The 44,838-nt window shown below is 59.7% G+C and carries 35 protein-coding genes and 1 tRNA gene (1 of these 36 cut by a window edge); 5 read left to right on the top strand and 31 right to left on the bottom strand.

Translation table 11 applies throughout. From position 1 onward, the window contains the following. Window positions 1-74: 74 nt before the first annotated feature. From O3675_RS07805 to O3675_RS07775, 7 genes are all read right to left on the bottom strand, one after another. Window positions 75-1,445 (bottom strand): hypothetical protein, encoded by a 1,371-nt coding sequence (locus O3675_RS07805; protein WP_070666976.1) that lies wholly within the window; start codon window positions 1,443-1,445, stop codon window positions 75-77. Between the two features lie 493 nt (window positions 1,446-1,938). After that, window positions 1,939-3,363, bottom strand: coding sequence for a transcriptional initiation protein Tat (locus O3675_RS07800; protein WP_371571876.1), 1,425 nt, complete (start codon window positions 3,361-3,363; stop codon window positions 1,939-1,941). Between the two features lie 598 nt (window positions 3,364-3,961). Beyond that, on the bottom strand, window positions 3,962-5,749 hold the full coding sequence (locus O3675_RS07795; protein WP_005507820.1) for a DEAD/DEAH box helicase: 1,788 nt from the start codon (window positions 5,747-5,749) through the stop codon (window positions 3,962-3,964). 334 nt (window positions 5,750-6,083) lie between these two features. Then, entirely contained in the window at window positions 6,084-6,383 is a 300-nt protein-coding gene (locus tag O3675_RS07790) for a DUF3039 domain-containing protein (RefSeq protein ID WP_005506434.1), read from the bottom strand. A 303-nt stretch (window positions 6,384-6,686) separates the two neighbouring features. Continuing rightward, the gene (locus O3675_RS07785; protein ID WP_371571874.1) at window positions 6,687-8,363 is read right to left on the bottom strand and encodes a transporter; all 1,677 of its coding nucleotides are present in this window, start codon (window positions 8,361-8,363) and stop codon (window positions 6,687-6,689) included. Beyond that, the gene (locus tag O3675_RS07780) at window positions 8,339-9,355 is read right to left on the bottom strand and encodes an ATP-binding cassette domain-containing protein (protein ID WP_371571872.1); all 1,017 of its coding nucleotides are present in this window, start codon (window positions 9,353-9,355) and stop codon (window positions 8,339-8,341) included. Before O3675_RS07780 ends, O3675_RS07785 begins: the two co-directional genes overlap by 25 nt. 317 nt (window positions 9,356-9,672) lie before the next feature. Continuing rightward, window positions 9,673-10,701, bottom strand: coding sequence for a co-chaperone YbbN (locus O3675_RS07775; RefSeq protein ID WP_371571870.1), 1,029 nt, complete (start codon window positions 10,699-10,701; stop codon window positions 9,673-9,675). A 293-nt stretch (window positions 10,702-10,994) separates the two neighbouring features. Here O3675_RS07775 and O3675_RS07770 point away from each other — a divergent pair, with 293 nt between their 5' ends. Then, a complete protein-coding gene (locus O3675_RS07770) occupies window positions 10,995-12,281 on the top strand; it encodes an AI-2E family transporter (RefSeq protein ID WP_303688246.1) in 1,287 nt (428 codons plus the stop codon). A 171-nt stretch (window positions 12,282-12,452) separates the two neighbouring features. Here the strand turns inward: O3675_RS07770 and O3675_RS07765 are convergent, their stop codons facing one another. Continuing rightward, window positions 12,453-13,271 carry an alpha/beta hydrolase gene (locus O3675_RS07765; RefSeq protein WP_303688247.1) on the bottom strand — a complete coding sequence of 273 codons (819 nt, stop codon included), beginning with the start codon at window positions 13,269-13,271 and terminating at the stop codon, window positions 12,453-12,455. Between the two features lie 84 nt (window positions 13,272-13,355). Next, window positions 13,356-13,682, bottom strand: a complete 327-nt coding sequence (locus O3675_RS07760; RefSeq protein ID WP_080975040.1) for an ATP/GTP-binding protein — start codon at window positions 13,680-13,682, stop codon at window positions 13,356-13,358. Window positions 13,683-13,909: 227 nt separating this feature from the next. Between O3675_RS07760 and nucS the strand changes: the two genes are divergently transcribed. Further along, window positions 13,910-14,623 (top strand): endonuclease NucS, encoded by a 714-nt coding sequence (nucS, locus tag O3675_RS07755; RefSeq protein ID WP_005506450.1) that lies wholly within the window; start codon window positions 13,910-13,912, stop codon window positions 14,621-14,623. A gap of 261 nt (window positions 14,624-14,884) precedes the next feature. On the opposite strand, the gene O3675_RS07750 is transcribed toward nucS, so the two are convergent. The 13 genes from O3675_RS07750 to O3675_RS07690 all read right to left on the bottom strand — a co-directional run bounded on the left by O3675_RS07750 (window position 14,885) and on the right by O3675_RS07690 (window position 28,467). Further along, a complete protein-coding gene (locus O3675_RS07750) occupies window positions 14,885-15,142 on the bottom strand; it encodes a F0F1 ATP synthase subunit epsilon (protein WP_049340652.1) in 258 nt (85 codons plus the stop codon). 2 nt (window positions 15,143-15,144) lie between these two features. Continuing rightward, the gene (gene atpD / locus O3675_RS07745; RefSeq protein ID WP_005507810.1) at window positions 15,145-16,608 is read right to left on the bottom strand and encodes a F0F1 ATP synthase subunit beta; all 1,464 of its coding nucleotides are present in this window, start codon (window positions 16,606-16,608) and stop codon (window positions 15,145-15,147) included. Between the two features lie 56 nt (window positions 16,609-16,664). Next, window positions 16,665-17,606 (bottom strand): F0F1 ATP synthase subunit gamma, encoded by a 942-nt coding sequence (locus O3675_RS07740; RefSeq protein WP_049340654.1) that lies wholly within the window; start codon window positions 17,604-17,606, stop codon window positions 16,665-16,667. Window positions 17,607-17,681: 75 nt separating this feature from the next. After that, window positions 17,682-19,307 carry a F0F1 ATP synthase subunit alpha gene (gene atpA, locus O3675_RS07735; protein WP_049347479.1) on the bottom strand — a complete coding sequence of 542 codons (1,626 nt, stop codon included), beginning with the start codon at window positions 19,305-19,307 and terminating at the stop codon, window positions 17,682-17,684. 187 nt (window positions 19,308-19,494) lie between these two features. Then, complete coding sequence (locus tag O3675_RS07730) at window positions 19,495-20,307, bottom strand: F0F1 ATP synthase subunit delta (protein WP_070675079.1); 813 nt, start codon at window positions 20,305-20,307, stop codon at window positions 19,495-19,497. After that, window positions 20,307-20,864: a F0F1 ATP synthase subunit B gene (locus O3675_RS07725; protein ID WP_049326923.1), complete on the bottom strand. Its 558-nt coding sequence runs from the start codon at window positions 20,862-20,864 to the stop codon at window positions 20,307-20,309. Before O3675_RS07725 ends, O3675_RS07730 begins: the two co-directional genes overlap by 1 nt. A 51-nt stretch (window positions 20,865-20,915) precedes the next feature. After that, window positions 20,916-21,119: an ATP synthase F0 subunit C gene (gene atpE / locus O3675_RS07720; protein WP_049350326.1), complete on the bottom strand. Its 204-nt coding sequence runs from the start codon at window positions 21,117-21,119 to the stop codon at window positions 20,916-20,918. Window positions 21,120-21,262: 143 nt separating this feature from the next. Next, entirely contained in the window at window positions 21,263-22,054 is a 792-nt protein-coding gene (gene atpB / locus O3675_RS07715) for a F0F1 ATP synthase subunit A (protein WP_049350327.1), read from the bottom strand. 111 nt (window positions 22,055-22,165) lie between these two features. Further along, on the bottom strand, window positions 22,166-22,426 hold the full coding sequence (locus O3675_RS07710) for a hypothetical protein (RefSeq protein WP_012903763.1): 261 nt from the start codon (window positions 22,424-22,426) through the stop codon (window positions 22,166-22,168). Window positions 22,427-22,454: 28 nt separating this feature from the next. After that, on the bottom strand, window positions 22,455-23,021 hold the full coding sequence (locus O3675_RS07705) for a hypothetical protein (RefSeq protein ID WP_053088750.1): 567 nt from the start codon (window positions 23,019-23,021) through the stop codon (window positions 22,455-22,457). After that, complete coding sequence (locus O3675_RS07700) at window positions 23,021-24,307, bottom strand: glycosyltransferase family 4 protein (RefSeq protein ID WP_371571866.1); 1,287 nt, start codon at window positions 24,305-24,307, stop codon at window positions 23,021-23,023. Before O3675_RS07700 ends, O3675_RS07705 begins: the two co-directional genes overlap by 1 nt. Before the next feature lie 234 nt (window positions 24,308-24,541). After that, entirely contained in the window at window positions 24,542-26,500 is a 1,959-nt protein-coding gene (locus O3675_RS07695; RefSeq protein ID WP_049358657.1) for a polysaccharide biosynthesis protein, read from the bottom strand. Further along, a complete protein-coding gene (locus tag O3675_RS07690) occupies window positions 26,500-28,467 on the bottom strand; it encodes a glycosyltransferase (RefSeq protein WP_371571864.1) in 1,968 nt (655 codons plus the stop codon). Before O3675_RS07690 ends, O3675_RS07695 begins: the two co-directional genes overlap by 1 nt. Before the next feature lie 429 nt (window positions 28,468-28,896). Here O3675_RS07690 and O3675_RS07685 point away from each other — a divergent pair, with 429 nt between their 5' ends. Continuing rightward, window positions 28,897-29,898, top strand: a complete 1,002-nt coding sequence (locus O3675_RS07685) for an NAD(P)-dependent oxidoreductase (protein WP_005506476.1) — start codon at window positions 28,897-28,899, stop codon at window positions 29,896-29,898. A gap of 175 nt (window positions 29,899-30,073) precedes the next feature. Here the strand turns inward: O3675_RS07685 and O3675_RS07680 are convergent, their stop codons facing one another. The 9 genes from O3675_RS07680 to argS form a co-directional block, all read right to left on the bottom strand. Next, the gene (locus tag O3675_RS07680; RefSeq protein ID WP_371571862.1) at window positions 30,074-31,261 is read right to left on the bottom strand and encodes an L-threonylcarbamoyladenylate synthase; all 1,188 of its coding nucleotides are present in this window, start codon (window positions 31,259-31,261) and stop codon (window positions 30,074-30,076) included. A 169-nt stretch (window positions 31,262-31,430) separates the two neighbouring features. Further along, window positions 31,431-32,339 carry a peptide chain release factor N(5)-glutamine methyltransferase gene (gene prmC, locus O3675_RS07675; protein WP_371571860.1) on the bottom strand — a complete coding sequence of 303 codons (909 nt, stop codon included), beginning with the start codon at window positions 32,337-32,339 and terminating at the stop codon, window positions 31,431-31,433. 135 nt (window positions 32,340-32,474) lie between these two features. Beyond that, window positions 32,475-33,557 carry a peptide chain release factor 1 gene (prfA, locus tag O3675_RS07670; RefSeq protein ID WP_049337341.1) on the bottom strand — a complete coding sequence of 361 codons (1,083 nt, stop codon included), beginning with the start codon at window positions 33,555-33,557 and terminating at the stop codon, window positions 32,475-32,477. A gap of 142 nt (window positions 33,558-33,699) precedes the next feature. Further along, window positions 33,700-35,859, bottom strand: a complete 2,160-nt coding sequence (gene rho, locus O3675_RS07665; RefSeq protein ID WP_371571858.1) for a transcription termination factor Rho — start codon at window positions 35,857-35,859, stop codon at window positions 33,700-33,702. 512 nt (window positions 35,860-36,371) lie between these two features. Continuing rightward, window positions 36,372-37,340 carry a homoserine kinase gene (gene thrB / locus O3675_RS07660; protein WP_102034060.1) on the bottom strand — a complete coding sequence of 323 codons (969 nt, stop codon included), beginning with the start codon at window positions 37,338-37,340 and terminating at the stop codon, window positions 36,372-36,374. 122 nt (window positions 37,341-37,462) lie between these two features. Next, window positions 37,463-38,563, bottom strand: a complete 1,101-nt coding sequence (thrC, locus tag O3675_RS07655) for a threonine synthase (RefSeq protein WP_070604619.1) — start codon at window positions 38,561-38,563, stop codon at window positions 37,463-37,465. Between the two features lie 158 nt (window positions 38,564-38,721). Then, window positions 38,722-40,011, bottom strand: coding sequence for a homoserine dehydrogenase (locus O3675_RS07650; RefSeq protein ID WP_070616553.1), 1,290 nt, complete (start codon window positions 40,009-40,011; stop codon window positions 38,722-38,724). 316 nt (window positions 40,012-40,327) lie between these two features. Beyond that, window positions 40,328-41,848, bottom strand: coding sequence for a diaminopimelate decarboxylase (lysA, locus tag O3675_RS07645; RefSeq protein WP_371571856.1), 1,521 nt, complete (start codon window positions 41,846-41,848; stop codon window positions 40,328-40,330). A gap of 83 nt (window positions 41,849-41,931) precedes the next feature. Beyond that, window positions 41,932-43,596 (bottom strand): arginine--tRNA ligase, encoded by a 1,665-nt coding sequence (gene argS, locus O3675_RS07640; protein WP_303971737.1) that lies wholly within the window; start codon window positions 43,594-43,596, stop codon window positions 41,932-41,934. Between the two features lie 74 nt (window positions 43,597-43,670). Here argS and O3675_RS07635 point away from each other — a divergent pair. Both O3675_RS07635 and O3675_RS07630 read left to right on the top strand, forming a co-directional pair. Then, window positions 43,671-43,744, top strand: a tRNA-Arg gene (locus O3675_RS07635). 228 nt (window positions 43,745-43,972) lie between these two features. Further along, on the top strand, window positions 43,973-44,838 hold the 5' portion of the coding sequence (locus O3675_RS07630) for an NADP-dependent oxidoreductase (protein ID WP_371571854.1). It continues 82 nt past the right edge of the window; the window shows 866 of its 948 coding nt (coding positions 1-866); its start codon is at window positions 43,973-43,975; the stop codon falls past the right edge of the window.

The raw sequence follows: 44,838 nt of genomic DNA, 5'->3' as shown, positions 1-44,838 counted from the left end.
ATGCCCATAACCTAGCGTGTCTGCAACCAGCCGAGGTCATGAAACCTCTGCGGTTATGTAGCAGATTGAGCCGCTTACTTAAAGCGGACCTCCGCCATGCCGTTCACGCGCACGTTCGGGCCGGCCGGCACCTCCTTAGTGCCGACGATCGCGCCGTTACGCACGCTCGGCGCCAGGTAGGATCCGCCTGCACCACCGGCGCCGCCCTGCTGAACGTAGCCGACCGCGCGGCGCGGGTTTTTCGGGTTGTTGCACCACTGCTGCGAGATGATGATTGCCGAAACCGCGTTCGCCACGCCGGAGCCGCCACCACCGTAGCCTGCACCGCCACCAGCAGACACTACGGTCTGGTAGCCGAAGAAGTTCTTGCTGATGGTGATGCTGGTGGTTCGTGCGGTTGCGGTACCGGTCAGGTTCTTCGGGTCGTTCTTGTCATACTGGTAGGCGTACGCGCCCACGCCGTCCGCACCGTTCGCATTGAAGCCGCTACCGCCGGTTGCGCCCGCGGTACTGGTGCTGTGGATGACCTGCTTGTTCTGGGAGCCGAAGCCGACCAGACCGTGGTCACCGGTGGGCAGGGGGTCTGCGATAGCACCCATGCCGCCTCGACCGCCGGAGCCACCCGTGCCGGGGGTTGCGATGATCTGCAGGTTCGCCTCGACGCTGTAGGCGTCGCTTGCGGCGGCACCTTCATAGCCCATGGAGGCTTCTGCATTGCCGCCGGAGCCGCCGCGTACCCATTCCAGGCCGCAGACCGGGCTAATGGCGTAGCTGGAGCCGGGCAGCGGTGCGGTGGAGCTGGAGTTACGCACATGTCCGCCGCCGCCACCTGCTGCGATAGCAACCACGGTGCCGTTGACCAGCAGTGCAGAGGAGCCGCCACCGGATGCGGCGTAAATGCTGCGCTTGAAGTGAGTGTGGGGTGCGCCGTCGCCTGCAGTGGGGTTGCCGTAGGTGCGGGGATTTGCCGTGTCGATAATAGCCTTCGGACCTGCGGGAACGGTGACCTGAGCGGCGGAGGAGCCACCCTTGCCGTAGCCTTCACCGCCGGTTGCGGGCTTGGATTCGTTCCAGCTTGCGCCGTTGCGGGTGACGCGCTCAAGCACGCCGATACCGCCGGCTGCCGCGACGATTTCTACGGTTGCGCCGGGGGTGACACTGACGGTGCCGGTGACCTTGGCGCCGCATCCGCCCTGGCTGCGTGCCATGACGGTGCCGCCAGCGCCGCCGGTGAGGGTGAAGCTGAGTTCGCGTACGCCCGCCGGGACGGTGAAGGTTTTGACGGTCTTGCGGCCGTTTGCCTGTCCCTTGATGGTGTGGGAGGTGCCGGTTTGTGCACCGTTGGCGGCGTAGGCGGGTACGGCTGCGGAGGATGCGATGATGGGCAGTGCCCATGCTGCGCCGGTGAGGATGGTGCGGCGGGTGGGGTGTGCGTTGTGAGGCATGGGGTTTTCTTTCATGAGGGTTGAGGGTGTGGATTGAGATGAGTGAATAATTTACACCTTTATGCACTGAGTGCAATATTCATTTTCTAGAGTATAGACCCTGAAAAACATTCTCAACTCGCCACGCCATGACCTCGCTCAACCCGGCAGTTCTCAGACATAGCGAAGGCCCGCAGACACCGAAGTGTCTGCGGGCCTTCAGGCTGGCGCATTACTACCAGCCTTTTCCTCAAAAGCCATTGGTTTCGTCGTTGAGACTCAACGAGACATCACTCAATGGCGTTCTCCGTGAGTGGCCAAAATACACCAAGAGACCACTCGCCAGAGAAGCACACAGTCCTCATGCCAGATACGCGCGGATGCACCTCTGGGGGACTAAAACTTAGGGGTCAGTTCTCCCGTTCCTGAGGAAAATTTCAGGAGCGGGAGAACCGGAGGGGCTAGTATCTAACCCACCGAGCAACCCAAGAGGGGGACTCGGATACGCACACTATTAGGAGCGCTTGCAGAAGGTAATCTCCACGGAACCGGGGTTACGAACGCCGGCACCGGTTGCACCGTTGCCCGAAGACTCAATAGCACCATCAATGACATTGGAAGCCAGGTAAGAGCCACCTGCACCACCGGCACCAGCCTGGATACCATAGCTAATGTTCTGACGCAGACCATTGGGAGCAGTGTTACCGTTCCACTTCTGGTTGACCAGAATCGCGGAGAGTGCACGTGCAGCACCGGAGCCACCGCCACCGTAGCCTGCGCCACCACCGGAGGAAACAATCGCCTGGTGACCGTTGAAGTTGAAGCCAACGTCAGGGTAGGTCATGTAGCGAGGAGTACCGGTAGTACCGCCACCGGGGTACACGGTTTCCGGAGTGTTCTTGTCATTGTTGTCCAGCTGGTAGGAGTATGCAGAAGTACCGTCTGCACCGTTACCGTTGAAGCCGCTACCACCCTGGTTACCTGCCGCAGAGGAGCTGAACAGTACCTGGTTGTTCTGACTCGAGAAACCAATGGTGTCGAAGCGGTTGCCGGTGGGCAGACCGGGCTTTGCAGCACCGGCGCCGCCGGTACCGTTTGCACCACCCTTACCAGCAGCGCTACCGATAGAGATTCGAGATGCTCCGGTAGTGGGATCCTTCGGCTCAGTGTAGTAATCGATACCTTCGATACCGTCAGAACCTGCAGCGGCGGTTGCAGAGCCACCACCACCAACTACACGTGCGGAAATAGGAATGTTACGGGGGCGCCAACCGGCATCAATAGCCTTAGGGTTGTAGTATGCACCATCCTTGGGATCTTTCTGTGCAACATTGTTAGAGCCACCGGCCACAGTAATACCCGCACCGCCGCCGCCACCAGCGACAGCAACCACGGTGCCATCGACGACCAGAGCGGAGGAACCACCACCGGAAGAACCGTACATGGCAGGACGCTTAATCATAGAGTCCTTTTCCCAGCGGTTGTTCACCTCAGCGATAACATCGGAGGGAATGGTGAACGCGGGGGTGCTACCACCGTTACCGTAACCTTCACCGCCGGTGACGGGCTCAGAAGGACGGCCATTGACAAGCTTGCCAACACCACCGGCAGCAGCAACAATTTCAACAACCTGACCTTCCTTGACCTCGATAGTACCGGTCAGCTTAGCGCCAGAACCACCCTGAGCAGCATCGCTGAGCACGGTGCCACCAGCACCGCCGATAATCGTGAAGCTAATCTTATCGACCTTGGCAGGAACCTTGAACTTCTGGACGGTCTTAGCACCTGCAGCGGTACCAGAGATGCTGTAAGCTGCGGAGCCTTCGGGCTTGCACTCAGTGGAGGATGCAAAAGCGGGAACTGCAGCAGATGCTGCAACAACCGGAGCAGCCCATGCTGCGCCAGCTACAACCTTGCGGCGAGAAATGTTAGTAGACATGTATGTCCTTCGAGAGTGATATCTTGGGCACTCACTCTCACCAAGAACGCGGCCGATAAATCCACGCAGGGCAAACGCACACACAAAAGTGAAGATAGCGTGCAGAAGAGAGTGAATGCATGATGTTTCTATACAAGCGTCAGCCCCTGCACGCCCAGAAGATCAAAAACACATAGGTCAGCTTCAAAAGCACAGGGAAACCCAACACTTGGAGAAAGCATACCCCCCCCCGTATTAAAATTTCAAGCGAAAAACGCACATAATCTTCCATAAACCCACTTTGACGTGCAGTATTCAACCAGTACTTGAACTTTTATTCACACACATTTCTCCCCTAAATCCCTCTGGTATATCTTCCATAAACAACCTTCAGACGATGTTTTTCTCAAATTAGGGGGCAAAAACCAACATTAAGTTTTTTAAGAACCACCTATTCCCACTATCTATCCAACTTATTTCTCCGCGTATGTGCTTTTAAGCACCTGAGAAAACCTTCAGGTAAAAATCACTCAAAGAACTACAGCTACCCTACAAAACGCAAGAAGCCCCGCGAGCGCATACACACCCGCAGGGCTTCTCTCTACGTTCTATCCACGTTCTAGCGTCGACCCACGAACCAGTCCGACAGCTTATCGATACGCGCCTGAATCTGCTCAGCAGAAGCCTGCGCAACCGCCGGGCCGCCGCAAATCTTACGCAGCTCATTGTGAATCACGCCGTGCGGCTGACCCGAACGAATCGACCACGCCGCCACATTCTTCGCCAGCTTATTGCGTAGCTCCTTCAGCTGGCGGTGATCCACCACCGAAGGTGCCGCCGTCGCCGGGCGACGTGCCGCGTGTTCACGCTGATGCGCGCGCAGCAGCGTACCGACCTGCTCGGCGTCCAGCAGACCCGGAATACCCAGGAAGTCCTGCTCCTCCTCACTACCCACGGCAAGGTTGCCGGAGGCGAACTCGGCGCCGTCGAACAGCACGCCGTGGAAGGACGCCTCGGAGCCGAGCGCCTCGAACTTGCCGCGTGCCAGCTGCTCGGAGGCGCGTTCCTCACGGTTTGCTTCCTCGAGCAGATGGTCGTCCAGCCCCTCGACCATGGGGTCGATTTCCTGGGGTGCGCCGCGGTCGAGGGCGTGGTCGCGTTCTACTTCCATGTCGTTGGCGAGCATCATCAGCTGCGGCACCGAGGGTAGGAACACGGACGCGGTTTCGCCGCGCTTGCGGGCACGCACGAAACGACCAATAGCCTGCGCGAAGAACAGCGGGGTGCTGGTGCTGGTGGCGTACACGCCCACGGCGAGGCGGGGCACGTCCACGCCTTCGGATACCATGCGCACGGCGACCATCCAGCGCTGCATGCCTTCACGGAATTCGTCAATTTTCGCGGAGGCTTCACGGTCGTCAGAGAGGATCACGGCGGGGTATTCGCCGGTGATTTTCTGGATCTGTTCGGCGTAGGCTTTGGCGTCCGCGTGGTCGGTTGCGATGACGAGCGCACCGGCGTCGGGCACGGTGCGGCGCACCTCAGTCAGGCGCTTATCGGCCGCCGCGAGCACGGTCGGAATCCATTCTCCGTTGGGGTCGAGGGCGGTGCGCCATGCCTGGGAGGTGATGTCCTTGGTGAAGCCTTCGCCGAGGTTTGCCGCCATTTCCTCACCAGCGGAGGTGCGCCAACGCATCTGGCCCGAGTACGCCATGAAGATGACCGGGCGCACCACGTGGTCCTTCAGCGCGGGGCCGTAACCGTAGGAGTAGTCCGCTTTGGAGCGGCGGATACCGTCATTGTCGACCTCGTAGGTGACGAACGGAATCGGGGAGGTGTCCGAACGGAACGGGGTACCGGTCAGCGCCACGCGGCGGGTCGCGTCGTCGAACGCTTCACGCAGGCCGTCGCCCCAGGACAGCGAATCACCGGCGTGGTGAATCTCGTCAAAAATTACGAGGGTTTTCGTTTCCTCGGTGTTGCGGGCGTGCAGCTGCGGCTTATTCGCCACCTGCGCGTAGGTCAGCGCCACACCCTTGTAGTGGCGGCTGATGGTCACATCCGCGTTCTTGAAGTTCGGGTCAATAGGAATGCCGACCTTTGCGGCGGCGTCAGCCCACTGCTTCTTCAGGTGGTCGGTCGGCGCCACAACGATGAGCTGGCGGACCGTGCCGCGGTTAAATAGTTCCTTGGCGAGGGTCAGCGCAAACGTGGTTTTACCCGCGCCGGGGGTTGCGACAGCCATGAAGTCGCGGGGGTTGGTTTCGAAGTACTTCTGCATGGCTTCTGCCTGCCAGGCGCGCAGGCTGACGGAAGTACCCCAGGGGGCGCGGTCGGGGTATGCCGGGGAGAGCTTCGGCTTCACCATACTGTCGAATAGTGTGGGTTCCTCTGCGGGTGCGCTCATTCTCTCCTTCTTCCTCGTCTACCTCTACTGATTCCTCCCGCCGACTCAGCGCAGGGCGTTCCTCCCCCGTGTGGAGGTGGTGGGCACTCTGGTGTTCCTAGTGCTCTGGTGTTCTTAGCGCTCTGGTGTTTCTGGTGCTCTGGCGGTCCGGGCACAGCGAGGTTAAATTCTAGCACCACATCCGCAGGTTGTTGCCGGGCTGTGGTGCAAGAATTTGGTGCTCGTCAGCAAAGTCTCATGAGCGGTGTTGGGCCGTTGAGTCTTGCTGCTGCGGCGTGTTATTTATTCGTATTTATTCAGGCGTATTTGTCTCAGGCGTGTCGCCTGGCGCGTATTATTCGCCGGAGCCGTTGTCGCCGTCGTTGCCGGGTGCGAGGCCTTCGTAGATTTCCTTGCACTGGGGGCAGACGGGGAACTTCTGCGGGTCGCGGCCGGGTACCCACATTTTGCCGCAGAGGGCGCGCACGGGTTCACCGGTCAGCGCCGATTCGAGGATCTTTTCCTTGCGTACGTAGTGGGAGAAGCGCTCGTGGTCGCCGGGCTCAGAAAGCTGGGTTTCTTCGCGTTCGAGCAGGGCGGTGCCGCCTGCGGTTCCGGGGCCAAAGGGGTCTTCGATGCCTTCGATCGAGCTCATGTTTCTCCTTGATGATGAGGTGGGATACATAGGGTGAGGGGCGCCGCTGCACGGTTGGGTGATCGGCGCCTTCTCTATTTTAGTAGCAGTTGGGAGGTACTGAGCCCACGGGCGGTCAACATGGAGGCAGACCACAGCTTGGCCATAGGCTCTTAGGTATTGCGGTGAGCTTCTTTCCGTCAGAAGTTCGGGGCTAGAATTTCGGGCGGCATAGAAGCATAGAAAAGGGGTTCCGCGCCAGGCTTAGTACCTAACACGGAACCCATCTCTTTTATTCCTGATGTGCTGGAGCTTCGACTCTTGTTAGTTCGCTTGGAAGCGTGCCACACGCTCCAGCATCTTGGAGCTGACTTTGTCGTAGCGGTGGCCGCCCCACGCCACGCCGCCCACGAGCAGTGCAGCACCAATCAGGAGCTGAATCAAGCCACCGAAGACGAGGGTTAGTAGATCTTGGGTCACGAAAATGTACACAACAACCGAGATACCGCCGGGTAGCGCGCTGAGCATCACCAGAATTACGGTGAGCATGAGCAGCAACTGATTAGCGAAGCCCTCATTGTTCTTCGGGTTCTTGAACGGGTTAGCACCCGGAGGCGCCACGGGCGGGCTAATGAAGGTGTCCATCACGCTGCCCATACCAGCCGCTGCGGCGAGCACGCCCAGCTGGTGCATCAGCACGATGGGGAAAAGCTCCAGGTGTCCATTTGCCGCTGAGGCGACGAACACCATCACCACCACGATCGGAACCATCAGGATGCTGTAACCCCAGAGACGGCCGAGACGATCGTCAATACCGCGTAGCGGGGAGAGCACGTGCAGGCTGAATGCGGTGTTGTCGTAGGAGACGAGGTAGCACATGTAGTAGCCGGTGAAGACGGTGCAGAAGTACATCCAGAATCCGAAGAGCTGCATCACGCCGCTATTGATGATCTGGTTAGCTTCAGCCGCGTTGACGCCGTTAAAACTGGCCCGACTTTCGAAGGAGCCTACAGAGCTCAGGAACAGGGGCATAGCCACCGTCAGTATCAGGTAAAGCATGGCGGTGCTTGCGGTCAGCAGCTGCAGACGGTTGTCTTTCAGAAATGAGTGCAGGGTTCGTGCCGCCACGGCACCACGCGGGGTTGCGGGGAACCGTGCCAACAGACCCAAATCACCCGCGGCGACTTCAGCTGCGCTCGCGTGGTGCGCGCTACCGCCCACATTCGCCATGGAGCGTGCCAGGTTCTTACCCCACAGCCACCATCCGCCAGCCAGGTAGACGAGGGTCAGAGCCAGGCAACCAAGGGCGGTGCCCATATTGCCGGTCGCCATAAAGTAGGGCACCGCAAATGCCGACCCGAAGGGCGTCACGCTGAGCCACGGCAGGTAGGGCAGCACCTCTTCCCAGTGCTTGGTCAGGTAGGTTATCGTTCCACCGAAGATAAAGCCGGCGCTCATCATCAGTAGCATGGCAACGATCATCAGGGTGTTGGCGATGCGCGGGTTATCATTCAGCGCCATGCCCAGGCGGTTGGCGAGACGAGCCCACACCATGAGGTTCGCAAGGCCGAGCACGCAGCAGATGAGGTACACGACCAGCGCGAGCGGTTGCGATATAAACGCGATCGCACCCAGCAGCACGGCAATGATGCTGGCAATGCCGGGGATACCCACGAACCCGCCGAGGAACTGGCCCTTCTGCAGGGTGGAGGGCTTGATGGGGAAGAGCACGAATCGGCTCTCGTCCAGGGTGCCGTCCAGTCCGCTAAAGAAAATGGGGACAATAGCCCAGGCGAGCGCAATAACCGCGCCTACCAGGAGGGTTCCGAGCTGACCGTATTCGGGTACCTCCGAGTTAGCGATAAAGTATGCGGAGCCGAGGCCGAAGAGCATACCGCCCGCGTAGAGCGCCGCAAAAATCAGGCCGATGAGCGCCCAGATGCTACGGCGGAAGGCGGCGAGCACATACTGCCACTTTAGTGAGACGAGGTGCCCAACCATGACAATCCTTCCGAGGAGGTGCGGCCGCCGACCAGCTGCACGAATCGTTCTTCAAGGCTCATGCCGGCGCGTACTTCGTCGACGGTTCCGGCGGCGAGAATACGGCCGGAGTCCATGACGGCTACGTGGTCGCACAGGCGCTGGACAAGGTCCATCACGTGCGAGGAGATGACGACGGTACCGCCGGAAGCAACGAAGCCACGCAGAATGTCCTGAATATTAGCGGCAGAAACCGGGTCGACCGCCTCGAAGGGCTCATCCAGAATCAGCACGGAGGGCGCGTGGACAAGGGCGGCGGCGAGCGCAATCTTCTTGGTCATACCGGCGGAGTAATCGGCAACGGCACGACCCGCAGCGTCGGTCAGGTCCATTGCGGCGAGCAGGTCCTTGACGCGGGAGGCGACGGTTTCCTTATCGATGCCGTGTAGGTAGCCGGAGTAGGTGATGAGCTGCTCGCCGGTGAGCTTGTCGAAGAGATGCACGCCGTCGGGCAGCACACCCAGGTGCGCTTTGGCCTTGAGCGGGTCGGCCCACATGTCGATGCCGCGCACGTAGGCGGTGCCTTCATTGGGCATGAGCATGCCGGTGACCATGGAGATGGTGGTGGTTTTACCGGCGCCGTTGCGGCCGACCAGTCCGTAGAAGGATCCGGAGGGGATGTCGAGGTTGATGCGGTCGACGGCGACCTTCTGACCGAATGCCTTGGTGAGGCCGCGGATTTCGATGGCGGGGCGAGCGCCAGCTGCAGGTATAGTCTGCGGGGTGACGGGTAGCTGCGGTGCTACCGATGCGGGAACTACAGCTTCCGGCGCTACAGGCTCGAGGTTTGTAGCTTCCGGCGCTGCAAATTCGGGGACTATAGCTTGAGGTACTGCCGCGGCGGGGGTTGCCTCTACTGCGGTCTCTTGTACCGGGCTGGTCTCTTGTACCGGGTTCTGCGGTGAACCTGGTTCTTGCGGGTTCGGGTCCTGGGGAAAGTGACTAGTGTTCATATTTTCACCCTACCACCCCCCCATGAGGTCTAGCAGGTTTGGTGATGAAACCTGCATTATTAAGTACTCACAATGCATAATATGGACATTTCGGGGTGCTATAGATGCCATCCAACCGCGCTATCAGACAGGTTGAGTCGCCTGCTCTCCCCACCCTTAAAACCGCTCAAACCCGCGAACGCAGAACGGGCTACAGCCTCCCCCGCAGCCCGAGTGCGGGGGTAGACGATAGCCCGTCCGTATTCAACGTTTCAGCCGCCTAGATTAGCCAGAGCTAGCTAGACCGGCTCATGACGTTTCCCAGGCGACAGCGCCTTTTAGAACAGCGCCATAGTCAGTGCCGCACGCGCCTTGACGGTGCGCGGGTCAGATGCACCCACCACGTCGAAGAGCTGCACGAGACGCTCGCGCACACGCGCCTTATCATCGGGACCTATCGCGCTGAACAGGCGCAGCAGACGGTTGTACGCGTCCTCCACATGGCCACCGACCAGGTCCAGGTCGGCTACGTTGAACGCGGCGTCAATGTTCATGGGGTCTGCCGCGGCCGCCGCGCGTTCGGTTGCCATGTCCAGGTCCTTCACTCGGGCAAGCAGTTCAACCTGTTCCAGGCCGAGCTTCGCTTCCTTATCGCCGGGGTTCTCGCTAATTGCCTTGCGGTATGCGGCGCGGGCACCCTCCAGGTCGCCGCGGTCGAGGGCAGCGACGGCTTCTGCGTGCAGGGGCGGCAGGGGCTTTTCGTCTTCGGGAACGACCGGGTCGAAGCCGCCGGGCAGCTGGTACTGTGCCGCGAGCTGAAGAACCTGGGAGAGCACATCGCCGAGGTCTTCTGCGCTGACCGGGCCGGTGTAAATCGGTGCCGGGCGGCCCGCCAGAACGGCAACACCCGCGGGCACACCGCTCACGCCGAATGCCTGGGCAGCTTCGGGGAGCTTGGTGACATCCACGGCGGCGCAAATCATACTACCCGCGGCGGAGTCGACGAGCTTCTGTACGCCCTCAAGCATCTGCAGGGAGGACGGCGAGTGCGGTGCGTAGAGCGCAAAAATCACGGCACCCTGGCTGGAGAGCTGCACAAACTTCTGGAACTCTTCGGGGGTGTTGACCTCGTAGCGCCAGGTGGGAGCGGAGGGGGCCTGCTCGCCGCCCTGTGCACCAGCAGACTGTGCCGCTGCGTTCTGTACCGCGTTGGGGTTCAGTTCCATGGCGTTGCGTACGGAGGCGGGAATCTCCTGCGCTGCCCCGTTCTGCACAGCCCCGTTCTGTGCTGCACCACCCTGCGCGACGTTACCCTGTGCCGCGTTCTGGGATGCGCCGCGGTCTGCCGGATCAAAAATAATGCTCATCCTGGGCTCCTTTACGTTCTGTACCTATTGTTGCGTGCAGGCTAGACCCTTCACGCATTCCTTCCTCTATTATCCCCACAACGCGCCGTTGCGAGCGCGCGTTCCCTGCCGCCTACGCTCTGAGCTCATGCAGGGACTAGCGCTTAGGCTAATCCTTGAACAGCGCGCAGATACCTCTCCCACATGCACTCCCCTGTCCTTGGGATTCACCGTGGACGCCGTAACAAAGTAAACCAGCCGGTAGAATGGCACAGTAGAGAAAAAATACCCGGAATGATTCGGAAAGGAAGAGCATGAGCGAGAAGAAAGCCTCAGAAGCTCCCGCAGAGACGACATCGTCCCCCGAGACGCGCAAGAAGGAATCCCTCACCGATCAGTTAACGGAGACCTTCAGCGAGATAACCGAAAGCATTAGCCAGGTGCGTTCCAAGCGCCGCCGCGCGTCCATGCCTCCTACGGATACCATTCCGGTGGTCCCCGCCGCTTCTGAGGATGCGCCTCCCGCACCGAAGGTGGTCGGCAACGGCAAGACCTCGATGATGCATAACCCGGTCGCTTTTGGTTTCCTCATGACCGTGGGCGTGGGTCTGGCGCTCTTCGCCTACTACATTTTCAATAATGTAGGTGCCCTGGTGGGTTGGGTGACCGGCGCTATTTTCATTGCTCTGGGTCTGGACCCGATTGTGCGCCGCCTGGAGTCTTGGGGCATTAAGCGCGGTATCGGCGTGATTGCTGTGCTTGCTGGTTTTGCTGGCGCTGTGACCGGTCTGGTGATGACGATTGGCCCGGTCATTAGCGAGCAGGCGTCTAAGTTTGTTCAGTACGCGCCGGGTATTTATCAGAACACGATTGATTCTGATTGGTACCACGAGCTTGATCAGCGTTTTAGCATCAGCACCTGGGTGAATGAGAACGTCCCGAAGTTCTTGGAGTCGACGTTCTCCTCTTCGCAGGTCAATAGCTTCATGTCGAGCCTGGTTTCTGCGGGTTCTACCCTGGCGCAGAGCGTGACCGGCGTGATTATTGTGCTGTTCCTGTCCCTGTACTTCCTCACGTCGATGGACACGATTAAGGCGTGGGGTGTGCGTTTGGCGCCGGCGTCTAAGCGTGTGCGTGTCAAGTACATTACCGACAAGATTACTGAGTCGGTGGGTAACTACGTGATGGGCCAGGCGATGGTAGCCATTCTGAACGCCCTCTTCGCATTCTTCATAATGTTGTTCTTGGGCTTTAGCTTCCCGCAGTTGATGGCTTTGGTCGTTATGATTCTGGCGTTCATTCCGCTGGTTGGTGGCGTGATTGCGCTGATTTTGACCTCGCTGATTCTGCTGACTCAGGACTGGAGTCTGGCGCTGTGGTTTTCGGTGGCGTACTTCCTGTACTTGCAGGTGGAGGCGTACCTGATTTCTCCGCGTATTATGGCTCGCGCTGTCTCGGTTCCTGCCGGTGTTGCGATTATTTCGGTGGCTGCCGGTGGCGCGCTCTGGGGCGTGCTGGGTGCGCTGATTGCTATTCCGGTGGCAGCTTCCATGCTGATTCTGGTGCGTGAGGTGTTCATTCCTCGCCAAGACCAGTTATAGTCACCGCCCAACTGTAGTCACCTCCAGCTGTAAACAGCTCTAGGTTTCTCTACGCGCTCGCTACTCTTCCCGCGGGGCACGCATCGCGTATAGATACGAAGGCGGCGGCTTTGGATGTTCTATCCAAAGCCGCCGCCTTCATGCTTTATGCCGTGTTTTTATGCCGAACTTTTAGAGCTCAGTGATTTCTTCTGCCACCGGGCCGCTGTATTCGGTGGGCAGTTCGGTGGGTGCACCGGTGACGATGCTGACCACGGTGTTGAGGACCTGCTGCACGGACTTCTCGCCCACCCACAGGTGCTTGCACCCCTCAAAGGGAATCACCCGAGTGCGCGGTACAGCCGCGAAACGCTCACACGCCGCCGGAGGCTGCAGGTAGTCGTCGTGCTCGGGCACCAGCGCGTACAGCGGGTTCGAGATCTTATTCCACTCGTCCAGCTCAGCCGGGTGCACACGGTGCAGCGGCGGAGAGAGCAGAATAGCGCCGGTGAACTCGTCCGCGTATTCGGGCGCGTACTTGAGCACCAGCTCGGTGCCGAAGGACCAGCCGACCAGCCAGGGGTTCGGCAGGGCGCGCTCGCGTACGAACTTCAGGATTGCGTCGAAGTCCTTCTTCTCGGCAAAGCCGCCGTCAAAGACGCCTTCGCTGGTGCCGCGAATCGAGGAGGTGCCGCGAGTGTTGAAACGCAGCACCGCAATGTTCGACAGCGCCGGCAGGCGGAAGGACGCCTTCTTGTACACGTGCGAGTCCATGTAGCCGCCGTGGGTGGGTAGCGGGTGGAAGGTCACCAGGGTTGCCTTGACTTCGCCTTCGGGCAGGGCGAGTTCACCGACGAGGCGCTTGCCGTCCGCAGTGGTGACGGTAAAGTTCTCACGGCGTGCCGGAAGCACAGTACGTGCCTTAATGGGGGTGGGCTCAGCGGCGGTGCTGAAGACGTAGCGGGCGGGATCAAATTCCTGCGCGCGGGTGATATCGGCGGTGTTGCTCATTGCGTTCCTTCAAGAAATGGATTCGAGAATGTGGTTTTGGTCAAGAATGTAGTCTTAGGCTGCACCTTAAGTGCAGTGTTCAGCCTATTTGCGGCGGGTGCGCCAGCAATGCTGATGCCAGTGCCTGCGCTCATCAATGGCGCGGCTACGGCCCATCGTGTGGCTTTCCTGCCACACCACCAGGTGCGCTGTTCTGGGCGGAATCGAGCGGTAGCATTCGGGGCAGGTGTAGGTTTTTTGGGCGTTGACGGCGGGAATGTATTGCACCAGCCAGTCACCGTATCGGTCACGTTCCAGTCGAGGTGCAGGGTCGAGGATCCTGCTGATATCACGCCCTGCGGGTGCTTGACGGTGCCACTTATCGCTGGTGGTGCCGGATACTCGCCTGCCGGGATGATTCTTACGTGCCATGAGCCCTATTCTACCGCGCTGCTCAGCTATCTCTATCTACCTACCCTGCCGCTGTTCGCTCTGCGCTCTTCCTCATACTGGCGTGGTACTCATGTTGAGGCGGTACTCCCCCGCTCTGTGCCGTACTTCCCTGCTGTGCCCCGTCCGCGACCTGTACCAAGCTCAGGTTCCCTATCTCATACCCTCACCTGCTAGAGCCAAACACTCGTACCTGCTAGAGTGGACGGATGCGTATTGTCATTGCTGAATGCTCCGTAGATTATGAGGGCCGCCTCCGCGCCCACCTGCCCCGCGCTACCCGCCTGCTGATGGTCAAGAATGACGGCTCCGTCCTCATTCACTCCGACGGCGGTTCCTACAAGCCTCTGAACTGGATGAGCCCTCCCTGCTCCCTGCTGGTGGCTGAGCGTGAGGACGTTCCGCAGAGCATCCGTGAGGACCTAGAGTCCGATGTTCAGCAGCTGTGGACCGTTCAGGCAGCTAAGAGCGATGACCGCCTCATGATTCGCATCTACAAGATTGAGCACGAGCACGCCACCGACCTGGGTGTTGATCCCGGCCTCATCAAGGACGGTGTGGAGGCTGATCTGCAGCGTCTGCTCGCAGAGCAGATCCACACTCTCGGTGAGGGCTATTCGCTGGTGCGCCGCGAGTACCCGACCGCTATCGGTCCGGTAGACATCATGGCGAAGGATGCGCACGGCGTCTCCGTGGCGGTTGAGCTCAAGCGTGTGGGCGATATTGACGGTGTGGAGCAGCTGACCCGTTACCTGGAGTTGCTCAACCGTGACCCGCTGCTGGCACCGGTGCGCGGCGTATTTGCGGCACAGACGATTAAGCCGCAGGCACGTACCCTGGCTGAGGACCGCGGTATCCGCTGCGTGAGCCTGGACTACGATGCGATGCGCGGCGTGGACGACTCCGCTGACCGTCTGTTCTAGCTGACCGTCTGTTCTAAACGGCTCTAGGCTAAGCAGCTGCACATAGCTTGAGGGGCGCCTCCCGACCATGGGAGGCGCCCCTTTTCAGCCCATCATCTTTCTGCCCGCGCTCTTTCGGCGCACGCGTTCTTTCTGTGCACACTCTCGTTCTGCGTAAACAATCTACCCCCGGATACACCAATCGCCGGTGCCCCTCCCCTTTCAGGGTGGAACACCGGCGAGGTGTACACAGTGGCTAATTCCCGCTGAGGGGAACCAGCTTTAGATCTGTGCGTGCTTTGCAACGATGGTCACGTGATCGTTCGAGACGGTCAAGAAACCTGCGTTGAGGATGGTCTTAATGGGCTCACCATCAACGGGTTCAATGAGCAGCTCGCCGTCCTGTGCCAGCAGCGTGCAGGTGGGGATCATGCCCGGCAGGATGCCGAGGTCACCGCTGACGGAGCGTGCACGAACGTACTTCGCTTCGCCAGTCCACACGACGCGTTCGCGGGAAACAACTTCAACTTTCAGAGCCATGATTACTTAGCTCCAGTCTGTGCCTTGATTTCCTCGTAGCGGCGCATAACGTCGTCCATACCACCAATGTTGTAGAACGCCTGCTCGGGGATGTGGTCGACATCGCCGTTGCAGATCATCTGGAAGGACTCGATGGTGTCCTTCAGCGGAACGGTCGAACCCTCGACACCGGTGAACTGCTTTGCAGTGTAGGTGTTCTGGGAGAGGAACTGCTCGATACGACGTGCACGTGCCACGACGATCTTCTGCTCCTCGGAGAGCTCGTCCACACCCAGAATCGCGATGATGTCCTGCAGTTCCTTGTTTTCCTGCAGAATAGCCTTCACACGAATTGCGGTGTCGTAGTGCTCCTGACCGATGTACTGTGCGTCCAGAATTCGGGAGGTGGAGGACAGCGGGTCAATTGCCGGGTACAGACCGCGCGATGCGATTTCACGAGAGAGCTCGGTGGTCGCATCCAGGTGCGCGAAGGTGGTTGCCGGCGCCGGGTCGGTGTAGTCATCCGCAGGCACGTAAATTGCCTGCATGGAGGTGATGGAGTGACCGCGGGTGGAGGTAATACGCTCCTGCAGCAGACCCATTTCGTCCGCCAGGTTCGGCTGGTAACCCACTGCGGAGGGCATGCGGCCCAGCAGGGTGGAAACCTCAGAACCTGCCTGAGTGAAACGGAAGATGTTGTCGATGAACAGCAGCACGTCCTGGTTCTGAACATCGCGGAAGTACTCCGCCATGGTCAGACCGGTCAGTGCCACGCGCAGACGGGTTCCCGGGGGCTCATCCATCTGGCCGAACACAAGAGCGGTGTCCTTCAGAACGCCTGCTTCTTCCATTTCGACCCACAGGTCGTTACCCTCACGGGTACGCTCGCCAACACCGGTGAACACGGAGGTACCACCGAAGTTACGAGCCACACGGGTAATCATTTCCTGGATCAGCACGGTCTTACCCACGCCTGCACCACCGAACAGACCAATCTTACCGCCCTTGATGTAGGGGGTCAGAAGGTCGATGGACTTAATACCAGTCTCCAGCATTTCGGTGGAGCCTTCCAGCTCTGCGAAGCCGGGAGCGGCACGGTGGATCGGCCAGTAGGTGTCAGCCTTGATCTCGGAGTTCGGCACGTCGAGTGCGTCACCGAGAACGTTGAAGATGTGGCCCTTCACGCCGTCACCAACGGGGACGGAGATCGGTGCGCCGGTGTCGACTACAGCCTGACCGCGGACCAGGCCGTCAGTCTGCTGCAGGGAGATAGCGCGAACGATCGAGTCGCCCAGGTGCTGTGCGGTCTCGAAGGTGATGGTGCGGGTGCGACCGTCGAGGGTCAGCTCGGTGGTCAGAGCGTTGTAAATCTCGGGGACCTGACCGGCGGGGAACTCGACGTCGACCACGGGGCCGATGACGCGGGCAATACGACCCGTTGCGCCCTGAGTCGGTGCGGAGACCGATTCGTTGTAGGTGGCAGTCATATTTCTCACTTACTTAGAAAGTTTGGACAGTTGATGGCTTCGTTGGCGTACAAGTACTAGGAGCCGAGGGCGTCTGCGCCGCCCACGATTTCGGAGAGCTCCTGAGTAATTTCCGCCTGACGTGCGTTGTTCATCAAACGGGTGTACTTGGTAATCAGCGTCTCAGCGTTGTCACCTGCGGTCTTCATCGCGCGCTGGCGGGATGCCAGCTCACTTGCTGCTGCCTGCAGGAGGCAGGAGAAGATACGCGATGCAATGTAGCGCGGCAACAGCGCGTTGAGCACTTCCTCGGCGGAGGGCTCGAACTCGAAGGATGCCGCCTGCTCGTACTCAGCCTTGGTCAGTTCCTGGTCGGGAACGATTTCCTCGCCCATAGCCTTTGCGTCACCCACGTGGATGGGCAGCAGGCGCAGGATCTTGGGTTCCTGAACAACCATCGACTTGAACTCGGTGTATACGATGTGCAGTTCGTCCACGCCGCCCTCTTCGAAGGGCAGGTCGTAGGCTTCGAGCAGCGCGTCACGAATTTCGACGGCAGTTTCAACACGAGGTGCATCGGTGTGCCCCTCCCACGCACGGGCGTAGGGGCGCTCACGGAACTCGAAGTAAGCCTTTGCCTTACGGCCAACCAGGTACAGCTGTACCTCCTGGCCGTTAGAGCGCAGCCTCTCAATCAGAGATTCGGTACGACGCAGGATAGCGGAGGAGTACGAACCTGCCAGACCGCGGTCACTGGTAACAACCAGGATTGCGGAGCGACGGTGTTCGTAGGTTCCGAACTCGTGCGGCTTGTGAATCAGCGGGTGCTTAATACCGTGCTGAGTCGCAACCGCAGTCACCACGCGGGTCAGAGCGTTCGCGTAAGGGCCGGCTGCCTGAGCAGCGTTACGAGCCTTGTTAATGCGGGAGGTCGCGATCATCTCCATCGCCTTGAAGATCTTCTTCATAGACGACGTCGAAGCAATCTTCTGTCGGTAAACCCTAATCTGGGCTCCCATAGAGCTTCCTTTCTCCTTGCTTTCTGCCCCGCCCCAGCCTCATAGCTGAGGCGGGGAGAAGGCGAGGACTAATCGCTAACCGATGGTTTCCTGAGTGATGTCGCTATCGCGAGCTGCCTTGTGCTCCTCGTGACCTGCGTCGACGAGGTGGCTGCTGCCCTCAGACTTGAAACCCTGCTTGAAGTCAGCAACTGCGGACTTCAGAGCTGCAACGGTGTCATCCTCAAGCTTGCCGGAGGAAGCGATATCGGTCAGTACCGAGGTCTTGTGACGCAGGTACTCGATGAAGCCTTCCTCGAAGCGCAGCACGTCGGAAATCTCGATGTCGTCGAGGTGACCGGAGGTACCAGCCCAAATGGAGACAACCTGCTCTTCAACTGCGTACGGGGTGTACTGCGGCTGACGCAGCAGCTCGGTCAGGCGAGAACCGCGGGTCAGCTGTGCCTTGGTTGCATCGTCCAGGTCGGATGCGAACATTGCGAACGCTTCCATCGAACGGTACTGTGCCAGCTCCAGCTTCAGGGTACCGGAGACCTTCTTCATAGCCTTGGTCTGTGCGGCACCACCAACACGGGAGACGGAGATACCGACGTCGACTGCCGGACGCTGGTTAGCGTTGAACAGGTCGGACTGCAGGAAGATCTGGCCGTCAGTAATGGAGATGACGTTGGTCGGAATGAAGGCGGAAACGTCGTTTGCCTTGGTCTCAATGATCGGGAAGCCGGTCATCGAACCTGCGCCGAGGTCGTCGGAGAGCTTAGCGCAACGCTCCAGCAGGCGGGAGTGCAGGTAGAAGACGTCACCGGGGTATGCTTCACGTCCCGGCGGGCGGCGCAGCAGCAGGGACACAGCGCGGTATGCTTCTGCCTGCTTCGACAGGTCGTCGAAGATGATGAGGACGTGCTTGCCACCGTACATCCAGTGCTGGCCGATAGCCGAACCGGTGTAGGGTGCCAGGTACTTGAAGCCTGCTGCGTCAGATGCGGGAGATGCCACGATGGTGGTGTACTCCAGCGCGCCGCGAGTCTCAAGGGTGTGGCGGACAGCTGCAATGGTGGATGCCTTCTGGCCAACAGCCACGTAGATGCATCGAACCTGCTTCTCGGGGTCACCGGAAGCCCAGTTGTCCTTCTGGTTCAGAATGGTGTCGATCGCGATAGCGGTCTTACCGGTCTGGCGGTCACCAATGATCAGCTGACGCTGACCGCGACCGATCGGAATCATCGAGTCGATTGCCTTCAGACCGGTCTGCAGCGGCTCGTGAACCGACTTACGCTGGGTCACGCCGGGAGCCTGCAGCTCCAGTGCACGGCGACCTTCGGACTCAATGGGGCCCAGGTCATCGATCGGGTTACCGAGGGGGTCAACAACGCGACCGAGGTACGCGTCGCCAACGGGCACCGAGAGGACCTCACCGGTGCGGTGTACGACCTGGCCCTCTTCAATACCGGTGAAGTCACCCAGGACAATCACACCAATATTGCGGGTATCCAGGTTCTGTGCGAGGCCGAGGGTGCCGTCTTCGAAACGAAGCAGCTCATTCGCCATAACCGAGGGAAGGCCCTCGACACGAGCGATACCGTCGGAGGCCGATACAACTCGACCCACCTCAACACGTTCTGCATTGCCGGGTTCGTAAGACGCTGCAAACTCGTTCAGCGCATTACGGACATCTTCGGCATTGATGGTCAGTTCGGCCATCTTGTGTCCCTGCTCTCTCATTGTGGTTGCGTTCCGTCAACGGAACCAACCGAAACTTGCAATTCGGGTTGAACGGGCGGGCAATGCCGCCGCTTCTGCGAAGGAGGCATCAGCCACGCACCCGCTACCCGAGGTATCTTCTAAATCACCGTTGCGACGAACGGTTCAGCGTCGCTAGCTTGAGCCGCTAGCCGATGGAACGAGTCAGGTCGGACATGCGGGTCTCGACGGTACCGTCGATCACCTCGTCGCCCACCTGAACACGCAGACCGCCCAGAACGGCGGGGTCCACCGAAACGTCGAGCTTCAGCTCACGGCCGTACACGGCGTTGAGCGCGCGACCGAGACGTTCAAGCTGTGCCTGCGACAGCGCAATCGCGCTAGTTACTCGCGCAATGTAACGGTTCTGTCGCGTGACGATGATTTCTGCGAACTCATCGGCTACCCGTGCAGCGTGACGGCCGCGGGGGTTGGAGCCAACTCGTTCGAGCAGAAGCACACCTTCGGCGGTGGTGGCGGGGCCACCGAGCGCCACGGCGAGCTTCTTCTTTGCTTCTTTGCTTGCCTGATGGTCGGACAGCGCTTCCTGCGCCTGAGCGTTGGAATCAACGGTACGCACAAAGGTGAGTAGTTCGTTGAGCACCTCGTCCAGGGCATCCACGCCACCGCGAGACTGAGCCGATGCGGTCACGGCGAGCACTGCTGCACGCTCCAGGGCGTTCGCCAGATCAGCATCATCAGACCAGCGCTGAGCCACCGCATTGGTGAACACAGCCATAGCCTGAGAAGAGATCTTGCCGCCGAAGACGGTGTTAGCGATACCCTGACGTGCTGCTGCATCACGCGAAGAATCGGTGACAGCACGGCGCAGGGTGCCGTTGTGGTCGAGAACATCAACCACAGCGAAAAGCTCGCTCGCCAGGTTCAGGGGCTGCAGGGAAGCGTGAGCTTCCAGCACCTCTTCCACCTTGCTCAGTGATTCAGTAGATACTCCTGCCATTACCGAGCCGCACCTGCGTTCTGCTTCTCGGTTTCAAGGTCAGCAAGAAAACGATCTACCACACGGGCCGATCGCTCATCATCGTTGAGGGCTTCGCCCACAATCTTGCCGGCAAGGGTCGTAGCAAGAGTGCCAACCTCGGAACGGAGGGACACTGCTGCTGCCGCACGCTCTGCCTCGATAGCCTTTGCTGCATTATCGCTAATGCGCTGAGCCTCAGCGGTTGCACGCTCGCGAGCATCGGCAATGATTGCCTCGCCCTCTGCGCGTGCCTCTTCACGAATCTTCTGAGCCTCCAGTCGAGCGCTTTCGAGCTGCTGGGTGTACTCATCGCGAGCCGCTGCAGCCTCTGCCTGTGCCTTCTCGGCCTTGGCAAGGCCACCTTCGATTGCTTCCTTACGGTCCTGGTAGATCTTCTCGAACGCCGGGACAACGTACTTAGCAACGATGTAGTAGAGGATCAGGAATCCGATGAGGGTAATGACAATTTCCCCGACGTCGGGAATCAGGGGGTTCGAAGTTGCCTCCGCTCCCCCTTCGCTTGCCAGATAAATCATGGAGGGAATCCTGTTCTATGGGATGGGTCGTTTAGGATGTGGCAGAGCCGGTTACTTGATGAAGACGAGAACCAGGCCCAGAATTGCCAGTGCCTCGACCAGTGCGAAGCCCATGAACAGCATGGGCTGCAGGGTCTTCTGGGACTCGGGCTGACGAGCAACGCTGGTCATGTATGCCGCGAAGATCAGACCCACGCCGATGCCGCCGCCAATAGCTGCCAGACCGTAGCCAACCGCAGTGATGGAACCAACCATTATTTTTCCTTTCAACAGTGTTCGACCGGGAACATACCCGGACCGAACAGAGTTTGATTTGAGTTAATAGCCCGCACAGTGAACGTGTGGGTTGCTTTATTCACGCCCAATGACGAACGCGAAAACCTAAAAAACTAGAGAGTTTAGTGTCCCTCGGAAACCGAGCCCTGCAGGTACACAGCCAGCAGCAGAGCGAACACATAAGCCTGGATGCACTGAATCATGAATTCCAGGAAGTACAGGAATATGCCCAGAGCACCGGGAGCAATAGCAGCCAGGTAGCCGATGCCACCCAGAGTCTCAACCATGTAGGTCACCATGCTGGATGCAACCATCAGCGCCAGGTGACCACCGAACATGGTCGCGAAGAGACGCAGTGCGTGAGTTGCGGGACGAATCAGCAGGTTCGAGAAGAACTCGATCGGGATCAGGATGGGGTAAATCCACACCGGCAGACCCGAAGGCATGGTGATGTCCTTGAAGAAGCCGCCCAGGCCCTTGCGCTTGATACCAACGCCAACCCAGGTCAGGTACGCTACGCCAGCCAGTGCGTAGGCGCTACCGGAGTGGGAGAAGGAGGGCAGCTGAACAAACGGAATCGAACCGTAGAGGTTGTTCACCAGAACGAAGAAGAAGGAGGCGAACAGAATCGGCACGAACGGCTTGTAGTGCTGTACGCCCAGGGTTTCCTTACCGAGGGAGTTACGAGCAAACATGTAGCCGGACTCAGCGATGAACTGAGTCTTGCCGGGAACCATGGCGCGCTTACGTGCTGCGGTGAGGAAGAAGACCGCGATAATCACCACGGACAGCAGAATCAGTACGTTCTGCTTACCGAAAGCGAAATCACCAATGGTGAAGAAGGGGGGCAGATGCATGTCTTCGGGGGTCGGCGGCACATAGGCTTCCGCGAGGATCAACCCGTTCTCGATCAAAGCAAGTCCTTTCTTGCTACTAGTGGCTTCAAGAGCCCATGTCTGCCTATAAACGACTGACATGCTAACTACATGGATGAATGTGTGACCTAGCGGTCCGCGTTCAATGACCTAGCGGTCTTTATTCTGCCTGGTCATATGGGTAAAGACGAGGGTCAAACCTCCGATAGCGCCAATCAAGACACCAACCCACACCAGCCAGGTGGTGGAGAAGACCAGGTCACCGAGGTAACCGATGCCGCCCCACACTGCTATACCGATGATCAGATAGAGAATCGACATGACTGCACCGGAGAGCCCTCCGTCAGACACCAATTCTCCGGTAGTGCGGAGCTTTTTATCTCCGTCCCACCACTTCTTCTCTTCGGCCAAACGTATTTCCTTTCAAACACCAATCGCGTTACCGACCATGGTCTTCCAGATCGGTGTCGAAGTATAGAATTCTCAGTCGTGCGATGCTGACTGTTTCAATAACAATCCACAGAATCACGCCGGTACATGCGCCTGCGAGAGTCCAACCGTGCCTCAAGTTCTCGGGGAACGGCACAAACATCAATACCAGACCGAGCAGAGCAATCTTCACGAGGTAGCTCACCACCAGCGATTTGGGTACACCCCAGTCGAAAATGGGAGCAACCAACATAACTAATACGCCCAGAGTGAAGCATATATAGATTATCAGAAAGCCCAATGTTATTCCTAGCGCGCCCACGGGGCCCGCAAACAGGTACGCACTCATCATACCGCCCAACCAAGCCAGCAGAGAGTAAGCCGATACCCTGTAGAACAAAAATTTCCAGGAAAGCTCCTCGCTCTCGAAAGAAGAGGCCTTCAAACCTGCTTGAGCACGCTCTCGGCGGCGTTTCTGCTGCCGCCTACGCTCCGCCGGCGGATACCACAGAACGTCCACCACGCGCCTCCAGAGAGGCTCTGCGGGAGCCTGAGATTTAGGCTGCTCAGAAGCCATTAGTGTTTCTCCCCACGATTCTGATTAGACTGCGTCGAAGAAGAGGAAGCAGAAGAAGGCTGACCCGCACGATCCTTCACCGAATCCGGCATGATCGGCTCCGGATGCAGCGAGGTCGGCTCCACATTCTCAGGAGTCGCAGGAACACCAGTTGCCGAGGTCAAAGAGCCGGTAGCAGGCTCCGAAGTTGCCGACTTCGCCTTCGGCACCGACCCCTTCGAATCCGCTGCAAAACGCTTCGACAGGTCAATCGTAGAGGTAGGAGCCTCACCGCCAAAGAGCTGCGGCATACGCAGGTACACCACCAGCACGGCAAGAGCCACAAGAACCACACCAACAGCCGCCAGCACGGCGCCCGAAGCAAACAAATCAGAGGCAAACGCCAGCAGCACCCACACCAGAATGGTCGTACCGGTCACCACGGCGGTCGAACCAAGGTGGCTGAAACCAACATCCGTCAGACGCTGATACGTGTGAGTACGGTGCGGCTTGTACCACTGCTCCCCCGCCATAAAACGACGGAACAGAGTCGTACCCGCGTCCGCCAGATACGTCATCAGCGGAGCAAAAGCCAGCAGGAACGGAACATCCGCAAACCATGCACCCACAGCCAACGTACCCAACGCCGCACCCAAAACATAAGAACCCGCATCGCCCAAAAACACGTTCTTACCCGGGCGCACATTCCACGGCAAGAAGGCCGCAAAAGCACCGGCAACCGCCACACCAGCCAACGCCAGCCACGGCAGGTTCACCATCCAACCGGTCAGCGCATACGCCAAACCAGCCACCAGACCGTGAGCACCAGAGATGCCGTTAATGCCGTCCATAAAGTTCGCCACGTTAATGTATCCGGCAATAAAAATCGCGCCAAGAATCAGCAGCAGAATGTTCGTGCCCTGCACCGTCGCAAAGCTCACGCTCACCAGCACACCAATCACCAGCTGCAGGCCCGCACGACGCACAATGCTCACGCCGCGAATATCCTCCAGCCAGCCCAAGGCGAGAGCGCACAGAATCGCCGCGGCAATTGTCACCGCCAGCTGCAAAGACTCAGCAGAACGGTACGTCCAGCCGAACAGGGTAGCCGCCACAAACGCTACAAAGGTCGCAGCCGCAGTCGCCAACCCCATACCGCGGTAGGTCGGAGCAGTATGCGAAGAACGCTCATTAGGAACATCCACCATGTTGTAGCGGTGCAAAATTGGGCGCACCGCAAACGGCAAAAGGGCACCCAAAACAAAAGCAAGAGCAAAAATGCTCAACAGCTCAGAAAAGGAGGTCATACCAGCTCCAAAGCATTGGCGCCGCTCCCCTGGACGCAAACTCCAGAATCGCGGCTAAGGGACGATGTGTGCGTAGTGTGTGTTTACTTCGTATTCTATAGAACTATTCACCGACGCAGGGCTAACCTTCACAGATTCCAGTACCGCACACAGAATCTAGTGCCGTGCAAAGAGAAAAACACCGGATACCGCACCTGCCACGCAAGTGCAGCATCCGATGTCATTCCGTAAAGATTAGAACGTCTGCGCATCCGCCAAAGTACGCGGATCAGGGGCACGCTCCAGGCCATGACGCTCATAGCCACTGTGCTCCCGATAGTTCTGAATCCACAGCTCGTAATCGAGCTCATCAGGGTCAAGTGCCGGGGCACTCGACCGGGAAATATACCGGTTCTCCTCACTAGGTACCAGCTTCTCGGTACCGCCGAAGAGAGCCTCATCCAGCTTCTCACCCTTGCGAAGACCAATCTCCTTGATCTCCACGTCATACCGCTCATACGCCTGGCGCATCGCCTTCGCAACATCCAGGATCTTGACCGGCTGACCCATATCCAGCACCATGACCTCGCCCGGGCGACCAATCGCACCGGCAAGCATCACCAGCAGGCAGGCATCGGTAATCAGCATGAAGTAACGGGTCGCACGCTTATCCGTCAGGGTAATCGGACCACCCGAAAGAATCTGCTTCGTAAAGAGCGGCTTAATCGAACCGCGCGAACCAAACACGTTACCGAAACGAACCGATACGTAGGTGTTGCCGGTCTTCTCGCCAAAGTACGCGGTCAGACGCTCCGCCACGCGCTTGGACTGACCCAGCGCAGTCTTCGGATCCGCAGCCTTATCGGTCGAAACGTTCACGAAGGTCTTCACGCCCACCGCCTCCGCGGCACGCAGCACATTGAGGGTGCCCAGGGAGTTCGTCTTCCATGCCTCCTGCGGATACGCCTCCAGCGCCGACACGTGCTTCAAAGCCGCAGCGTGGAACACCACCTCGGGGCGACGGTCACGGAAAATCTCGAGCAGATTATCGCCCTCACGAATATCAGCCAGAATAATGCGGTCATCATCCAGGCTCGACTCGTGAGTAATCGAAACCTTCGTCTCCATCAGCAGAGTCTCATCATGATCAAGCATCATGAGGGTCTCCGGCTCAAACTCGCTAATCTGACGGCACAGCTCAGAACCAATCGAACCGCCCGCACCCGTAACCAGCACGCGCTTACCGTGCAGGTACGAACGCAGAATATCGCGGTCAATATCGTAGTTAATCTCTCCACGAATCACGCGCATCAGGTCGTTATCGCTCGCGGTAATCAGACGCTCACCCATCAGGCGAGCATTCGCGCTACTAATACGCTGAACCTCAACCTTAAGCTTACGCATGCGGTTGCAGAAGGACTCGAAGTAATCCTCCGACATATCCGAAATCGTCACCAGAATCTTACGGGTACCCGACTCACGAATCACCTGCTCCAGCTCACGGTAAGTCGTAATCACCGAAATGCCGTGGAACTTCGTACCAGCCTTCAGCTGGTCGTCATCGAAGACCGCAACCGGGCGAAGCTTCGCATCCTCATCGTGCAGCATCGAATCCATGACCATGCCGCCGATAAAACCGGCACCGTACACGATCACCGGCTCACCGGTCAGCTCACGCACAGCACCGCGCTCAGTGTACACACGCTTCGCCATGCGGGCGCCCGCCATCATAATCAGGCTAAACGCCGCCGCAATCGCAGGCACACTATGCGGAATATGCGGCAGACCCAACAGCTCATCCACAAAGGAGAAAGCAGTCAACGCCGCACCCGCGCTCAAAGCAGCCGCGCCGGCACGCCACGACTCGTCAAACGAACCGTACGAATACACGCCGTTATAAATCTTCACGCCCGCCAGACCAATGACCAGGTGCAACACCACAGCCAACGTAGCGGTCATCGTCAACGACGCCGGGTGAATAATATCGAACACCGAGCCGTTGCTGAGCAGCACACTATAGCGGAGCATGTACGCGAACAAAACCGACAGAACCCAGGCACTCGAATCAATCAGCGCCTGCGCAATCAACCACCACGGCTTACGCTCATACAGGCGGTTCACCAGCATCGTGCCAGAGTCACCCTCCGTCACCATCGTGCCGCGCTGGGCCGCCTTCCGCATCACCACATGAGCGTGAGGTTTCAACTGAGCCACTACATGCCTCCTTCAGATGCGGTACCAGAAGAACGAGAAGAAGCACGAGCCGTCAAAGACGACAACGCACGAAACGCCGAACGGCGCGCCTGCTCAGGAACAAAACGGTACACACTACGCACCGCCATATTCTGAGCCCACTGAAGCTTAGAAATACCGTGACCGGTGTACAGTCGACGCTGAATCGCCACATCCTGCAACCAGGCGTCCACTCCCCCGCGCTTCGTGTACGCGCCCGCACCCACGCGGTAACGCACCAGAGCCTCCGGGATATTGCCGAGACGGTAGCCGGCATCGCGCAGACGCATCCACAGCCACCAATCCTCAGCGCCGGGCACGAACTCGTAACCGCCCAGCTGTTGCACGGCGCTCTTCACGAATGCCACGGACGGGTGATAAATCGGGTTGCGCGAATCCATCGCGCTGAGCAAACGAGCAGAATCAACAATCGCCTCGCGGGTCGACTCCACCGCAGTATTGCTCTCATTCACCTCAAGCATGGCAGAGCCCAGCACCGTGTAGCCGCCCTGTACCAGGGCAGGAATCAGACGCGCAAAACGAGTCGGCTCAGACAGGTCATCAGAATCAGCACGAGCCACCAGCTCATAGGTGCACGCCTGCAGACCGGCGTTCAGCGCCTCCGCCAAACCAACATTCTGAGCCAGATCCACCACCTGAATCGGCGGGCAATCCAGATTCTCGGCACGCTGAACCCAGCGATCCACCACGGCATCCAGCTCGGGGGTCAGCGGACCGTCCTTCACCAAAACCAGCTCGGAAGGACGCACCGTCTGGGTCAGAAGATTCGACTCCAACGCCTGATCCAGATAGGCGGGGTTCTCCTTCGCATACACGCTCATCAGCACCGAGAAATCGGGTACAGAGCTCACGCAACCACGCGCCTTCTCAGAATCAGCGGGGCTTTCAGCGGATGCAGGCACGCCGTAACGACCGGGGAAAGTCAGCGGGTAAACACCCTCAAGCACCTGAGCATTCGGGCGAGGCGCACGCAAACCATCACGCACACCATTGAGGAAATACCCCAGGTAGGTGCGGCGGTCATCAGTACGCAGAACAGTAGAAATCCACAGGCGCGCCGACGAGCCACCGTACAGCAGCTTCTCCAGCGGGTTCAGGGTACGCGAACGGGTAAAGACCCACAGCTTATTGCGCACATCGTTATAGAAACGCGGACCCGGGTCAGCGTTCGTCGTACCAAAAGTCTTCGTGTGGTGCTTAGCCACCGAAGAAGGTACCGCAATGCCGTCACGGTGATGAATCAGACGAGTCGAAAACTCGAAGTCATCATTCCAAATGAAGAACTCAGCAATCGGCAAACCACCATTACGGCGAATAGCCTGCGCGTCCATCAGAATCGACACGAACGAGGCGCTACGAATCGGACGGGCACCCACCGCCTGCGCACGAGTATGACGCTGCTCCCCCGCCGCAAACATCGTGCGCGGAGTGTTCATCGGGTGGTCCTCGCCGTTCGTCCACACCACACGAGACGCCACCACCGCGGGGCGCTGCGAAGGCACCGGCGAATAGTTCAGCCAGGCGGCAACCGCCTCCGACAGGGTGTTCTCGGTCGGCTCGGTGTCATCATCCATAACCCACACCAGATCCGGGTTATGGCGTTCCAGAGCGCGATCAATACCCACCGCGAAACCGCCAGCGCCGCCCATATTGCTCTCCAGGCGGATGCAGTCCACCGGCAGCTCATAGTCCAGGGCGCGCAGATACTCGGCAGTACCGTCCGTGGAGGCGTTATCAACGATCACCACCGCCGCAGGCACACGCTCACCAGAAGCGATACCAGCGAGGGTCTTCGGCAGCAGGTCCTCACGGTTATAAGTCACCACCACGGCAACCGTGCGGGGATACTCGTTCAAAGGATCGTGAGAAGAAGACTGATCGGAAGAAGGCTGGGCAAAAGCGGTCACGTCGCTGTACTTTTCTGCCATAAGTTCTCCCTCCGCGGCGCGATGCGCCTGAATCAGCCGGTACGCGATATACCCATACCGTACTGGGCGCTTCTGGTGTTTCTCGCGCCCGCGGCATTCAACCGTGTGGATATATCACTCAAAGAAAATATTCTACCTGCGGTCTCCACTAGAGAGTGAACCATCACCCCAAAAGACGCACTTTATGACAAATAAACAACCGAATTCAGTTGATTTATCCGCATAGCGGACGTACCGGCACACCCAGTTTTGGGTATCCATCAAGCTACCAGCTTCACAGCCTGTGTTTGCACTGTGCACCCCGTGCGAAAAAACGACCAGAGACCGAATAAAAACCCACAAATTCCCCATAAACTGTTCAAATATGGGAAAGTTGAAATGACCCCATTTTTCCCCGCAACGTACGCGGGCTCGTGAGAGGTAAAAGAGATGTCCGAATCCAAGTGGAAAGTCATTGGCGCCAGCGGCTTCGTTGGTTCCTCCATCGTCGCGCGTCTGAACGCAGAAGGTATCAGCGTCGACCCCATTGAGGCACCTCGACTCGCAACCCGAGCCCTCGACGTAGACAGCATCATCGACGAAGCAGACCAGCTTGAAGGCATCATCGACTCCCTCGCAGAAGCCTTCGCCGGCGCACAGGTCGTCGTCAACGCAGCAGGCCTCGCAGCACCCAACATGCAGGATCTGCCCCCGCTCGTCGGCGCAAATGCCCTGCTTCCCGCCGTAATCGCCATCGCCGCACAGCGCACCGGCGTGCGCCGCGTCATCCACCTCTCCTCCGCAGCCGTACAGGGCCCGCGCCTCGTGCTAGATGCTTCCGAAGAGACCAACCCGTTCAGCGCCTACTCCTTCTCCAAGGCACTCGGCGAAGAAGCGCTGCTCGACCTGCAGGACTACTTCCTCGAAGAGCACCCCGACTGCGCACCCGAACTGTGCATCCTTCGCGCAACCAGCGTGCAGGGCCGCGGCCGGCGCACCACCGAACTCTTCGCCAAGATGGCCTCCTCCCCCTTCGCATCCGTTGCGGGTGCAGGCACCGGCAAGTCCCCGGTTTCCAGCGTGCACGCCCTCGCAGAATTCGTGGTCATGCTCGGCACCTTCCCCGGCGAGCTACCCACCATCGTGTTGCAGCCCTGGGAAGGCGCAACCGTCGCCTCCGCATCCGTGGATGCTGGTCGCCGCCACCCGCACCGCCTGCCCGAGTGGCTCTGCCGCGCAGCCGTCAAGGCGGGCTACACCGTCTCCGAGCTGATGAATGACAAGTTCTCCGGCTCCGTGCGCAAGGTCGAGGTCATGTGGTTCGGCCAGGGCATCGACGACTCCTGGGCACGTGACAACAACCTTCTGCCCACCCCGCGCGTGCGTGAAGTACTGCGCAACGCCCACACCGCGCTGGGCAAGAAGAAGGACCGCCGCTTCGAGAAGAACTAGGTAGCGCGCGTGCTCTCCTAAAGGTGCGCAACCTGAGGCGCGCAGCCTAGTGGCGCGCCTCTAGAGAGCTCATCACGAAAGGGAACCCCCGATATATCTGAACGATATATCGGGGGTTCCCTATACGTTTTTATGCTCCGAGATTTATGCCCCGAGCTCTATAACGCGCAGAGGTTTAGAGGTGATCCTCCGGGGCGTCCTTCTGCTCAGTCTTTACCTCAGCATCAGTCTTGGTAGCCTCAGTCTTAGCTTCTGCCGACTTAGCCTCATCCTTAGCGGCAGTCTCAATCTTCGACGCGCCAAAGACCAGCGCGCGAGCAGTATCAGCAGGAACCGGGTGAGTCTGCGGCTCATCCGCACGAACCGGCTTCGGAGTGTTGTCACGGTAGCCGCGCGAACGCTCCTGATCCACGCCAGTGCTGAAAGCAGAAGACAGAGCCGAAGTAGCGCCCAGCAGGGACGCAGCGACAGAACCGGCAACTGGTGCCGAAGCGCGACGAGCAGGCTCACCGCTCACAGTGTGGGTGCTGTCCCACTGCTCGTACGCCTCATCCAGGTCAGCCTGCTCATCCAGAGCACGCTCAGAAGGAGTCGACTCAGACGATGCAGAAGAAGCAGCCTCGGCCTCCTCAACCTTACGAGCCGCCTGTTCGTCAGCCTCCGCACGAGTCAGAATGGTCGGAACGACCTCGCGCAGCTCCTCCACCGAAATCGCGCCCTCACGAACCACCACGTAGGGGAAGGAGGTGCAATCCAGAATCGTGGACGGTGCCGGGTCACGCTCAGTAACCACAACCACGCCGTCCTCATTCGGCTCAGACTCAAGCGGCTTAGGACGAGCGCCACCGTCAATCACCACGGCAACGTCCTCGCCCAGGGAATCCATGGCGGTCTGTGCGTCCAGTGCGGCTTCCTGACCGGTCTTATTCGCGCTCGAAACCGCCAGCGGACCGTGCTCAGTCAGCAACTTCAGGGCGAACTCATCATCGGGAACACGCACGGCAACAGTACCGCGGGTCTCACCCAAATCCCAGCTCAGCGACGGGTACGCGTGAAGAATGATAGTCAGCGCGCCGGGCCAGAATCGACCACCCAGATCGTAAATATCGTCCGGAACGTCGTCGACCACGCCAGCGAGCGCAGCAAGATCAAAGATCAGCACGGGCGGCGGCATGGTGCGGTCGCGGCCCTTATCTGCCAGCAGCTTGGCAACGCCCTGATGCGAGAAAGCATCGGCGGCAATACCGTAGACGGTATCGGTGGGCATCACAATCGTGTCGTGCGCCTTCAGCGCCTCGCGGGCAGCTTCGATGGCCTCGCGGGTCTCAGTTTCAGTCGTTACGGGGTACAGCTTTGCAGTCACGGGTCTTATTCTCTCATGTTTTTCTGGATGCGGCGAGACACCGGCACCCACAACGCGCCATGTGGAAGCACTCTTCCGGGGGTTCACCATATTTCGCCGGCTTTGAGCTGGCTACTGAGGCGGACGCGTTGCCTTCACGCAGCCCGGCACGGGCTAGGTGGTGCATCTACTAGTCTAAAGGCTCTAGTGGGCGCGGTTTATAACCGACGCTATGACGCGGACGATTATTCAGGTCACGCACCGGGTAGCAGCCCTCAAAGCCGATGCGCCCCAGCAGTTCGGCGACGGCTTCTTCCTGGGTGTCGTCGTGCTCCATAATGAACAGGCCGCCGGGGGTAAGAAGCTCGAAGGCGCGGGCGGCAATTGCAGAGGGCATCTGCATGCCGTCCTCTCCCCCGCCGTACAGTGCCATGTCCGGGTCGTGCAGGGCGGCTTCCGGGTCGGCGGGTACGTTCGCCGGCGGAATGTACGGAGGGTTGGAGAGCACCGCGTCGAAGGTTCCGGCAAGTTCGGGCAGGGCGGTGAGAGCGTCCCCCTGTACCAGGTGCACGCCGAGCGGCTCCAGGTTCTTGCGGGTGTAGGGGATGGCGTCTTCGGAGAGTTCCACCGCGAACACCTGGGCGTTCGGCAGTTCGCTCTTGATTGCCGCGGCGATAGCCCCGGAGCCGGTGCACAGGTCGACGATGCGCAGCTGACCGGTTGCCGAATTGGTGCGTGCGGTCAGCACTTTGAGGGCTTCTTCGACGAGCAGTTCCGTTTCGGGCCGGGGTACGAATACGCCCGGTCCGACTGCCAGTTCTAGGCGGTAGAAGGGAGCGGAGCCGGTGATGTGCTGCAGCGGTTCGCGGCAGGCGCGGCGGGCGACCAGCGCCTCGTACTCTGCGGCCTGGTCGGGGGTGAGCCGTTCCCCCATGAGCGCGGCGTGCTGTAGGCGTGAGCGTGAGCCGTCGTAGAGTAGGTGCGCTGCGAGTAGCTCGGCGTCCACGCGGGGGCTGGGCACCTGCGCCAGTGCCGCGGTGGCGCGCGTGAGTACCTGCGCGAGTTCTTCCCCGCGGGGGTCGTGCACATTCACCTTCATGAGCTCTCCTTTTCATCTCTCAACGGCTCAAAGCCTATCGCGGCATACAGGTGAGGGGGCTCCACCGCCGTAGCGGTGAGCCCCCTCACCAACATCTCATACCGTTTCAAAGAATCGGCACGGGCAAATACAGAATTACTTCTGTTCCTGGCCCACCTGAGCGAGGCGGTGCGCCTCATCCATCTCAATAGCGGACTGAACCACAGGCTCCAAGTCACCATTCAGCACAGCATCCAGGTTGTACGCCTTGTAGCCGGTACGGTGATCCGCAATGCGGTTCTCCGGGAAGTTGTACGTACGGATACGCTCCGAACGGTCCATGGTACGCACCTGCGAAGCACGGTGTGCCGCGTTCTCAGCGTCAATCTGCTCCTGCTGGTGAGCCAACAGGCGCGCACGCAGAACGCGCATCGCAGCTTCACGGTTCTGCAGCTGAGACTTCTCATTCTGCATCGCCACCACAATGCCGGTCGGCAGGTGGGTAATACGCACCGCCGAGTCGGTGGTGTTCACCGACTGACCACCGGGGCCCGAAGAACGGTACACGTCAATCTTCAGGTCGTTCTGGTTAATCTCGATTTCCTCGGGCTCATCCACCTCGGGGAACACCAGAACACCAGCAGCAGAAGTGTGGATACGGCCCTGAGACTCAGTCGCCGGAACACGCTGCACACGGTGCACGCCACCCTCATACTTCAGGTGCGCCCACACGCCCTCAGCCGGCTCATTCGAGGAGCCCTTAATAGCAATCTGGGCATCCTTGTATCCGCCAACATCGGTGCTGGTCGAAGAAATAATCTCAGTCTTCCAGCCCTTGTTCTCGGCATAACGCATGTACATGCGCAGCAGGTCACCAGCGAACAGAGCCGCCTCGTCACCACCGGCACCAGCCTTCACCTCAAGAATGACGTTACGGCCATCATCCGGGTCACGCGGAATCAGCAGACGGCGCAGCTTCTCCTGAGCAACCTCCAGCTCCTCCTCCAGACCGGGAATCTCCGCCGCAAAATCCGGATCCTCATCAGCCATCTCGCGAGCAGCCTCAAGGTCATCCTTCAGCGAAGTGTACTTGTTGTACGCAGTCACAATACCGGTCAGCTCCGCGTAGCGGCGGCCCACACGGCGTGCCTTACCCTGATTCGCCTGCACGGCGGGGTCAGCCAGCTGATTCTGCAGGTCAGCGTGCTCATCCAGCAGAACCTGAATAGATTCAAACATTCTGTTCTCTCTTCCATCTCCCGCACTTTACGCCGCACGGGCAGGCACTAGACATCTCGCACCCCACACAACAGGGATGCGCAAAACGAACGTCTCACGCGCCCCACCCACATGAGGAGGTGGGGCGCGTGAGATACGAGCCTTAGTCGACCAGACGCAGACCGTTCTTCTGAACCGTCAGAAGGAACTCCACGTTGCTTTCAGTCTTACGCAGCTGGTTGGTCAGAACGCCCAGAGCCTGCTCAGGCTCCATACCCGCCAGGGCACGGCGCAGACCCCACATAATCTTAATCTCATCCGGGGAGAGCAGGTTCTCCTCGCGGCGAGTACCAGAAGCATTAATATCAACCGCCGGGAAGATACGCTTATCCGCCAGCTGACGGGACAGGCGCAGCTCCATGTTACCGGTGCCCTTGAACTCTTCGAAGATCACTTCGTCCATCTTCGAGCCGGTCTCAACCAGGGCGGTAGCCAGGATGGTCAGCGAGCCGCCCTCTTCAATGTTGCGGGCAGCACCGAAGAACTTCTTCGGCGGGTACAGTGCGGCAGAATCCACACCACCGGAGAGGATACGACCGGATGCGGGAGCCGCCAGGTTGTATGCGCGGCCCAGGCGGGTCATGGAGTCCAGCAGCACGACCACATCGTAGCCGAGCTCCACCATACGCTTCGCACGCTCAATAGCCAGCTCAGCCACAGTGGTGTGATCCTCCGCGGGACGGTCGAAGGTCGAGGCGATAACCTCGCCCTTGACGGTGCGCTGCATATCGGTCACTTCTTCAGGACGCTCATCCACCAGGACCATCATCAGGTACACGTCCGGGTTGTTCACAGTAATCGCGTTCGCGATGGACTGCAGCATGAGGGTCTTACCCGCCTTCGGCGGGGACACAATCAGACCACGCTGGCCCTTACCGATCGGGGACACCAGGTCCACCACGCGGGTGCCCAGCTTCTTCGGGGTGGTCTCCAGGCGCAGACGCTCCTTGGGGTACAGCGGAGTCAGCTTCGAGAAGACGCGGCGGTTCGCTGCTTCCTCAACGCTCTGACCGTTAATCGCCTCAACCTGAACCAGTGCGTTGAAACGCTGGCGGCTGTTCGACTCACCCTCACGCGGCACGCGAATCGCGCCGAGCACGTGGTCACCCTTACGCAGGTTGTACTTCTTCACCTGAGCCAGGGAGACGTACACGTCATTGGTGCCGGGCAGGTAGCCGGTGGTACGCACGAAAGCGTAGTTATCGAGGATGTCCAGAACACCCGAAATCGGTGCCAGCACATCGTCTTCGCTCAGACGAGGCTCGTTCTCCTCGCGGCGGCGAGCCTGCTTCTCAGCACGCTCAGCCTGACGGTCACGCTTGGAACGGCGCTCAGCACGCTCTGCGCGTTCTGCACGCTCAGCAGCCTTACGCTCGGCACGTTCGCTACGCTCAGCATTGCGCTCTGCACGCTCCGCCTGGCGGTCACGCTTAGTGCGGCGCTCGGTACGCTCACCATCCTGATCGCGGCGACGCTCACGGGTGCGGGTACGCTTCGAGCTCTTCTCACCGTCGGGGGTGCCAAAAGTCATGTCCAGGGCAGCGTTCAGGCTGTCCAGGCTCGCGGTGCCGTCAGCGGTAGTAGCCTTCAGCTCAGCAGAGTTACCGGGCAGGTCAACCTGCTCCGCACGCTCGCCAATACGCTCAGCAGCCAGCTCAGCGCGCACATCCAGCGGGGGAAGCTCAGCGGGCTTCTCTTCCTTACGGGTGCGGGTGCGGCGGGTACGCTTCTCCGGCTTCTCGTTATTCTCAGTCTTCTCGGACTTCTCAGCCGATGCGTCCTCGCCCTCAGCGGCGCGGCGAGCGCGCGCACGCTTCTGAGCGGGAGTCTCATGGCGGGAAGAGCGGGTACGCTTCTCAGACTTTTCAGCCTTCTCAGCGCCCTCGGCGGGAGCCTCAGCAGCCTCCGCGTTTTCGGTCTTCTCAGCCTTCTCCACCTTCGCCTCAGCATCCTTCTGGGTGCGAGTACGGCGGGTACGGCGAGGCTTAGACTCTTCAGTCGTCTCAGCAGCGGGAGTCTGGGCAGACTCAGCAGCAGCCTCAGACTTAGGTGCCTCAGACTTGGGCGCAGCAGGAGCGGCTACGGCGCCACCACGCTGATGCTCTTCAAGAGCCTGAACCAGCTCGGCCTTCTTCAACTTCAGATAGCCGCGGATACCAAGCTGCTGGGCGAGGACACGCAGCTGCGCGACCTTCAAGTTTGCAAGTTCCGGTGCGGCAGCCGCCGTACCGTACTCATCGGTGACAACAATATTCTTTGCCAACTACAATTCCTTTGGTTATAAGCCCTGAAAATCTTCAGAATAAAGATCGGGCGAACGCTATAGCGCGGTCAAAGGCTTAGACACTGCCGAAAGAAAACAGCAGTCTGCACCTTCGACTCCCTCGAACCGCGCTGGAGGCGGTTCGCGTCTCTTACCGTACCCGCTGATTCAGACACAGCGAGCACACACGGAAGATAAGGCGCTCTATCACAAATGTGGGCAAGCCCAAACCATCATCTATAGAACCATCTACACGAGATGAAGAGGATGGAATGGTCACTTTGAAAGGGCACCCGCCGCGAAACCGAACCTCCAGAAAAGTCTTCCCCTATGCGTCAGAAATAAAGAAAGACGTGAACTCCAAAGGCACTCCCCCGAACCCTGCCGGCTCCCGCCCAGATACACAAAGCATCTGAGGCATCAGGGGAAACGGAAGTACGTTACGAAGGATAGTATCGACGGTCTACATTGAACGACGGGCGAACCTCAACATAGGACGAACTAATAACGTCCTACTGAGTAACTATAACACCTTCAGTATCAATTTCAAGAGGAAGAACCCGCCAGTTCAGGCGACAATCCACAATAGCGCTACAGGGGTGAGTCGCCGCGAACTCGGCAATAGCCTCCTGCACCTGCTGCACCTGCTCATCGCCGCGCGCAAAGGTCAAAACAGTCGGGCCAGCACCAGAAATCACCGCCGCAAAACCCTGACTGCGCAGGTACGCAACCAGCACAGCGGACGGCTCCATCGCGGTCACGCGGTACCCCTGATGCAGGTAATCCACGGTCGCATCCATAAGGTACTCGGGAGCATCAGAGAGAGTGCGCACCAGCAACGCCGCACGAGCGGAGTTCGCCACCGCCTCAACGTGGGGCATCTCCTCAGGAATCAGCGAACGAGCAAGCTTCGTCGACACCTCATAATCGGGCACAGCCACCACAGGGTGAACATCAGGATGCACCGGAATAATCAGGGTCTTCCAGTTACCCATCTCACCCCAAGACACCGACAGGTTGCCGTAAATCGCCGGAGCCACGTTATCCGGGTGGCCCTCCATATCGGAGGCGACCTGTAGCATCTGCTCACGGCTCAGACGGTGCTCCTCCGGCAGCAGACCGCTCGCCGCAGCCACACCCGCCACAATAGCCGACGCCGAAGAACCCATACCGCGAGAATGCGGAATCTTATTATCAGCAATCAGCTTCACCGGGGGCAGTTCATCCAAACCAGCCGCCGCAAAACCAGCCTTCATCGCCTGCAAAACCAGGTGGCTCTCATCGCGAGGGACATCCGCGCTACCCTCACCGCTGAGCTCGAACTCCAGACCGGACTCAATACGCTCAACAACCAGCTCATCATAGAAGCCAAGACCCAAACCCATGCTGTCATAGCCGGGGCCCAGGTTAGCGCTCGTAGCGGGAACGCGGACCTTAACGGACGCGCCCACCGGAATATCAGAAATATGCAGAGAAGACATGAGAAGAACCTCGCGATCGGTGACGTAATGAGTGAATAGGTGAAAGATACAAAAAGGGCTGTCATGCAGGTGCACCCCGCCCCGAAAAATCGGGACGGAGTGCACAACGTAGTATGAATAGGCTAGTGCAAATCGAGAATATCTGCCACAGCAACCACGTCGAAGGGAGCCTTAGTCGGCTCAACCTTCACGCCGTTCACAGCCTGCAGAGCCCACTGCGGGTCCTTCAGACCGTGACCGGTCACGGTGATGACGATGGTCTTACCCTCGGGAGCTTCACCGGCGCGGTGCTTCTTCAGCAGACCCGCAACACCGGCAGCCGAAGCCGGCTCCACGAAGACACCCTCGCGGGCAGACAGCCAGCGGTGCGCCTCCAGAATCTCCTCATCGGTGACAGCCTCAATCACGCCGCCGGACTCGTCACGAGCAGCTTCAGCCTTCTCCCACGACGCGGGGTTACCGATACGGATCGCGGTCGCAATGGTCTCAGGAGCCTCAATCGGGTGACCAGCAACGATCGGTGCAGCACCAGCAGCCTGGAAGCCCCACATGATCGGACGCTTGGTCGCAACCGGCTCCAGAACCTCACCGTCACGGTTGGTGTAAGGCTCCGAGTACTCCTTGTAGCCCTTCCAGTACGCGGTGATGTTACCCGCGTTGCCAACCGGCAGCAGGTGGTAATCGGGAGCGTCACCCAGGGTGTCAACAACCTCAAACGAACCGGTCTTCTGACCCTCAATACGGTAAGGGTTCACCGAGTTCACCAGGAACACAGGGTAATTCTCGCTGAGCTTGCGAGCAATCTCCAGGCAGTTATCGAAGTTGCCGTCAATCTGAATGATGTCAGCACCGTGAGCGATAGCCTGAGACAGCTTACCCATAGAAATCTTGCCGTCCGGAACCAGCACCGCACAGCGCATACCAGCCTGCAAAGCGTACGCAGCAGCCGAAGCGGAAGTGTTACCGGTCGAAGCGCACACAACAGCCTTCGCGCCGTCACGCTTAGCGGCGGTCATCGCGCTGGTCATACCGCGGTCCTTGAACGAACCGGTCGGGTTCATACCCTCAAACTTCAGGTAAACGGTGTTACCGGTCTCAGCAGACAGTGCCGGCGCGTGAATCAGCGGGGTACCGCCCTCGCCCAGGGTCACAGCCTTCACATCGTCTGCGAAAGGCAGACGGTCACGGTACTCATTGATAACGCCCTGCCACACGTGTGCCATTGGCTTCTCCTTCAATCTTGGCGCCCCGCCCGCCGGACCTCCCATAGGTCCGGCGCGGTAGCGGGTACGCGGGTTAGTTAGTGAGCGATGCACCCGCAAGCGAACATCGCACGTTTAGTGAGCGGCGCGTGCCGCACATAGATAACGGCTTTTGAGCCTTAGTGCTTCTCGGACTCCACGCGGATGACCGAGTTCACCTCACGCACAGTGTCCAGAGCATCAATCACAGCAATCGCACGGCGCAGATCAGAATCCTTCGCCGAGTGAGTCACCATACGAATCTGAGCCGCACCCTCCTTCGGGGTGGACTGGCGCAGCGAATCCACCGAAATACCGTGCTCGGCAAGGATACGGGTAATATTCGCCAGAACGCCCAGACGGTCCTCCACCAGAACACCCACCGAGTAGCGAGAAATCACGTTGTCCAGGCTAGTTGCGTGCAACTGAGCGTGAGAAGTCTCCGGAACACCGGGGCCACCCAGCACCAGACGACGAGCCAGAGACACGAAGTCACCCAGAACAGCCGAAGCAGTCGGTGCGCCACCCGCACCGGGACCGTAGAACATCAGCTCGCCAGCGTTCTCCGCCTCAACGAAAACAGCGTTGAACGCACCATGCACGCCCGCCAGCGGGTGCTGACGAGGAATCAGGGTCGGGTTCACGCGAATGTTCGCGCCGTCCGCACCCTCGCGCTCACAAATGGCCAGCAGCTTGATGACGTAACCATCAGCATCCGCGGCAGCAACATCATCAGCGGTGATGGAGGTAATGCCTTCAGTGTGCACATCATCGATGGTGAAGTCAGAGTGGAACGCCAGCGAAGCAACAATCGCAGCCTTCGACGCGGCATCGTGGCCCTCAACGTCAGCGGTCGGGTCAGCCTCCGCGTAGCCGAGCTTCTGAGCCTCAGCCAGTGCGTCCGCGAAGGATGCGCCGGTGGTGTCCATCTGGTCAAGAATGTAGTTGGTGGTGCCGTTCATGATGCCCAGAACGCGGGTCACACGGTCACCAGCCAGGGAGTCACGCAGGGGGCGCAGAATCGGGATAGCACCCGCAACAGCAGCCTCGTAAGAGAGCTGAGCACCGGACTCATCAGCGGCAGCCTGCAGCTCCACACCGTGCTTAGCCAGCAGCGCCTTGTTGCCGGAAACCACGGACTTACCCGCCTTCAGAGCACGCAGAATGCGAGTGCGGGCCGGCTCAATACCGCCGGTCAGCTCGATGACCACATCCGCCGCATCAATCAGGGATTCAGCGTCGGTGGTGTACAGCGAGGGGTCCGCATTCCAGTGGCGGGATGCATTAGTATCGCGCACAGCAATACCGATCAACTCCACGGGGGCGCCAATGCGCTTTTCAAGGACGGCGTTATCCTCGACCAGGATGCGAGCAGCCTGGGAACCGACATTACCGGCACCAAGCAGTGCTACTTTGATCTTTTCAGCCACGATAGTCTCTTTCTACGGTCTGTTCCGGGTTCGCCCCGGTATCTCTTCGGGCTACGGCGTGGATGCGGCGCAGAGCACGCACTCAACAACCACTTTATCAAGAGCCGGGGACGGCTCAGCAGCCTCAAGGTGCGACTTTTACTCTCTGAGATGAGGTATCCCTCACAGTTATGAGGTGAACCTTATCTTCTGTCATATTGTGAACACGCAAAACCGTGAAGACCCCGCCCGCAACCACCACCTCACGGCACGCATTGCAGAGACGGGAACTTCACGGCTTTTCATGATGTCAGAATGGGTTCTTAGATATCCGTTCTTAGATATCCGAACCCATATCCAGCGCCAACATATCCTCCTCGCGCTGACGACGAATCATCACGCGAGAAGGCTTACCCTCAGCAGTGGCAATCACCGGCGGGCGAGTCAAGAAGTTATAGTTCGAACCCAGCACATAGCAATACGCGCCGGTCGCCGGAACCGCCAGAATATCGCCAGCCTGCAGGTCAGCGGGCAGGTAGCAGTAGCGCACCACCACATCGCCAGACTCGCAGTGCTTACCCACCACGCGAGAGAGCACCTGCTCCCCCGCCGGAGCACGATTCGCCAGGGTCACCGAATAATCCGATTCGTACAGCACCGGGCGGGCGTTATCACTCATACCGCCGTCCACCGAAACGTAGCGGCGCACACGGATCTCTCCGTTCTCATCCTCAATGCTCACGTTCTTAATGGTGCCCACCGTGTACAGGGTCGCACCCGAAGGACCAGAAATAGAACGGCCCGGCTCAAACGACATATGCGGAATCGCCATGCCCAGGCGCTCGCAGGTTGCCGCGACGGAAGCGGCAATCGACTCGGTCACCTCGGTAATGGAGCGGGGGTGATCCGCCTCGGTGTAGCCGATGCCGTAGCCGCCACCCAAATCCAGCTCCGGCAGGGTCACGCCCAGGTCACGGTTGAGGCGGTTCATGAATTCCAGGGCGGTAGTAGCCGCTTGCTCGAAGCCCTCCGCTTCAAAAATCTGCGAACCAATATGGCAGTGAATACCGCGGAAATCCAGGGAATCGGTCGCGTTCAGAATCGCGGCAGCCAGAGCCGCGTAAGAATCGGTAGCCTCAACACCCCAGTGCTCCAGCTCCTCCTCGTCCAGACCGGCGAGCGCGGCGGTGCCCGGCTGCAGGGACATGCCGAACTTCTGATCCTCGTGCGCGGTCGCAATGGATTCGTGGGTCGAGGCGTGCACACCGGGGGTGATGCGAATCAGCACCGGAACCGGGGCGTAGGGTTCCTCGCCCTCAGCCACACGCTCGGCGGCAAGCTCGGCGTACACGCGCTCAATGAGCTTGAGCTCGTCCACCGAGTCAGCCACCACGCGGCCCAGGCCGTTGCGGATCGCACGGGCAATCTCAGCCTCCGACTTGTTGTTACCGTGCAGGGCGATGTTCGCACCGGGCACCTGTGCGCGCAGAGCCAACGCCAGCTCACCACCGGAGGCGGTATCCAGGCACAGGCCCTCCTCGGTCGCCCAACGAGCCACAGCGGTGGACAGGAAGGACTTGCCGGCGTAGTAGACGCTCACCTTCGCACCGTGCGCGGCGAAAGCCTGCTCAAAAGCGGTGCGGTAGGCGCGGGCGCGGGCGCGGAAGGTCGTCTCGGAGAAGACGTACTGCGGGGTTTCGTGCTCAGCAACCAGATCGCTGGCGGTCACGCCGTCAATGCAGAGCTCGCCCTGCTCATTGCGGGTGAAGGAATCAGTCCAGATGCTTCGGGACAGAGCCTCGGGGTTCTCGGGGTAGGTGAGCCATTCGGGGGCGTAGAGGGCGCGGGCTTCGCTCATCGTGTCTCTTTCTTAGCTATCTTTGCCGGCATACGCTCAACCCCCGCCCCAGTCATACGGGGTCGGGGGTTGAAACGAGAGTATTACATGCGCTCGGGTGCGCTCACACCCAACAGGTTCAGGCCGTTAGCCAGCACCTGCTGTGCCGCGTTGTTCAGCAGCAGGCGGGTACGGTGCAGGTCAGTGACCTCCTCGTCGGCCTTGGGGGCCACGCGGGAGACGCCGTACCAGCTGTGGTAGGCCGAAGCGAGCTGCTCCAGGTAGCGGTTCACGCGGTGCGGCTCGTAGAACTTCGCGGCATCACGCACAGCAGCGGGGAACTGGCCGAGTACAGCCAGCAGCTCGCCGTCAGCGGCGGAGTCGAGCAGGGAGGTGTCCACGCCGCCCTCAATCTTCACGCCGGCCTCCGCGGCGTTGCGTGCCACGGCGGCGGTGCGTGCGTGAGCGTACTGTACGTAGTAGACCGGGTTCTCGTTGCTCTTGGAGGTCAGCAGGCCCAGGTCAATGTCGATGGGGGTGTCCACCGAGTAGCGGGTCAGCTCGTAGCGGGCCGCGTCAACACCCACGGCCTCGACCAGGTCCTCGAGGGTGACCACGGTGCCGGCACGCTTGGACATACGCACGGGCTTGCCGTCCTTGACCAGGTTCACCAGCTGACCAATCATGACCTCAATCTGGTCTGCGCGGTAGCCAAGAATCTGGGCGATGGCCTTCAGACGGCCCACGTAGCCGTTGTGGTCAGCGCCGAGCATGTAAATCGCCACGTCGGCGGGGTTTACTGCACGGGTCATCTTGTCCTGGTAGTAGGCGATATCGCCCGCCACGTAGGCGTGGTTGCCGTCAGACTTAATGACCACGCGGTCCTTGTCGTCGCCGTAGTCGGTGGTGCGCATCCACCAGGCGCCGTCAGCTTCGAAGAGCTGACCGTTCTCACGCATGGTCTCGAGCAGGGCGTCCACCTTGCCGCCTTCGAACACCGAGTTCTCGTGGAAGAACACGTCGAAGTGGGTGCCGAATGCCGCCAGGGACTCCTTGATCTGATCGAACATCAGGTGAGTACCGATTTCGCGGAAAATCTCTTCGGGGTTCTCAGCCTCAAGCGCGTCAGGGCGCTGAGCCAGAATCTGGTCCTTAATGTCAACAATGTACGCGCCAGCGTAGCCGTCCTCGGGGGTCTCCTCGCCGCGAGCAGCGGCAATCAGGGAGCGCACGAAACGGTCAATCTGGGTGCCGTGGTCGTTGAAGTAGTATTCACGCACGACGTTAGCGCCCTCAGCCTCAAGGACGCGGGCGAGCGCATCACCGACGGCAGCCCAGCGGGTACCGCCCAGGTGGATGGGGCCGGTGGGGTTCGCGGAGACGAACTCAAGGTTAATGGTCTTACCGGCGAACTTGTCGCTGCGGCCGTATGCTTCGCCAGCCTCAACGATGGTGGCGGCAAGCTCACCAGCAGCTGCGGCGTCCAGGGTGATGTTCAGGAAGCCGGGGCCAGCAATATCTACGGATGCAACACCGGCGATGGCGCCGATCTTCTCTGCCAGAAGAGCTGCTGCCTCACGCGGGTTCTTGCCCACCTTCTTGGCGAGCTGCAGAGCGACGTTGGTTGCCCAGTCGCCGTGTTCGCGGGACTTGGGGCGCTCCACTCGGACGGCGGGCAGTTCAGCGCCCTCCACGAGGGTCAGCTGGCCGGAGGAAATGGTTTCTTCAAGGGCAAGCGCAATGGCTTCGGAGAGTTCTTCAGGAGTCATAACAAACTATTCTAGCAAGCCTTGGCAGGTGCCTGACCCTTTATCTAGTGCTTATCTGATACCATAGGTGGGTTGCCTCTGTAGCTCAGCGGATTAGAGCACCAGTTTCCGGTACTGGGGGTCGAAGGTTCGAATCCTTTCAGGGGCACGATGTTCTTATTCGAGAGGGAACACGGGAGCCGATACTCGCACAGCGGGTGTCGGCTCCTTTTTATATGCCCGGTTTATATACCCGGTGCACAATTCCGGGCAGAAACACCAGAGCGTGGACACTACCCGCCGCCCTGTTGTGGCAACGCTCGCACCCTTGAGAGAATGGGGAACGCGCACACCGTTCAAACAAGCACGACAACACCACAACAGCGGAGGTAAACCCGTGACCACCATGCGCCAGATTCAGCTCACCGAATGGGGCGACGAAAGCGTTCTGCACGAAGCAAACGTGCCTATCCCCTCGCCGGTGCGCGGTCATGTGCTCATCAAGACGGTTGCCGCCGGTGTCAACCCGATTGACCTGACCACCCGCAAGGGTCTGGGTCCCGCCGCTCAGCTGGCAGATCCGTCGTACAAGCCTTTCGTGCCCGGCTGGGATGTTGCCGGCACCGTGGTTGCTACCGCCGGCGACTACACGGGTTTTAAGGTGGGCGACGGCGTATTTGGTCTTGTTGCTTTCCCCTCCCCCGCCGGTGCGTACGCCGAGTATGTTCTCGCCCCGGCGCATCAGCTGGTGAAGGTGCCCGCCGATGTTCCCTGCGCTCAATTGGGCGGCGCTCCCCTGGCGGCACTGACCGCATACCAGGCGCTCTTCGAAGTGGCGCGATTGAAGGAAGGCGAGCGCGTACTCATTCACGCCGGTGCCGGAGGCGTCGGCCACCTCGCTGTTCAGTTGGCGGCGCAGGCTGGCGCTCAGGTTTTTGCGACCGCCTCCGCGGCGAACCACGAGTTTGTGCGCTCGCTGGGTGCCCAGCCCATTGATTACCGCACCGAGGATTTCCGCGCCGTACTGGGCCAGACTATAGACGTAGTGCTCAATTCCACCGGTCAGCAGACCTTCCTCGATTCGCTGGAGGTGCTGGTTCCCGGCGGCCGCATTGTCACCCTGACCAGCCCCGACCCGCTGGATGTTGCGCGTGAGCGCGGCTTCGAGGCGCAGTGGCTGACGGTTCACCCGGACCGCATGCAGATGCAGGAGATTGCCCGCCTCATGTCCCTGGGCCTGTTGAAGGTACACGTGGATCAGGT

The organism is Rothia sp. 27098_8_27 (assembly GCF_041432805.1).
Lineage (GTDB): Bacteria > Actinomycetota > Actinomycetes > Actinomycetales > Micrococcaceae > Rothia > Rothia mucilaginosa.
Note: the sequence above shows the minus strand (reverse complement) of the source record. Positions and strands in the feature narration are given on the sequence as shown.

Coding starts and splice junctions, on each gene's coding strand:
- O3675_RS07775 (WP_371571870.1), bottom strand. CDS start 10,701: ATGAGCATTATTTTTGATCCGGCAGACCGCGGCGCATCCCAGAACGCG.
- O3675_RS07770 (WP_303688246.1), top strand. CDS start 10,995: ATGAGCGAGAAGAAAGCCTCAGAAGCTCCCGCAGAGACGACATCGTCC.
- O3675_RS07795 (WP_005507820.1), bottom strand. CDS start 5,749: ATGAGCGCACCCGCAGAGGAACCCACACTATTCGACAGTATGGTGAAG.
- prmC (WP_371571860.1), bottom strand. CDS start 32,339: ATGAAGGTGAATGTGCACGACCCCCGCGGGGAAGAACTCGCGCAGGTA.
- argS (WP_303971737.1), bottom strand. CDS start 43,596: ATGACTCCTGAAGAACTCTCCGAAGCCATTGCGCTTGCCCTTGAAGAA.
- O3675_RS07700 (WP_371571866.1), bottom strand. CDS start 24,307: ATGACCTCCTTTTCTGAGCTGTTGAGCATTTTTGCTCTTGCTTTTGTT.
- lysA (WP_371571856.1), bottom strand. CDS start 41,848: ATGAGCGAAGCCCGCGCCCTCTACGCCCCCGAATGGCTCACCTACCCC.
- thrC (WP_070604619.1), bottom strand. CDS start 38,563: ATGGCACACGTGTGGCAGGGCGTTATCAATGAGTACCGTGACCGTCTG.
- O3675_RS07725 (WP_049326923.1), bottom strand. CDS start 20,864: ATGATTTATCTGGCAAGCGAAGGGGGAGCGGAGGCAACTTCGAACCCC.
- O3675_RS07750 (WP_049340652.1), bottom strand. CDS start 15,142: ATGGCTCTGAAAGTTGAAGTTGTTTCCCGCGAACGCGTCGTGTGGACT.
- thrB (WP_102034060.1), bottom strand. CDS start 37,340: ATGTCTTCTCTGCATATTTCTGATATTCCGGTGGGCGCGTCCGTTAAG.
- O3675_RS07785 (WP_371571874.1), bottom strand. CDS start 8,363: ATGGTTGGGCACCTCGTCTCACTAAAGTGGCAGTATGTGCTCGCCGCC.
- O3675_RS07690 (WP_371571864.1), bottom strand. CDS start 28,467: ATGGCAGAAAAGTACAGCGACGTGACCGCTTTTGCCCAGCCTTCTTCC.
- O3675_RS07730 (WP_070675079.1), bottom strand. CDS start 20,307: ATGGCAGGAGTATCTACTGAATCACTGAGCAAGGTGGAAGAGGTGCTG.
- nucS (WP_005506450.1), top strand. CDS start 13,910: ATGCGTATTGTCATTGCTGAATGCTCCGTAGATTATGAGGGCCGCCTC.
- atpD (WP_005507810.1), bottom strand. CDS start 16,608: ATGACTGCCACCTACAACGAATCGGTCTCCGCACCGACTCAGGGCGCA.
- atpA (WP_049347479.1), bottom strand. CDS start 19,307: ATGGCCGAACTGACCATCAATGCCGAAGATGTCCGTAATGCGCTGAAC.
- prfA (WP_049337341.1), bottom strand. CDS start 33,557: ATGTTTGAATCTATTCAGGTTCTGCTGGATGAGCACGCTGACCTGCAG.
- O3675_RS07805 (WP_070666976.1), bottom strand. CDS start 1,445: ATGCCTCACAACGCACACCCCACCCGCCGCACCATCCTCACCGGCGCA.
- O3675_RS07800 (WP_371571876.1), bottom strand. CDS start 3,363: ATGTCTACTAACATTTCTCGCCGCAAGGTTGTAGCTGGCGCAGCATGG.
- O3675_RS07765 (WP_303688247.1), bottom strand. CDS start 13,271: ATGAGCAACACCGCCGATATCACCCGCGCGCAGGAATTTGATCCCGCC.
- O3675_RS07790 (WP_005506434.1), bottom strand. CDS start 6,383: ATGAGCTCGATCGAAGGCATCGAAGACCCCTTTGGCCCCGGAACCGCA.
- O3675_RS07740 (WP_049340654.1), bottom strand. CDS start 17,606: ATGGGAGCCCAGATTAGGGTTTACCGACAGAAGATTGCTTCGACGTCG.
- atpE (WP_049350326.1), bottom strand. CDS start 21,119: ATGGTTGGTTCCATCACTGCGGTTGGCTACGGTCTGGCAGCTATTGGC.
- O3675_RS07760 (WP_080975040.1), bottom strand. CDS start 13,682: ATGGCACGTAAGAATCATCCCGGCAGGCGAGTATCCGGCACCACCAGC.
- O3675_RS07780 (WP_371571872.1), bottom strand. CDS start 9,355: ATGAACACTAGTCACTTTCCCCAGGACCCGAACCCGCAAGAACCAGGT.
- O3675_RS07705 (WP_053088750.1), bottom strand. CDS start 23,021: ATGGCTTCTGAGCAGCCTAAATCTCAGGCTCCCGCAGAGCCTCTCTGG.
- O3675_RS07685 (WP_005506476.1), top strand. CDS start 28,897: ATGTCCGAATCCAAGTGGAAAGTCATTGGCGCCAGCGGCTTCGTTGGT.